This window comes from Mesorhizobium sp. DxT (assembly GCF_058448885.1).
Window position 1 is genome coordinate 109,488 of sequence record NZ_JBZFLJ010000010.1, and the last position, 57,671, is coordinate 167,158.

The 57,671-nt window shown below is 63.3% G+C and carries 50 protein-coding genes (2 of these 50 cut by a window edge); 25 read left to right on the top strand and 25 right to left on the bottom strand.

What is annotated here, in order from left to right; translation table 11 throughout:
• From ftsH to ACVJNE_RS18570, 3 genes are all read left to right on the top strand, one after another.
• A protein-coding gene (gene ftsH / locus ACVJNE_RS18560; RefSeq protein WP_368803356.1) for an ATP-dependent zinc metalloprotease FtsH crosses the window boundary here: on the top strand, positions 1-50 show its final stretch. 1,891 nt of this gene lie to the left of the window's left edge; the window shows 50 of its 1,941 coding nt (coding positions 1,892-1,941); its start codon lies beyond the left edge, outside the window; the stop codon is at positions 48-50.
• A 162-nt stretch (positions 51-212) separates the two neighbouring features.
• Positions 213-989, top strand: a complete 777-nt coding sequence (locus ACVJNE_RS18565; RefSeq protein WP_421927059.1) for a sulfite exporter TauE/SafE family protein — start codon at positions 213-215, stop codon at positions 987-989.
• A gap of 48 nt (positions 990-1,037) precedes the next feature.
• On the top strand, positions 1,038-2,678 hold the full coding sequence (locus ACVJNE_RS18570) for an acyl-CoA synthetase (RefSeq protein ID WP_499567970.1): 1,641 nt from the start codon (positions 1,038-1,040) through the stop codon (positions 2,676-2,678).
• A 68-nt stretch (positions 2,679-2,746) separates the two neighbouring features.
• Here ACVJNE_RS18570 and rpmF read toward each other — a convergent pair whose 3' ends face one another.
• Both rpmF and mtgA read right to left on the bottom strand, forming a co-directional pair.
• Complete coding sequence (gene rpmF / locus ACVJNE_RS18575; RefSeq protein WP_047147461.1) at positions 2,747-2,929, bottom strand: 50S ribosomal protein L32; 183 nt, start codon at positions 2,927-2,929, stop codon at positions 2,747-2,749.
• Positions 2,930-3,077: 148 nt separating this feature from the next.
• The gene (mtgA, locus tag ACVJNE_RS18580; protein ID WP_499567972.1) at positions 3,078-3,836 is read right to left on the bottom strand and encodes a monofunctional biosynthetic peptidoglycan transglycosylase; all 759 of its coding nucleotides are present in this window, start codon (positions 3,834-3,836) and stop codon (positions 3,078-3,080) included.
• A gap of 113 nt (positions 3,837-3,949) precedes the next feature.
• Here mtgA and ACVJNE_RS18585 point away from each other — a divergent pair, with 113 nt between their 5' ends.
• Positions 3,950-4,861 carry a polyprenyl synthetase family protein gene (locus ACVJNE_RS18585; RefSeq protein ID WP_499567974.1) on the top strand — a complete coding sequence of 304 codons (912 nt, stop codon included), beginning with the start codon at positions 3,950-3,952 and terminating at the stop codon, positions 4,859-4,861.
• A gap of 85 nt (positions 4,862-4,946) precedes the next feature.
• Positions 4,947-7,484 carry a response regulator gene (locus ACVJNE_RS18590; RefSeq protein WP_499567976.1) on the top strand — a complete coding sequence of 846 codons (2,538 nt, stop codon included), beginning with the start codon at positions 4,947-4,949 and terminating at the stop codon, positions 7,482-7,484.
• A gap of 207 nt (positions 7,485-7,691) precedes the next feature.
• Here the strand turns inward: ACVJNE_RS18590 and ispG are convergent, their stop codons facing one another.
• Positions 7,692-8,945 (bottom strand): flavodoxin-dependent (E)-4-hydroxy-3-methylbut-2-enyl-diphosphate synthase, encoded by a 1,254-nt coding sequence (gene ispG, locus ACVJNE_RS18595; protein ID WP_499567978.1) that lies wholly within the window; start codon positions 8,943-8,945, stop codon positions 7,692-7,694.
• Between the two features lie 178 nt (positions 8,946-9,123).
• On the opposite strand from ispG, the gene ACVJNE_RS18600 reads away from it, so the two are divergent.
• Together ACVJNE_RS18600 and ACVJNE_RS18605 are read left to right on the top strand one after the other, a co-directional pair.
• Positions 9,124-9,906, top strand: a complete 783-nt coding sequence (locus ACVJNE_RS18600; RefSeq protein ID WP_499567980.1) for a 3-hydroxybutyrate dehydrogenase — start codon at positions 9,124-9,126, stop codon at positions 9,904-9,906.
• A 45-nt stretch (positions 9,907-9,951) separates the two neighbouring features.
• Positions 9,952-11,118, top strand: a complete 1,167-nt coding sequence (locus ACVJNE_RS18605) for a patatin-like phospholipase family protein (protein ID WP_499567982.1) — start codon at positions 9,952-9,954, stop codon at positions 11,116-11,118.
• On the opposite strand, the gene ACVJNE_RS18610 is transcribed toward ACVJNE_RS18605, so the two are convergent.
• A complete protein-coding gene (locus ACVJNE_RS18610; RefSeq protein WP_499567984.1) occupies positions 11,093-11,707 on the bottom strand; it encodes a TetR/AcrR family transcriptional regulator in 615 nt (204 codons plus the stop codon). The two genes, ACVJNE_RS18605 and ACVJNE_RS18610, sit on opposite strands and share 26 nt — an antisense overlap.
• Positions 11,708-11,782: 75 nt before the next feature.
• Here ACVJNE_RS18610 and ACVJNE_RS18615 point away from each other — a divergent pair, with 75 nt between their 5' ends.
• The 6 genes from ACVJNE_RS18615 (at position 11,783) to ACVJNE_RS18640 (ending at position 20,040) form a co-directional block, all read left to right on the top strand.
• Entirely contained in the window at positions 11,783-12,241 is a 459-nt protein-coding gene (locus ACVJNE_RS18615) for a (2Fe-2S)-binding protein (RefSeq protein ID WP_499567986.1), read from the top strand.
• 2 nt (positions 12,242-12,243) lie between these two features.
• Positions 12,244-14,520: a xanthine dehydrogenase family protein molybdopterin-binding subunit gene (locus ACVJNE_RS18620; RefSeq protein ID WP_499567988.1), complete on the top strand. Its 2,277-nt coding sequence runs from the start codon at positions 12,244-12,246 to the stop codon at positions 14,518-14,520.
• A complete protein-coding gene (locus tag ACVJNE_RS18625) occupies positions 14,517-15,119 on the top strand; it encodes a hypothetical protein (RefSeq protein WP_499567990.1) in 603 nt (200 codons plus the stop codon). Before ACVJNE_RS18620 ends, ACVJNE_RS18625 begins: the two co-directional genes overlap by 4 nt.
• Positions 15,120-15,446: 327 nt before the next feature.
• Positions 15,447-16,586 carry an efflux RND transporter periplasmic adaptor subunit gene (locus ACVJNE_RS18630; protein ID WP_499567992.1) on the top strand — a complete coding sequence of 380 codons (1,140 nt, stop codon included), beginning with the start codon at positions 15,447-15,449 and terminating at the stop codon, positions 16,584-16,586.
• Positions 16,587-16,590: 4 nt separating this feature from the next.
• Positions 16,591-19,770 carry an efflux RND transporter permease subunit gene (locus ACVJNE_RS18635; RefSeq protein ID WP_499567994.1) on the top strand — a complete coding sequence of 1,060 codons (3,180 nt, stop codon included), beginning with the start codon at positions 16,591-16,593 and terminating at the stop codon, positions 19,768-19,770.
• A 111-nt stretch (positions 19,771-19,881) separates the two neighbouring features.
• Entirely contained in the window at positions 19,882-20,040 is a 159-nt protein-coding gene (locus tag ACVJNE_RS18640) for a DUF3309 family protein (RefSeq protein ID WP_148913441.1), read from the top strand.
• A 20-nt stretch (positions 20,041-20,060) separates the two neighbouring features.
• On the opposite strand, the gene ACVJNE_RS18645 is transcribed toward ACVJNE_RS18640, so the two are convergent.
• Positions 20,061-21,236: an MFS transporter gene (locus ACVJNE_RS18645; RefSeq protein WP_499567996.1), complete on the bottom strand. Its 1,176-nt coding sequence runs from the start codon at positions 21,234-21,236 to the stop codon at positions 20,061-20,063.
• A gap of 250 nt (positions 21,237-21,486) precedes the next feature.
• On the opposite strand from ACVJNE_RS18645, the gene ACVJNE_RS18650 reads away from it, so the two are divergent.
• Positions 21,487-22,296: an SH3 domain-containing protein gene (locus ACVJNE_RS18650; RefSeq protein ID WP_499567998.1), complete on the top strand. Its 810-nt coding sequence runs from the start codon at positions 21,487-21,489 to the stop codon at positions 22,294-22,296.
• A gap of 71 nt (positions 22,297-22,367) precedes the next feature.
• Here the strand turns inward: ACVJNE_RS18650 and pyc are convergent, their stop codons facing one another.
• The 10 genes from pyc to ACVJNE_RS18700 form a co-directional block, all read right to left on the bottom strand.
• Positions 22,368-25,826, bottom strand: coding sequence for a pyruvate carboxylase (pyc, locus tag ACVJNE_RS18655; protein ID WP_499568000.1), 3,459 nt, complete (start codon positions 25,824-25,826; stop codon positions 22,368-22,370).
• Between the two features lie 158 nt (positions 25,827-25,984).
• Positions 25,985-27,085, bottom strand: a complete 1,101-nt coding sequence (locus ACVJNE_RS18660; RefSeq protein ID WP_499568002.1) for a branched-chain amino acid ABC transporter substrate-binding protein — start codon at positions 27,083-27,085, stop codon at positions 25,985-25,987.
• Positions 27,086-27,275: 190 nt separating this feature from the next.
• Entirely contained in the window at positions 27,276-27,608 is a 333-nt protein-coding gene (locus ACVJNE_RS18665; RefSeq protein WP_499568004.1) for a DUF6867 family protein, read from the bottom strand.
• A 10-nt stretch (positions 27,609-27,618) separates the two neighbouring features.
• Positions 27,619-28,356 (bottom strand): ABC transporter ATP-binding protein, encoded by a 738-nt coding sequence (locus ACVJNE_RS18670; RefSeq protein WP_499568006.1) that lies wholly within the window; start codon positions 28,354-28,356, stop codon positions 27,619-27,621.
• On the bottom strand, positions 28,353-29,690 hold the full coding sequence (locus ACVJNE_RS18675; protein WP_499568008.1) for an ABC transporter ATP-binding protein: 1,338 nt from the start codon (positions 29,688-29,690) through the stop codon (positions 28,353-28,355). The genes ACVJNE_RS18670 and ACVJNE_RS18675 overlap by 4 nt, the downstream gene beginning before the upstream one ends.
• Positions 29,690-31,069 carry a high-affinity branched-chain amino acid ABC transporter permease LivM gene (gene livM, locus ACVJNE_RS18680; RefSeq protein ID WP_499568010.1) on the bottom strand — a complete coding sequence of 460 codons (1,380 nt, stop codon included), beginning with the start codon at positions 31,067-31,069 and terminating at the stop codon, positions 29,690-29,692. The genes ACVJNE_RS18675 and livM overlap by 1 nt, the downstream gene beginning before the upstream one ends.
• Entirely contained in the window at positions 31,069-31,998 is a 930-nt protein-coding gene (locus ACVJNE_RS18685) for an ABC transporter permease subunit (protein ID WP_368803339.1), read from the bottom strand. Before ACVJNE_RS18685 ends, livM begins: the two co-directional genes overlap by 1 nt.
• A gap of 333 nt (positions 31,999-32,331) precedes the next feature.
• Positions 32,332-33,333, bottom strand: a complete 1,002-nt coding sequence (locus tag ACVJNE_RS18690; protein ID WP_499568012.1) for a 4-hydroxyproline epimerase — start codon at positions 33,331-33,333, stop codon at positions 32,332-32,334.
• A gap of 2 nt (positions 33,334-33,335) precedes the next feature.
• Positions 33,336-34,580, bottom strand: a complete 1,245-nt coding sequence (locus ACVJNE_RS18695) for an NAD(P)/FAD-dependent oxidoreductase (RefSeq protein ID WP_499568014.1) — start codon at positions 34,578-34,580, stop codon at positions 33,336-33,338.
• Between the two features lie 86 nt (positions 34,581-34,666).
• On the bottom strand, positions 34,667-35,560 hold the full coding sequence (locus ACVJNE_RS18700) for a dihydrodipicolinate synthase family protein (protein ID WP_499568016.1): 894 nt from the start codon (positions 35,558-35,560) through the stop codon (positions 34,667-34,669).
• A gap of 102 nt (positions 35,561-35,662) precedes the next feature.
• Between ACVJNE_RS18700 and ACVJNE_RS18705 the strand changes: the two genes are divergently transcribed.
• Complete coding sequence (locus ACVJNE_RS18705) at positions 35,663-36,316, top strand: GntR family transcriptional regulator (protein ID WP_499568018.1); 654 nt, start codon at positions 35,663-35,665, stop codon at positions 36,314-36,316.
• Positions 36,317-36,329: 13 nt separating this feature from the next.
• Here the strand turns inward: ACVJNE_RS18705 and ACVJNE_RS18710 are convergent, their stop codons facing one another.
• Positions 36,330-36,710 carry a hypothetical protein gene (locus tag ACVJNE_RS18710; RefSeq protein ID WP_499568020.1) on the bottom strand — a complete coding sequence of 127 codons (381 nt, stop codon included), beginning with the start codon at positions 36,708-36,710 and terminating at the stop codon, positions 36,330-36,332.
• Positions 36,711-36,984: 274 nt separating this feature from the next.
• Positions 36,985-38,481: a CoA-acylating methylmalonate-semialdehyde dehydrogenase gene (locus ACVJNE_RS18715; RefSeq protein ID WP_499568022.1), complete on the bottom strand. Its 1,497-nt coding sequence runs from the start codon at positions 38,479-38,481 to the stop codon at positions 36,985-36,987.
• Positions 38,482-38,628: 147 nt separating this feature from the next.
• Between ACVJNE_RS18715 and ACVJNE_RS18720 the strand changes: the two genes are divergently transcribed.
• The 9 genes from ACVJNE_RS18720 to ACVJNE_RS18760 all read left to right on the top strand — a co-directional run bounded on the left by ACVJNE_RS18720 (position 38,629) and on the right by ACVJNE_RS18760 (position 46,164).
• The gene (locus tag ACVJNE_RS18720; protein WP_499568024.1) at positions 38,629-39,510 is read left to right on the top strand and encodes a LysR family transcriptional regulator; all 882 of its coding nucleotides are present in this window, start codon (positions 38,629-38,631) and stop codon (positions 39,508-39,510) included.
• Positions 39,511-39,583: 73 nt separating this feature from the next.
• Positions 39,584-39,931 (top strand): RidA family protein, encoded by a 348-nt coding sequence (locus ACVJNE_RS18725; RefSeq protein ID WP_368803332.1) that lies wholly within the window; start codon positions 39,584-39,586, stop codon positions 39,929-39,931.
• A gap of 285 nt (positions 39,932-40,216) precedes the next feature.
• Positions 40,217-41,809 carry a methyl-accepting chemotaxis protein gene (locus ACVJNE_RS18730; protein ID WP_499568026.1) on the top strand — a complete coding sequence of 531 codons (1,593 nt, stop codon included), beginning with the start codon at positions 40,217-40,219 and terminating at the stop codon, positions 41,807-41,809.
• An 11-nt stretch (positions 41,810-41,820) separates the two neighbouring features.
• On the top strand, positions 41,821-42,108 hold the full coding sequence (locus tag ACVJNE_RS18735; RefSeq protein WP_444726049.1) for an STAS domain-containing protein: 288 nt from the start codon (positions 41,821-41,823) through the stop codon (positions 42,106-42,108).
• A gap of 2 nt (positions 42,109-42,110) precedes the next feature.
• On the top strand, positions 42,111-42,476 hold the full coding sequence (locus ACVJNE_RS18740) for a response regulator (RefSeq protein ID WP_173194700.1): 366 nt from the start codon (positions 42,111-42,113) through the stop codon (positions 42,474-42,476).
• A 19-nt stretch (positions 42,477-42,495) separates the two neighbouring features.
• Positions 42,496-44,727 (top strand): chemotaxis protein CheA, encoded by a 2,232-nt coding sequence (locus ACVJNE_RS18745; RefSeq protein WP_499568028.1) that lies wholly within the window; start codon positions 42,496-42,498, stop codon positions 44,725-44,727.
• Positions 44,724-45,200, top strand: coding sequence for a chemotaxis protein CheW (locus ACVJNE_RS18750; RefSeq protein ID WP_173194701.1), 477 nt, complete (start codon positions 44,724-44,726; stop codon positions 45,198-45,200). The genes ACVJNE_RS18745 and ACVJNE_RS18750 overlap by 4 nt, the downstream gene beginning before the upstream one ends.
• Positions 45,201-45,295: 95 nt before the next feature.
• The gene (locus ACVJNE_RS18755; protein WP_173194702.1) at positions 45,296-45,685 is read left to right on the top strand and encodes a response regulator; all 390 of its coding nucleotides are present in this window, start codon (positions 45,296-45,298) and stop codon (positions 45,683-45,685) included.
• Between the two features lie 92 nt (positions 45,686-45,777).
• Positions 45,778-46,164: a DUF8776 family protein gene (locus ACVJNE_RS18760; RefSeq protein WP_499568031.1), complete on the top strand. Its 387-nt coding sequence runs from the start codon at positions 45,778-45,780 to the stop codon at positions 46,162-46,164.
• Between the two features lie 420 nt (positions 46,165-46,584).
• Here the strand turns inward: ACVJNE_RS18760 and ACVJNE_RS18765 are convergent, their stop codons facing one another.
• The 8 genes from ACVJNE_RS18765 to ACVJNE_RS18800 form a co-directional block, all read right to left on the bottom strand.
• Positions 46,585-47,175: a chemotaxis protein CheD gene (locus ACVJNE_RS18765; protein ID WP_499568141.1), complete on the bottom strand. Its 591-nt coding sequence runs from the start codon at positions 47,173-47,175 to the stop codon at positions 46,585-46,587.
• A gap of 89 nt (positions 47,176-47,264) precedes the next feature.
• Positions 47,265-48,302, bottom strand: coding sequence for a protein-glutamate methylesterase/protein-glutamine glutaminase (locus tag ACVJNE_RS18770; protein WP_379014660.1), 1,038 nt, complete (start codon positions 48,300-48,302; stop codon positions 47,265-47,267).
• Positions 48,299-49,186: a CheR family methyltransferase gene (locus tag ACVJNE_RS18775; RefSeq protein WP_499568033.1), complete on the bottom strand. Its 888-nt coding sequence runs from the start codon at positions 49,184-49,186 to the stop codon at positions 48,299-48,301. The genes ACVJNE_RS18770 and ACVJNE_RS18775 overlap by 4 nt, the downstream gene beginning before the upstream one ends.
• A complete protein-coding gene (locus ACVJNE_RS18780; RefSeq protein ID WP_173194707.1) occupies positions 49,183-49,653 on the bottom strand; it encodes a chemotaxis protein CheW in 471 nt (156 codons plus the stop codon). Before ACVJNE_RS18780 ends, ACVJNE_RS18775 begins: the two co-directional genes overlap by 4 nt.
• A gap of 158 nt (positions 49,654-49,811) precedes the next feature.
• Entirely contained in the window at positions 49,812-51,794 is a 1,983-nt protein-coding gene (locus ACVJNE_RS18785) for a methyl-accepting chemotaxis protein (RefSeq protein ID WP_499568036.1), read from the bottom strand.
• Positions 51,795-51,979: 185 nt separating this feature from the next.
• Complete coding sequence (locus ACVJNE_RS18790; protein ID WP_499568038.1) at positions 51,980-53,239, bottom strand: RNA polymerase sigma factor; 1,260 nt, start codon at positions 53,237-53,239, stop codon at positions 51,980-51,982.
• Positions 53,236-53,604 carry a YciI family protein gene (locus tag ACVJNE_RS18795; RefSeq protein ID WP_499568040.1) on the bottom strand — a complete coding sequence of 123 codons (369 nt, stop codon included), beginning with the start codon at positions 53,602-53,604 and terminating at the stop codon, positions 53,236-53,238. Before ACVJNE_RS18795 ends, ACVJNE_RS18790 begins: the two co-directional genes overlap by 4 nt.
• A 97-nt stretch (positions 53,605-53,701) precedes the next feature.
• Positions 53,702-57,127, bottom strand: coding sequence for an indolepyruvate ferredoxin oxidoreductase family protein (locus ACVJNE_RS18800; RefSeq protein WP_499568042.1), 3,426 nt, complete (start codon positions 57,125-57,127; stop codon positions 53,702-53,704).
• Between the two features lie 145 nt (positions 57,128-57,272).
• Between ACVJNE_RS18800 and ACVJNE_RS18805 the strand changes: the two genes are divergently transcribed.
• A protein-coding gene (locus tag ACVJNE_RS18805) for an Lrp/AsnC family transcriptional regulator (RefSeq protein WP_444726040.1) crosses the window boundary here: on the top strand, positions 57,273-57,671 show its 5' portion. Its footprint extends 63 nt past the window's final position; 399 of the gene's 462 nt are visible here — the first part of the coding sequence; it begins with the start codon at positions 57,273-57,275; its stop codon lies beyond the right edge, outside the window.

Consider the following 57,671-nt stretch of genomic DNA (forward strand, 5'->3'; position numbering starts at 1 on the left):
AGGGTGGCGAAGAGCCCGACGCCGGCATGGAGCCCCAGCCCCAAGGGTGACAAGTCTCCGAGCGTAGCGAGGAGCCTTCGCGAAGCACAAGTCACGCAGTTTCAGAAAGGCGGTCGCATTCACGGCCGCCTTTTCTTTTGCTGCATGGTGGGCCTCGCCAAAGCCAGTTGCAGCGGCTATGGCTTGCGGCGAAAGGCTTGTTCCCGCCCGCAATGGTCCCACTGCTTTCCGACCCCTGGTTCTATGCTGCCGCCGTTCCGGCGGTGGTGCTCGTCGGCCTGTCGAAGGGCGGACTGGGCGGCGCGATGGCGCTGATCGGCGTGCCGTTGATGGCTCTGGTGGTGTCCCCCGTGCAGGCTGCGGCGATCCTGCTGCCGATCCTCGTCGTCATGGACGTCGTGTCTCTGTGGACGTGGCGCGGCGAACGAGACCCCGTGACGCTGAAGCTGATGCTGCCGGCGGCCATGCTCGGCATCGGGCTAGGCTGGCTGACGGCGGCAGTGGTGACCACCGGCGCTGTGAGGCTCATCGTCGGGCTCGTGGCCATCGCGTTCTTCGCCCGCTGGGCAACGCAGGGGATGGCGACCGTCGAGCGGCCGACGGATCACAGTCCCGCGCGGGCGGGCTTTTGGGGCATCGTCAGCGGCTTCACCAGCTTCGTCGCCCATGCAGGCGGCCCGCCCTATCAGGTCTATACCCTGCCGCTCGGCCAGCGGCCCGCACTTTTCGTCGGCACCAGCGTCATCTTCTTCGCCGTCGTCAATGCGGTGAAGCTGATCCCCTATTTCGCCCTCGGCCAGTTCGATGCCACCAATGTCACCGCCTCGCTGGTGCTCATGCCCATCGCTCCGCTGGCGACGCTTGCCGGGGCGTGGATCGTTCGCCGCATGAAGCCGGAAATCTTCTATCCGTTGATGTACGGCATGGTGCTGATCGTCGGCGCCAAGCTGGTGTGGGACGGCGCCTTCGAGATATGGGCGCAACCCTGATGACCGCCGCCGCACCGTGTGCATAATCGCAGCGTGAAGGAGCCCCGCATGACCAATCCCTACGCGCTCGGCCTTGAGAAAAGCGCCGCGAACTACCAGCCGCTGACGCCGCTTACCTATCTGGAGCGTGCGGCAAAGGTCTTCCCCGAACAGGTCGCCATCGTCCACCGCGCATCGCGCACCACCTATCGCGAGTTCTGGCGGCGTTCGCTCAAGCTGGCTTCCGCGCTTGCAAGCAACGGTATCGGCAAGGGCGACACGGTTTCGGTCATGCTGTCCAACACGCCTCCGATGCTGGAGGCGCATCACGGCGTGCCGATGGTCAAGGCTGTGCTGCATTCGCTCAACACGCGGCTCGATGCGGCGATCATCTCTTTCCAGCTAGACCATGCGGAAACGAAGGTGCTGATCGTGGACAGGGAATTTTCCGGCGTGATGAAGGAGGCGCTTGCGCTGGCGACGGTCAAGCCGCTCGTCATCGATTATGACGATCCCGACTACGGCGACGATGCACCGTATCCGAAAGGCGAGCGCATCGGCGACAGCGACTACGAGGCTTTCCTGTCATCCGGCGACGAAGACTTCGCCTGGGCGATGCCGGACGACGAATGGGATGCGATCGCGCTGAACTACACGTCGGGCACTACGGGAAATCCCAAGGGTGTCGTCTACCACCATCGCGGCGCGGCGCTGATGGCCTACGCCAACACGATCCATGCGGGCATGGGCAGGCATCCGGTTTATCTGTGGACCCTGCCGATGTTTCACTGCAACGGCTGGTGCTTTCCGTGGACGCTGGCAGTCACCGGCGGAACCCATGTCTGCCTGCGCTGGGTCCGCGCAAGTGCAATGTACCACGCCATCGCCGACCATGGCGTGACACATCTGTGTGGCGCGCCGGTCGTCATGTCGACGCTGATAAACGCGGCTGACGACGAGAAGCGGGATTTTCCGCAAACCGTCACCTTCAACACCGCAGCCGCGCCACCGCCGGAAGCGGTGCTTTCCGGGATGGCGGATGCCGGCTTCGCCGTCACACATCTCTACGGACTCACCGAGACCTATGGCCCGGCCGTCGTCAACGAATGGCACGAGGGGTGGGACCAGCTCGACAAGGACGCGCGCACGGCCAGGAAGGCACGGCAGGGCGTGCGCTATGCAGCGCTCGAAAGTCTGACCGTCATGGACCCGGAGACGATGGAAGAGACGCCCGCCGACGGAACGACAATCGGCGAAGTCATGTTCCGCGGCAACATCGTCATGAAGGGCTACTTGAAGAACAAGGCAGCCAGCGACGAAGCCTTCGCCGGCGGCTGGTTCCACTCTGGCGATCTCGGCGTGATGCATCCCGACGGTTACATCCAGCTCAAGGACCGGTCCAAGGACATCATCATCTCGGGCGGAGAGAACATCTCATCCATCGAGGTCGAGGATGCACTCTACAAGCACCCGGCGGTGGCGTCCTGCGGCGTTGTGGCGCGCGCGGACGACAAATGGGGTGAGACACCCGTCGCCTATGTGGAATTGAAGCCTGGCCGGACCGCGACCGAAGAGGAAATCATCGCACACTGCCGCGCGCTGCTTGCCCGCTTCAAATGTCCGCGCACGGTGATCTTCGCGGAGATCCCCAAGACCTCGACGGGCAAGATCCAGAAGTTCCGCCTGCGCGAGATGGCGAAGGATCTATAGATCAGCCTGAAACGAAAAAGACCGGCGCGAAGCCGGTCCTTTTGATCCATGGAAAGACTGGCTTTCGCTCAGCCTTCCTTCGGCTCCAGCACCTGACGGCCGCGATACATGCCGGTCTTCAGGTCGATGTGGTGCGGGCGGCGCAGTTCGCCGGAATTCTTGTCCTCGACATAGGTCGGGGCCTTGAGTGCGTCGGCGGAGCGACGCATGCCGCGCTTCGACGGCGAGGTCTTTCTTTTTGGTACAGCCATTGTCCTGCTCCGGTGTTCGGTCAAACGGCCGCTGCCGCCCTCGACAAAAGGGCCTCGCATCGCGGCCGAGAACCAGGAAAGTTGCGTGCCTATACACTCACGCGCCGGATTTGACCAGCACCGGCGCGCAAATTTTTGTACCCCCACCCTATTGCAGGCATTGATTGTAGCCGCCGGCGTGTCCGGCCCGTCGTTCGATGGTGCGCGCGAGCCGTTCCAGACCCGGCCCCGGCTTGCCCGGCGTACGCGTCAGCGGGCTTGGAAGCGTCACCGCCAGCAGTGCGGCCTGTCGCGACGTCAGTTCGCTGCTCGACTTGCCGAAATGGTATTGTGCGGCGGCTTCGGCCCCGTAGACGCCCGGTCCCCATTCGGCGATGTTGAGGTAGATTTCCATGATCCGCCGCTTGGGCATCACTATGTCGAGATAGATCGAATAGGGCAGCTCGATCGCTTTGCGCAGGTAGGATCGGCCGTGCCAGAGATAGAGGTTCTTCACGGTCTGCATGGTGATTGTGGAGCCGCCCCGCGTCGTCTCCCCCGCAAGCGTCTCTTCGAGCAGCACCTTGAACTCGGCCAGGTCGACACCGTCATGCGAGCAGAACTGTCCGTCTTCCGACATCATGACCGAGTGGACGAGCCTGTCGCCGATCTCATCGATAGGCGTCCAGCGTCGATCGTAGCCTTGCAGCGTAACGATATCCTTCATCATCAGCGTTGACAGCGGGTGCACGGCCGGCGGCAGATAGGCGAACGTCAGCAGCGCCGGCAGCAGGCCCAGTACCACGACAAAAAGCACAACGCGACGCAGCCAGACGCTCAGCCGGCTGCGCTGTCGCCCGCCCTTCCAGCGTTTCCGCCTCATCTCCGGCTCGATCTCGACAACCGGCTCTGTGGTCGGCTTGTCCACCCTTGCGCCTCGCACTTCATCTTTCCCGAATACAGACGCAAAGGGCAATGCGCAACGCCGCGGAGCGCTTGACGCGGGCTGTATTTGCCCCCATGCCTCGCGCCATGGAACAGATGACCGCCCCCGCTGATTTCGAGATGGCGCTCGCCGACAGGGCACGGAATGTCGAGCAGTGCCTGCAGGCGCTTTTGACCACCAAACCTCGCGAGGGCGAGATCGCACGGCCAGAGGAACTGATGCTGGCCATCAGGCACGGCGTGCTGGGCGGCGGCAAACGCCTGCGCCCGTTCCTCCTGATGGAAAGCGCCGCCTTGTTCGATGCCGACGGGCTTGCGGCCCTGCGCGTGGCGGCAGCCCTGGAATGCGTTCACTGCTATTCGCTGATCCATGACGACCTGCCGGCGATGGACGATGACGATCTCCGCCGCGGCCGTCCGACCGTTCATCGGGCTTTCGACGAAGCAACCGCGATTCTCGCCGGCGACAGCCTGCTCACCTACGCCTTCGACATCGTTGCCGACGAGGAGACCGAGCTGCCCGCCGAAACGCGCGCACGGCTCGTGCTCCTGCTTGCGCGTGCAGCCGGCATGGGCGGCATGGCTGGAGGCCAGGCCCTCGACCTGCAGGCGGAGCGCGAGAAACCCGACGAACAGGGCATCATCAAGCTTCAGGCGATGAAGACCGGCGCGTTGATACGCTTTGCCTGCGAGGCCGGCGCCATCATAGGCGCGGCCGGCGAGCCGGAACGTCAAAGGCTAACCGAATTCGGCCAGGCAATCGGCCTCGCGTTCCAGCTTGCCGACGACCTTCTCGACGCCACCTCCGATGCCGCGGCCCTCGGCAAGGCAGCAGGCAAGGATGCCGAAGCCGGCAAGGCGACGCTCGTCGCCCTGCATGGAATCGACTGGAGTCGAAAACAGCTTTCCGGGCTTGTCGATCAGGCAACCGAGCTCCTCGAGCCGTTCGGCGATCGCGCGGCAACCCTGCGCCAGGCGGCGCGTTTCATCGCCCTGCGCTCCTTCTGAAACCCAAATTCTCTCGATTAACAGCGCTTTAATCGGATTGTTCGATTTTGAGCGATGTGTGTCGGGTAATGGGTGTTCGGGGTCAATGTCGTTTGCTGTAACGCGCGCCTATATGCGTGGCCGTCTGATCTTCATCATGATCGGCTTCCTGCTTGCTGTCGGCATCGGCGCAGCGCTAATCAACTGGCAAGCGGGCGAGGCAAAGACCAGCGCCAAGTTCGGCGCCGTTCTCGGCGAAATGAGCGAGGCCACCGGCGAGGTCATCTATTACGCGCTGATGCTGGACCAGACCCGCCTGAAGGCTGAACTCGCAGCCCAGAAGGCGCGAAGATCGATTTCCGTAGAACTCGGAAATGGCGACGTCGGACCGTCTCCCTCCACCCAAGCGCGCCCCGCCGCCAGCGGCAGTGCCGCCATGGAAGACGTGCAAGGCAAACTTCACGGGGCCATCGACCGCCTTGATCTGGCATACCGGGTCTTCGGGCGTGCTGCGGGCACGGAAATCGCCGTTGGGGAATCGCAGCTCGACGCTTCCGTTCGTGATCAGACCGATTTCAAGCCGGTCCTTGCGGAGATCGAAGGATTGACGGCGCCGGAGTCGATCGTCCGGCTCTGGAACGGTGGCGGTCAATCCGGCTCCCTCAAACAAGACGTGCTTGAAGTCGTCACACTCGCGAACCGTCTCGATCTCTTCGCGGACTATTCGCTGCCTGCCGCCAAGCGTGTATTTACCCAGATGCAGACGATCGCCAGCGAGCGTGTCCGGCCAAATCTGGACAGCATCACTGCCGAACTGCGCGCAGACACCATCAAGGGCTATGGCTGGCTGGAAAAAATCCTCTACGCAGTGGCCGGGGTGATCTTTCTGGTCAGCGTCGGCACGACCCTGTGGGTCTTCGTGCCGATGATGCGCAACATTGCCAAGGCGCACGACGATTTGCGCGAGGCGAACGCCTCGATGGAAGCCGCCCGCATCAAGGCGGAATCGGCAGACCGGGCCAAGTCGGAATTCCTGGCCAATATGAGCCACGAAATCAGGACGCCGATGAACGGCGTGCTTGGCATGGCCGAATTGCTGGTGCGCACCGATCTGGACAGCCGGCAGAAAACCTTCGCCGATGTGATCCTCAAGTCCGGCAATGCACTGCTGACGATTATCAATGACATTCTCGACTTCTCGAAGATCGACGCGGGACAGCTTAGCCTCGACCCTGCGCCATTCCGTCTTGGCGAGGCGATTGAAGATGTCGCAACCCTGGTCTCGACGCGCGTTGCCGAAAAGGATCTCGAACTCATCGTTCGGGTCGATCCCGACCTGCCGGGATGCGTCGTCGGCGACGTCGGACGGATTCGCCAGATCGTCACGAACCTTGTCGGCAACGGCGTCAAGTTCACCGAGAATGGTCACGTGCTGGTCGATGTAAGCGGTCACGTCGACAGCGACACCGCCTACGTTACCGTCCGCGTAGAAGATACCGGTATCGGCATTCCCGACGACATGCTGGCCAAAGTGTTCGAGAAGTTCAGCCAGGTCGACGCTTCGTCCACCCGCCGGCATGAAGGAACCGGTCTCGGGCTGGCCATCGCCTCGCGGCTTGTCGAATTGATGGGCGGCGAGATGGGCGTCTCGAGCGACTTCGGCAAGGGTTCGACCTTCTGGTTCACGGTCCCGCTGCCGGTTCACGCCGATCTTGAACCGACGCTGCCGGTCCCGGTCGATGTTTCCGGAGCACGCGTGCTCGTCATCGACGACAACCGCGTCAACAGAGACATTCTTCTGGAGCAGCTCAGAAGCTGGCATTTCGACTGCGCAGCCGCCGAAAACGGCGAAGTCGGCCTCGCGTTCCTCGATCGCGCAACGCAGCTCGGCGCCCGTGTCGACTGCATCATCCTCGACTACCAGATGCCCGGCATCAACGGGCTTGAGGTTGCCCGCAGGATCGCCGCGAATCCGGCGACATGGGATATTCCTGTCCTGCTCCTGACGTCCGTGGATCAGGCGATCACCGGGCACCTGACGATCGAGTCCGGGATTTCGGCGCATCTGAACAAGCCAGCGCGCGCTTCCGCCCTGCTGGAGACCCTCGTCACCATCATGCAGAAGGCAAAGGCGATGCCGAAACGCGACCGCCTTGCCGCCAGCCGGCAAGCTGTCCACAATTTCGCGCCCAAGCCGGCCGTCCGCAATCCCGATCGGCCGATTGCTTCCGTACGGTCCGGCGGAGGCCGGCCGCTCGATATTCTCGTCGCCGAGGACAACGAGGTGAACCAGCTCGTCTTCAGCCAGATCCTCGACGGCCTCGGCCTTGCCTACAGGATCGCTTCCAACGGACGCACGGCCGTGGAGATGCACCGCACATTGAAGCCGCGCCTCATCCTCATGGACGTGTCGATGCCGGAAATGAACGGGCTGGAGGCGGCCGCCGCCATCCGCCGCGCGGAAGTCGGCATGGGCACCCGTACGCCGATCATCGGCGTAACCGCCCATGCGCTGAAGGACGACCGTGAGATGTGCATCGAAGCGGGCATGGACGACTACCTGTCCAAGCCGGTCTCGCCCAACAAGCTCGCCGCCAAGATCAACGCCTGGATCGGCAGCGACGCGGTGGCGCTGAGCGCGTGACAATTCGCAGCCCGGAACTGTAGTGCGTCCTTCGAGGCTCGCTGCGCTCGCTCCTCAGGATGAGGGAGGTGGGTTGATCAGGCCCACGCGTCGCGGCTCGATGCGCGACAACAGAACGACCCTCGATCCCACGAGATTGCCGGGGGATCACAACGGTCCTCATCCTGAGGAGCGAGCGCAGCGAGCCTCGAAGGACGCACGGTTTACCTACTCCGCCGCCTGCCTGCCACCGGCGCCGAAGCGCTGCTCGATGTAGTCCGCGACCATCTTCTGGAAGTCGTCGGCGATCTGCGGGCCGCGCAGCGTCGCGGCTTTCTGACCATCGATGAAGACGGGCGCCGAAGGCGTCTCGCCCGTGCCCGGCAGGGATATGCCGATATCGGCATGCTTGGATTCGCCCGGGCCGTTGACGATGCAGCCCATCACGGCGACCTTGAGTTCCTCAACCCCCGGATATTTCTCGCGCCAGACCGGCATGTTGCGCCGGAGATCGTCCTGGATGGTGGCGGCAAGCTCCTGGAACACGGTCGACGTCGTGCGGCCGCAACCGGGACAAGCCGCCACGATCGGCACGAACTGGCGGAAGCCCATGGTCTGAAGAAGTTCCTGAGCGACCTGAACCTCGCGCGTGCGGTCGCCGCCGGGTTCCGGCGTCAGCGAGATGCGGATCGTGTCGCCGATACCCTGCTGCAGCAGGATGCCCATGGCAGCGGACGATGCGACCACGCCTTTGGTGCCCATACCCGCTTCCGTGAGACCCAGATGCAGCGCATGATCGGAACGCTTGGCAAGCTCCACGTAGACGGCGATAAGGTCCTGAACCTGGCTCACCTTGGCCGACAGAATGATCTTGTCGCGCGGAAGGCCGATCTCCTCGGCCATCGTCGCCGAAATCAGCGCCGACTGCACGATCGCCTCGCGCATCACCTCGATCGCCGTCATGGGCGAACCCTGAGCCTGGTTCTGGTCCATGAGGCGTGTCAGCAACTCCTGGTCGAGCGAGCCCCAATTGACGCCAATGCGCACCGGCTTGTCGTAGCGGATGGCGGTCTCGACGATGGCGCCGAACTGCCGGTCCTTCTTCTCCTTGAAGCCGACATTGCCCGGATTGATCCGGTACTTGGCCAGCGCTTCGGCGCAATCCGGGTGGTCGGCCAGCAGCTTGTGCCCGATATAGTGGAAATCGCCGACGAGCGGCACGTGGCAGCCGAGCCGCGCCAGGCGATCCCGTATGCGAGGCACGGCGGCGGCCGCCTCGTCGCGGTCCACCGTGATACGCACGATCTCGGAGCCTGCGCGATGGAGTGCGGCCACCTGGGCCACGGTCGCGTCAATATCGGCCGTGTCGGTATTGGTCATCGACTGAACGACGACCGGGGCATCGCCCCCCACGATGACATCGCCGACGGCGACACCGACCGAACGGCGTCGTGCAAGAGGGCGGTCGAGGAATTGCTGCATCGGGTCGAACTCGTTGTCGCCTGTTCGCGGCGATATCTATGCCTTGATACCGTCTAGCACAATCCGCCAAATCTGACATGACAAAGGCGATGCGGTGCTTACCGGGCAGCAATGTTGGATTTTATGCTGCGCTGCAATATATCTGCATCAAGGGAAATGGAAACGCGAAGGAAGAGCCATGCTGACCGGAAAAACCGCAATCGTGACGGGATCGACCTCGGGCATCGGATTGGCCATAGCCGAGGCGCTGGCAGCCAAGGGCTGTGCCGTCGTCATCAATTCGTATTCCGACAGCCAGGAAGACCATGCGATAGCCGCCGGCGTGGCGGAGCGCCATGGCGCCGAAGCCGTCTACATCAAGGCGGACATGTCGAAGCCTGACGACTGCCGCATGCTGGTCGATAAGACGGTTTCGCGCTTCGGCACGGTCGACATCCTCGTCAACAATGCGGGCATCCAGTTCGTGGCCCCCGTCGACGAGTTCCCTGCGGAACGCTGGGATGCCATCATCGCCATCAATCTGAGCTCGGCCTTCCACACTGCGGCGGCAGCGATCCCCCACATGAAAGCGTCCGGCTGGGGCCGCATCGTGAACATCGCATCGGCGCATGGCTTGCGCGCCTCGCCGAACAAGTCGGCCTATGTCGCGGCCAAGCATGGTGTGGTGGGGCTTACCAAGACCATCGCGCTCGAGTTGGCAGGTCAGGGTGTTACCTGCAACGCCGTCTGTCCCGGCTTCGTGCTCACGCCGCTCGTCGAAACGCAGATCGAAGACCGCGCGAAAGAGACGGGCCTCGACCGCGAGACCACCATCCGCGACGTTATCCTTGCCAAGCAGCCGTCGAAGCAGTTCGCGACCGTCGAGCAGATCGCCGCCTCGACGGCCTTTCTGTGCTCCGACGATGCGGCACAGATCACGGGCACGACGCTCTCAGTCGATGGCGGCTGGACGGCGCAATAGGATCTCCAACCTTTCGGGAGGCGACCGGGAGGCATGGAGCACGACATGAAGGCGGACGCGACATCGGCCGACAAAAAGCCGGTCAACATAGCGCTGCAGGGTGGCGGTTCGCACGGCGCCTTTACCTGGGGTGTGCTCGATCGCCTGCTTGAAGACGGGCGGCTGGATATTGCCGCCATATCCGGCACAAGCGCAGGCGCAATGAACGCGGTGGCGCTGGCGCATGGCTGGGCCACCAGTGGAGCCGAGGGCGCGCGTGAAAAGCTCCACGACTTCTGGCGCGCGGTTGCCCGGCAAGGCCGCTTCAGCCCCGTCCGACGGATGCCGTGGGACGTGCTGTGGGGCAACTGGTCGGTTGAGAACACGCCGGGCTATCTGTGGTTCGACGCCTTCTCGCGGATTTTCTCGCCCTACAGCGCCAATCCGTTCAACCACAATCCGCTGCGCGATGTGGTCCGCGCCGAAATCGACTTCGAACTTGTGCGCCGCTGCACGGGGCCGAAACTGTTCATCTCAGCCACCAATGTCGAGACAGGCCAGTTGCGCGTGTTCGAGACGGGTGAGATCACGCTCGACACGGTGATGGCCTCGGCCTGCCTGCCGCAGATATTCCAGGCGGTCGAGATCGACGGCACGCCCTATTGGGACGGCGGCTATGGCGGCAATCCCGCGCTCTATCCGTTCTTCTACGCGACACCGGTCGAGGATGTGCTGCTGGTGCAGATCAACCCGGTGGAACGCGAGGGCGCGCCACGCTCGGCCCGCGAAATCCAGAACCGCATCGACGAGATCACCTTCAACGCGGCGATGCTGCGCGAATTCCGTGCCATCGCCTTCGTCAACGAACTGATCGAGAGCGGCCAACTTGAGCGCGGCCAGTATCGGCAGATCCGCATGCACAGGATCGACGCCGACGAGGCGTTCAAGGATCTCTCCGCCTCGTCGAAGGTCAACGCCGAATGGGCTTTCCTCGAATATCTGCGTGATCTGGGCCGCTCGGCCGCTGACGACTGGCTGGCGGAGAGCTACGCCGATGTCGGCGAGCGCGCCTCGCTCGATATTTCCGGCGAACTCGCCCCGGGCCTTGCAGCGCGGCCACGCAAGACGACCGGCGCACGCGTGCGCGATTTTCTGGCCACCCGCAAACGACCACCGTCAGCCAATCATCACCGCCCGCGCGGCGAGCCTACGGATTCAGAACCGCGCCGATAACCTTCAGATAGAGCTTGCCGCGTTCCATATGGTCCTTGGGATCGGCAATGCGGGCCTTCATGCCTTCCATCGCGTCGTTTAGCATCGTCGCGAGAGTTTGAGCGGAAAAACCCTTGGCTTTCAGGTCGACGCCATTCTTGAGCGCCTCGGTCTCGATGACCTGCGCCAGGACAGCGTCCAGTCGTCCTCGCCATTCGGTCATCACATCGCCGGCAAGGTGATTCTTGACGTCGAGGAGTTCGGGGCCGTGCGGCGTCTCCTCTATCTCGCGCATCATGCAGTAGAAGACGCCTTCGCACATCCGGTCCAGCCGGGCCGCCAACGGGCCTTCCTCTGCCAGCACCGCTTCCGTGCGAGCCAGCAGTTCGTTCAGGAACTGCGCGGCGAGCGCCCTGTAGATGTCGGTCTTGTTGCGGAAGACGAGATAGAGTGCCGGCCGGGAGATTTCGGCCGCCTTGGCGATGTCGTCCATGGTGGTGCGGTCGTAGCCATACGCCAGGAAAACCTTGAACGCGCCCTCCAGGATGCGCTCGCGGCGCTCATCTGAGGGCTGACGTTGTTTGTCGCTGGTTGGCGCGGGCATGCTCATGAGACTGTCTTGACAAAATAACAAAATTTGTCAAGGTGTCCGCGATCAACCCCGACGGCCTGCAAAGGTATCCCCATGCAACTCGAAGTCGACGGTCGGCAGATCGATATCCAGGTCGATCCCCAGATGCCACTCCTGTGGGCCTTGCGCGATGTCGCGGGCATCCTCGGTCCGAAATTCGGCTGCGGCATCGCGGCCTGCGGCGCGTGTACAGTTCTCATCGACGGCGCTCCCGTCCGGTCCTGCGTGCTGCCGGTGGGCGACGTCACGGGCCGGGTCACGACGATTGAGGGGCTTGCCCGCGACGGTGCGCTTCACCGGGTTCAGCAGGCCTGGCTGGACGAGCAGGTCGCACAGTGCGGCTATTGCCAGGCGGGACAGATCATGACCGCGGTGGCGCTGCTTGAAGAGATCCCCGACCCCACCGGCGAAGACATCGACAAGGCCATGGCCGGCAATCTTTGCCGCTGCGGCACCTATCCCAGGATACGGGCCGCCATCAAGCGCGCTGCCGGCAACGGCACGGAGGCCTGACCATGTCGCGTCTCGGAACGATCACCCGGCGAACCTTTCTCGGGCTGGCAGCGGTCGCGGCCGGCGGCATCGCCGTCGGCTATTACTACTACCGCAAACCCTACCCCAACCCGCTTGAAGACGGCCTCGCCGAGGGCGAAGTCACGTTCAACCCGTATGTTAAAATCGGCACCGACGAGACCATCACCGTCATCGCACCGCGTGCGGAGATGGGCCAGGGCATCTCGACAACGCTGGCGGCCTTCGTCGCGGAAGAGCTCGACGTGACGCTGGACCGCGTCAGGGTCGAGCACGGCCCTGCGTCTTACGCCTATTACAACGCGGCGCTGCTTGAAGAAGGCGGCGGCTTTAATTTCTGGGACGACAGCTTTACCGCCGAGACGGTACGCGGAATGATGGGCGTTGCGGGCAAGATGCTGGGCCTGCAGGCGACCGGCGGCTCGACCGCTGCGCGCGACGGCTTCGACAGGATGCGCCAGGCCGGCGCTGCCGCGCGAACGATGCTGATCGACGCAGCCGCCACACGTCTGGGCGTTGCAGCCACGGAACTCGAAACCGACAACGGCACCATCGTGCACGAGGCCTCTGGCCGCAGCCTCACCTATGGAAGCGTGGCGACGGACGCCGCAGAGCTGTCGCCGCCTTCCGAGGTGCGCCTGAGGGAGCCCGCGCAGTGGAAACTGCTCGGCAAGCCGCAGCCGCGCGTCGACATGCTCGACAAGGTCACCGGCGCCCCGATTTTCGGCATCGATGTCCGCGAACCCGATATGCTGTTCGCGACGGTGCGCATGAGCCCGGTCTTCGGCGCGAAACCGGTTCGATCCGACATCTCGGCGGCAACCGCCATGCCGGGCGTCATCAAGATCGTGCCGATCGAATCGACCTATGGCAGCGGCTTCGGTGTCATCGCGGAGAACACCTGGGCTGCCTTCAAGGCTGCGGAAGCGATTGATGTCGAATGGGGCGAGCCCGCCTATCCCCCCACCCATGACGCCATCGTCTCAATGATCGCCGATGCCGCGCGATCCGGCGACGCAAGCGCGATGCGGGACGACGGCGACGTGGACGCAGCCTTCGCCGACGCGCCGCCCGAGCGTGTCATCGAGGCCGAATATTCGGTTCCCTACCTGGCGCATGCGCCGATGGAGCCGATGAACTGCACCGCACGCCTGAAAGATGGCGTGCTTGATGTCTGGGCGCCGAACCAGATGCCGGTGCTCGTTCGCTGGTTTTGCTCGGACATCGCTGGCGTGCCGGGCGAGCGCACCAACGTCCACACCACATCGATGGGCGGTGCGTTCGGGCGGCGCGGCGAACTGGATTACGCGCTCTATGCGACGATCCTCGCCAAAGAGACCGATGGACGCCCGGTGCAGGTGACCTGGACCCGTGAGGAAGATATGCGACGCGGGGTCTATCGCCCTGCCTCGGCTGGTCTTTTCCGGGCGCGCATTGGCGACGACGGCCTGCCGGTTGCAGTCGATATGCGCATCGCCGCGCAGAACATGATGGCATCGCTGACGTCGCGGCTGTTTCCGTCCCTGCCGGCTGGCGGTTCCGATCCTGCGATCACCGACGGATCGCGTAATCAGCCCTACACGATCCCCAACTACCGGGTGTCGGAGATCCAGGTGCCACTGACCATCCCGGTCAGCTTCTGGCGCTCGGTGGGCAACTCGGTCAACGGCTTCTTCCACGAGGCTTTCATGGATGAGATCGCCCATGCCGGCGGCATCGATCCGGTGGAGATGAGGCGAAAGCTCATGGCCGACTTTCCGGCGGCCGTCGCCGTGGTCGACAAGGTCGCGGAAATGTCGGGCTGGGGCGAACCTCTGCCTGAAGGCAAGGCAAAAGGGTTCGCCTTCACCCTTTCGTTTGGAAGCTGGTGCGGACAGGTTGTCCAGATCGCCGATACCCCGGTGGGCATCAAGCTGGAAAAGATGTGGATCGCCGTGGATGTCGGCACGGCGCTCGACCCCGGCATCATCGAGACACAGATGACGTCCGGCGCCGTCTTCGGCCTTTCAGCGGCCATGGGACAGGAGTTGACCTTCACGGACGGCAAGGTCGACCAGTCGAATTTCCACGATTTCGATGCCATGCGCATGCATCAGGCTCCGGCGTTCGAGGTCGCGATCCTCCAGAACTTCCACAAGATGGGCGGCGTCGGTGAAGTCGGCACGCCACCCGCTGCTCCCGCGCTGGCAAATGCAATCTTCGCATTGACGGGCAAGCGCATACGCTCCCTCCCGCTCGGCAAGGAGGTCGTGTTCGCATGAATTCGAAACCCGTCATCCTGGCTGCTCTGGTATCCCTCTTTGCGCCGGCACCGTTTGCAGCTTCCTTCGCGCAGACGGCCCAGCAGCAGGAGCCGGTGGTCGACCGCGAACGCGGGCTTGCGGAATGGGAGAAGGTTAACGCAGTTTTCTCCCATCCACGCTGTGCCAACTGCCATGTCGAGGACGAGCATCCACGCTGGTCGGGCCGTCATTACGGCGGAACGCGTTTCCACGCCTTCAACGTGCAGCGCGGCGACGACGGATCCGGTTTCGGCAATGCCGGCCTGCGCTGCTCGACCTGCCATTTCGAGACCAATTCGCAGGTCCTGCACGGCCCGCCGGGTGCCGAGAACTGGCATCTGGCGCCGGCGGAGATGGTGTGGTTCGGCAAGACTTCGGCCGAAATCTGCGAGCAGATCAAGGACCCGGCGCGAAACGGCGATCGTTCCCTTCAGGAGGTCGCCACGCATGTTCGCGACGACGCACTCGTTGCCTGGGGCTGGGATCCTGGCCCCGGACGGGAACCCGCGCCGGGCAGCGCGGAGGAAACCTATCAGGCAATTCTCGCATGGGAGGCTGCGGGAGCCCCATGTCCTTGAATTGTCTTTATTTTATGTCGTCTTGAGGTCAGGTTGCAATGCCGGTGCCAGCCGGTGGTGATGAGCCGAATACAATATTGAACGGATGCTGTCGGGTTGCCGGTTCGTCAAACGTCCTTCGCGGCGAAGGCTGACAACCCATTGTCAGGAGTGATCGGAAGATCACAAGTTCTGACTATGTTGCACCGCAAAATTGAGGTAGAACCCCGTGCTTTTCGCATTGATTGCGGACCGCTGGATTGAATGGGCCAAAGCGTGCCCCCATATCGACGACTTCCGTAGGGGCATTCGACCCGTCGGTGCATCGCTCGCTGGATTTCGAAGAACATGCCAAAGATCAAGTTCCACAAGATAGCGGCGGTCGCCGTTCTCATCGCAACCGCCGCGTGGGTGGCAACGGGCGAATTCTCATCGGTCGGCAGCGCCGCCGACGAAGAGGGCGCCGCGCCCACGCCGGCAGAAACCCAGGAAGAGCAGGCTCCACCGCGCACTGTCGCCGTGGTTCAGCCTCCACGCGTCGACCATTCCCGTGCGATCCGCTTGTCGGGGACGACCGATGCAGACAAGCGTGCTGTTCTTGCTACACGCGCGGCCGGTGTCATCGAAGACCTACCGATACGCCAGGGTTCTCGCGTCGAGAAGGGTGACCTGATCGCCAGGCTTGAAGCCGAAGGCAAGGAAGCCTCTGTCGAAACCGCGCGCCAGCTTCTTGCCCAGCGCGAGGCCGAGGCCGATGCGGCTAGCCGCCTCGCCAAGACGGGTAGCATGCCCAAGCTTCAGCTCGACAACGCGATGTCCGCGCTCGCTTCCGCCCGCTCGCAGCTCGAGATGGCACAGGCCGAACTTGACCGCAACACGCTGCGGGCACCGTTTGCAGGCATCATCGACAAGGTCGACGTCGAGCTTGGCAGCTCCGTCAGCCAGGGCGCGCAGGTTGCGACCATCATCAATCTCGATCCGATCCTGGCTCGCGGAGAAGTTTCAGAACGCGACCTCGCTTACGTCGAAACCGGCGACAAAGCCGAGGTTCGCCTGGTCAACGGCATGACGGTCGAAGGCGAAATCCGCTACATCAGCCGCGATGCGACCGCCGCCACCCGCACCTTCCGGGTCGAGGTTGCCGCGCCCAATGCGGACCGCAAGGTGCCGGCCGGCATGACCGCGGAAGTCACGTTGCGTGCCGACCCGGTGACCGCAACGATCCTGCCGCGTTCGGTTGTCACGCTCAGCAATACGGGTGACCTCGGCATTCGCGCCGTCAATGGCGACAACGAGGTGGTTTTCTACCCGATCGATCTGGTCGATGACACTCCCAAAGGCCTTGTCCTCGGCGGCATCCCCGCAGATGCGCGGGTGATCGTGGAAGGCCAGGAGCTGGTCACCGAAGGCGATGTCGTCAACCCCGTCGAAGCCGACAAAGAGATGATCAACAAGCTGGTCAGCGAAGCGACCGGCGGGACGCAATGAGCTCATGGACATCGTCAAACTTGCCATACGCAACGCAAGACTGACCCTCTCGGTCCTTCTGTTTCTGATCATCGCTGGCGCTCTCGCCTACCAGTCGGTGCCAAAGGAAGCCGAGCCCGACGTTGCGATCCCGATCATTTATGTGAGCCTTACCTACCAGGGCATCTCTCCGGAAGATTCAGAGCGTCTGCTGCTGCGGCCTGTCGAGACCAAGCTCAAGACGATCAAGGGCGTCAAGGAAATGCGCTCCTCCGCCTATCAGGGCGGCGGCTTCGTGTTGCTTGAGTTCGACCCCTCGACCGACCTGAAGACAGCGCTGGACGACACCCGCAGCAAGGTCGACGACGCCCGGGGTGACATTCCTCAGGGCGCGGACGAGCCGACGGTTCACGAGGTCAACGTTTCCGAGTTCCCCGTGCTGGTCGTCACGCTTTCCGGCCATGTGCCCGAGCGTGTGCTGACCAAGGCAGCACGCGAGCTGCGCGACCGCATGGAAGAAATTCCGGGCGTGCTGGAAGCCTCGCTGCAGGGCGCGCGCGACGATCTTGTCGAGGTCGTGATCGACCCGATGAAGCTTTCGTCCTACGGCCTCCGCCTCGACCAGATGATCCAGTCCATCGGGGCCTCCAACAGCCTTGTGGCAGCCGGCGCTCTCGAGGGCGACGAGGGCAAGTTTGCCGTCAAGGTGCCCTCGCTGATCGAGACTGTCGAGGACGTTGCCAACCTGCCGATCGTCGCCGGCCCCAATGCCGTGGTGCGCGCGCAGGATCTCGCCACCATCCGCTCGACCTACAAGGACGCCGAGACGATAACGCGCATCAATGGCGCGCCGGCGATCGCAATTGAGGTCAAGAAGCGCACCGGTGCCAACATCGTCGACACCATCAACGGCGCGAAGGCACTCGCGGATCAGTTTGCGGCCGAGTTGCCGGAAGGCATGACCGTCACCTACACCCAGGACAAGTCGGTCTTCGTCAACCAGCTCCTGAACGACCTTCAGAACCACGTGCTCATCGCGGTCATCCTGGTCTTCATCATCATTCTTTACTCGCTGTCCGGCCGCTCCTCGATGCTGATCGGACTTGCAATCCCGTCCTCATTCCTGATGGGCATCCTGGCGCTGGCGATGATGGGCTACACGATCAACATGATCGTGCTGTTCAGTCTCATCCTTGCCGTGGGCATGCTGGTGGACGACGCGATCATCGTCACCGAGTTCGCGGAACGGCGGATGTCGGAAGGCATGCCGCGCGAGCAGGCGTTCGAGCTGGCGGCCAAGCGCATGGCGGGTCCTGTGATCGCGGCGACGATGACGCGTATCGCAGCGTTCTCGCCGCTGCTGTTCTGGCCCGGCATCGTCGGCGACTTCATGAAGTACATGCCGATCACACTGATCGTCACGCTCGCAGCCTCGATGCTCTATGCGCTGGTCTTTACCCCGACGCTCGGGGCCATGTTCGCCAAGGCGCATGTCGAGCCGGAAGGCTCCCATCGCGACGGCTGGTATATGGCGATCGTCAAGCAGGCGGTGCGCTTCCCGGCCACCGTGCTGGTCCTGACGGTGGGCCTGCTCGCCGGTGTCTTCTACTCCTACTCGCAATACGGCGCCGGCGTGGAATTCTTCCCGAGCGTGGAGCCCGACTACGGCTTGCTGTACGTGCACGCCCGCGGCAATCTCTCGCTGGCAGAGATGGACGCCGCGACGAGCGAGGCCGAAAGCCGTCTGCTTGGCTGGCCGGGCATCGAATCCGTCTATACCCGCGTCGGCAAGACGCAGGGCGGAGGTCAGGACATCCCCGAGGATGTCGTCGGCGTCATCCAGTACGAGTTCGTCGACTGGCGCGAGCGTAAGTCCGCCAACGCCATCCTCGATGACCTGCGCGTTGCGATGGCTGGCATTCCCGGCGTCGACGTTGAGGTGCGCGTGCCCGATGCGGGCCCACCAACCGGCAAGCCTATTCAGGTTCGCCTGTCGGCTACCGATCCCCAGAACCTCAATGACCATGCGCGTGACGTGGCCGCAAAGATCGCCCAGGTGCCCGGTGTGATCGACATCTCGGACGGACTGCCGCCACCCGGCGTCGACTGGGCACTGGAAGTCGACCGCACCAAGGCCGCCCAATACGGCATCAGCCCTTCCTCCGTCGGCACCGTCGTCCAGCTTGTCACCACCGGACTCAAGCTGACCGACTATCGCCCTGCCGGGGCCGACGATGCGGTGGATATTCGCCTGCGCCTGCCCGAGGATCGCCGCACGCTGTCGACGCTCGACCAGCTCCGCGTCGAGACCGCGCAGGGTTCGGTGCCGATCTCGAATTTCGTCTCCCGCGTTGCCGAGCCGCGCACCGGTATCCTGTCGCGTATCGACGGCCAGCGCACGATCGTGGTGCAGGCCAATGTCGGCCATGGCTTCCAGGTAGCCGAAGTCCAGGCACAGGTGGCCGAGGCCGTCGGCGGCATGGAGCTCGCCGGCACGAACTGGAAACTCGCCGGCTCCAGCCAGGAGAGTGACGAGGCCAGTGCGTTCCTCGCAAACGCTTTCGGCGCGGCGATCTTCCTGATCTTCATCGTGCTACTGGCGCAGTTCAACAAGTTCACCAGCGTGTTCCTGGTTCTGATGACGGTGGTCATGTCCACCATCGGCGTGTTCCTCGGATTGCTGCTGACCGGCCAGACCTTCGGCATCGTGATGTCGGGTATCGGCGTCATCGCGCTTGCTGGTGTGGTGGTGAACAACAACATCGTGCTCATCGACACCTATGACCGTCTTCGCGAGGAAGGCTGGTCGAAAATGGACGCGGTGCTGCAGACCTGCCGCGAACGCGCGCGTCCGGTGGTTCTCACCGCCGTCTCGGCGATCATGGGCGTGCTGCCGATCGCCTTCGGTCTCGGGCTGGAGCTGTTCCACCACGAAACGACGATCAACGCGCCGTCGACGCAATGGTGGATTTCGCTGTCGAGCGCCATTGTCTACGGCCTCGCCTTCGCAACCGTGCTGACGCTCGTCGTGACGCCCGCGGCCCTGATGGTGTTCACCCGCGACAAGCGACCGGAAGGCCAGCGCAGCCTGCTGTCGCGCCTATTCAGGCGCGACAAGGGCGGCACGGTCGAGACGAAGGATGTCGACGGTAAGCCTGCCATCGCAAACGATGAAGGCGTGGCCTACCCCAAGGCCGCCGAATAAGGAAAAGGCGCCTCCGGATCATCACGGGGGCGCCAACCGTCCTGCCGGGAACCAATCCCCTCCAAGCAGCATTTATGTCGTGTTTCACGCCACTATGCGAAGGGGACCATCATGTCGCTCGGCACAATTCTCATCATCATCCTGATATTGATCCTGCTCGGCGCCGTGCCGGCATGGCCGCACTCGCGCGGTTGGGGCTATGGCCCGTCCGGCATTCTCGGCGTGGTGCTGGTGATCGTGTTGATCCTAGTGCTGATGGGCAGGATCTGACCCTGCCCACATGACAGTACCTACTCGGCGGGCTGGTGAGCCACGAAGTCCGCCGAGCGGGCAAGCCCCGCCATGAGGCTCACCACCACCAGCAGCCCCGACAGCGCGACGAATATGAGGGCAAAGCCGACGCGCTCGCCCAGAAAGCCGATCGCCGAGGGCGCAACCAGAATGCCCGAATAGCCCATTGTGGTAACCACGCTCATGCCGGTGCCGGATTCGATGCCGTCCTGGTTTCCGGCCGCCGAGAAGGCGATCGGCACCATGTTGGCAATGCCGAGCCCCGAGAACGCGAAAGCCGCAATCGCAAGCCATGCATGCGGCGCCAGTCCCGCGACCAGCATTCCCGCAGCAGCGATGAGGGCCGAGACCCGCAACGTGGTAACGGCGCCGAAGCGGTTCCGGACACCGTCTCCCAGGAACCGCATAGCAGCCATCGTCGCCGAGAACGCGGCAAACGCGAACCCTGCCGTCGCAATGTCGCTGCCCATCTCCTGCTGAAGGTAGAGGGCGGCCCAGTCCAGCACAGCCCCTTCCGGGATCATCGAGAACAGCGCCATGAAGCCGACAAGATAGACGAGCGGATTCGAAGGCCATGAAAAGCGCGCATGCTCCTGCGCTGCCGGCCGCTCGCCCTCCACCAGCATGCCGATTGCCACGGCCACGATGGCAAATACCACGATAGTGACCATGCCTGCGTGCGCGAGGTGGCCAACGGACTGGATGATGAGCCCGCCGCTCGCGCCGCCCGCAAAGCCGCCGAGGCTCCAGAAGCCGTGCGAAGACGACATCACGGCGCGGCCGAGGCGCTTCTCGACCACGACGGCATTGGTGTTCATGGCCACATCCATTGCGCCGATCACGCCGCCAAGGAAGAACATGGCGGGCGCTATCAGCCAGAGGTTGTTGGCCAGAGCCACCAACAAAAGCGCGAAAGAAGACAGTACCGCAAACACCCGCAGGATCGCGCGCGAGCCGTGCCGAGCCATCAGATAGCCGCACCAGGGCATCGCGACCAGCGCCCCCAGCCCGAACACGAGGATCAACAGACCTAGCGTCGTCTCGGTGATGCCGAGGCGCGAGAGCACCAGCGGAATCTGCGGTGCCCAGCTGCCGATGATAAATCCATTGGCGAAAAACATCGCAGCAACCGCAAGGCGGCCGCGTTGGGCGGCAAGTTTCGTATCCGTCGTCATTGATTTCCGCATCCTGATCAATCGCAGGCGAAACTAAATCGATTTAATCGACAGTCAAGGCCATGTAGGCGCAGAAAGATTGGACCAGAATGCAGCAGGCGGCTTGTGGAAAAGCGGATTGCCACAAAGCCGACCAAACGCAGCCACATTCCGGTTCCATGGAACTAGGCAAAAGGAGAGGGGCATAGCCGCCTGCGCGCTCGTGCAGGCAGGCGGGTTTGGGCACCATATCGCCCACATGGAGAACAGCGTGAAGAGTCCCTTCAAGTTCAAGCAAGTCCAGCAGCCTTTTCTCGCACCTCTCGGGTCCCGCTCGCGCGTCCCTCGTCTTCCGCGTCTGTCACGCGAAACGTGGGCCGAACTTCCCGCCTCCGCCGCGCCGATCGCCGTGACCCTTGTCGGCGGGCTGGCACTGATCGTGTTGTTGGGAACGTTCCTGGGTCGCGAGGCCGGCAAGGATCACAGTCAGCCTGCTGTGGTTTCGGCCAGCGTGTCGGATGTCGAGCAGCCGGCGGCACAAGCCAGCCCGGTCGCAGCGCAACCCGAGACATCCGGCGCGTCCGGTACACCCGATCAGAATGTTGTTGCGGCAGCCGCAGGAAAACCGGCCGTTCCGTCGGTCGAATCTGCCGGCCAGTTGCTGGAACCGGTTACCTTGGCTGGCAGCGGCAGTGCATTCCAGCCGGATCCGGGGCGCACCTCGTCGATATTGCCAGCCAAGCCCGGCATCTCGGCCTTTGCACCTTCAGTGCCCGTCGCGGAGTCGGAAGACGAGATTGCCAAGCTCGAAGCGATCCAGCGCCGCGAGGTCGAGGCCGATGTCGGAGCCCCCTCCGAAGAAGAAACCGCATCGATCGGCGCCATCGGCGCGTCTTCAATGCAGCAGGCCACCACCACGCGCTATGTGAATATGCGTTCGGGACCTGCCGACGACTCGGAAGTGCTGCTGGTTGTACCCGCGCTGGAAAAGATCGAGGCCGAGACGGACTGCGATTGGTGCTCAGTCCGATATGACGGTCGCACCGGCTACATCTACAAGACATTCCTCAGCTACGAGTGACCGGACGGCGGCCAAGCCGCCATCCCGGTACGCTCCGCACCCGCCGAAGGCAATTGGGCAGCGCTGGATAGCTAGGCGTACACCACCAGCAGATCCTTGGCGTCGATCTGGTCGCCAGCCTTCACCAGCACTTCGACGATTTCGCCGTCGCGTTCGGCATGAAGCGCCGTCTCCATCTTCATGGCCTCGATGGACAACAACACGTCGCCGGCCTTGACCGTCTGCCCCGCATTGGCAGCCACGGTCGAGACCACGCCCGGCATCGGCGCACCGACATGCGCGGCGTTACCCGGCTCGGCCTTGCGCCTCGCCTTGCCGTTGGAAGCGCCATGCGCGCGGTCGGGCACCTTGATGCGGCGCGGCTGGCCATTCAGCTCGAAGAACACGGTGACCATGCCCTTCTCGTCGGTCTCGCCGATGGCCAGGCAGCGGATCACGAGCGTCTTGCCACGCTCGATGTCGACGAAGATCTCGTCCTCCTGCTCCATCCCGTAGAAATAGGATGGCGTCGGCAGCACACTGACAGGGCCATACTCTTCCTGCGCGGCGGCAAAGTCGCTGAACACCTTGGGGTACATCAGCCAGGATGCGAATTCCGCATCCGAAAGCGGCCGCTCCAGCTTCTCCTCGATTTCCTTGCGGTCCTTTTTGAGGTCGGCCGGTGCGAGCAGCGATCCCGGACGCACGGTGATCGGCTTATCGTTCTTCAGCGCCTTCTTCTGCAGCGCGGCGGGCCAGCCACCGGGCGACTGCCCGAGATCGCCGCGCAGCATCGAGATCACCGAATCCGGGAAGGCGATGTCGCGGGCGGGATTCTCGACGTCGGCGACGCTCAGGTCCTGGCTCACCATCATCAGCGCCATGTCACCGACGACCTTGGACGACGGCGTCACCTTGACGATGTCGCCGAACATGAGATTGACGTCGTGATAGGCCTGCGCCACCTCATGCCAGCGTGTTTCCAATCCCAGCGAACGTGCCTGCTCCTTGAGGTTGGTGAACTGCCCGCCCGGCATCTCGTGCAGATAGACTTCCGACGCCGGTCCCTTGAGGTCGCTCTCGAACGCGGCGTACTGGTTGCGCACCGCCTCCCAGTAAAACGAAATCTTCCTGATCCACTCGGGGTCGAGCCCCGGGTCGCGCGCGTCGCCACGCAGCGCCTCGACGATCGAGCCGAGGCAAGGCTGGGAGGTATTGCCGGAAAAGGAATCCATGGCCGCATCGACCGCATCCACACCCGCCTCGACCGCAGCGAGCACGGTTGCAGCCGCGATGCCGCTGGTGTCGTGCGTATGGAAGTGGATCGGCAGGTCGGTCGCCTCGCGCAGCGCCTTGAACAGTGCCTTTGCCGCGGTCGGCTTCAAAAGCCCCGCCATGTCCTTGACCGCGATGATATGCGCGCCGGCCTGCTCCAGTTCCTGCGTCAGCGAGACATAATAGTTCAGGTCGTATTTGGCGCGGTCCGGGTCGAGGATGTCGCCGGTGTAGCAGATGGCCGCCTCGCAGAGCTTGCCTTCCTCACGCACGGCATCCATCGAGACGCGCATGTTCTCCACCCAGTTCAGGCAGTCGAACACGCGGAAGAGATCGATCCCTCCAGCGGCCGCTTCCTTGACGAAATAGCGCACGACATTGTCGGGATAGTTGGTGTAGCCGACGCCGTTCGCGCCGCGCAGCAACATCTGCAGCAGAAGGTTGGGTGCTGCCTCCCGCACCAGTGAGAGCCGCTCCCACGGGTCCTCCGTGAGGAACCGCATCGCAACGTCGAACGTGGCCCCACCCCAGCATTCGAGAGAGAGAAGCTGCGGCAGCGCGCGCGCATAGACGCCGGCGATGCCGGCGATGTCGTGCGTGCGCACGCGTGTCGCCAGCAGCGACTGGTGGCCGTCGCGCATTGTGGTGTCGGTCATGAGCACGCGCGTTTGTGCACGCATCCATTTCGCGAAACCGTCGGCACCCAGTTCGTCGAATGTCTGCTTGCTGCCATTCGGGATCGGCGCGTCGACGTAGGGCACGCGCGGCGGGGCGGCTTCGGCATTGGGTCTCGGCCGGCCCCGCGTTTCCGGATGACCGTTGACGCTCACATCGGCCAGATAGTTCAGCAGCTTGGTCGCGCGGTCCTGCCGCTTGACCTGGCTGAACAGTTCCGGCGTCGTGTCGATGAACTTGGTGGTGTATGTGTTGTCGCGGAACTTCTCGTGGCCGATGATGGCTTCCAGAAAGGTGAGGTTGGTCGCCACGCCGCGGATACGGAACTCGCGCAGCGCGCGGTCCATCCGTGCGATCGCCTCTTCGGCGGTGGGCGCCCAGGCCGTGACCTTTTCCAGCAGCGGGTCGTAGAACCGCGTGATGACGGCGCCTGAATAGGCCGTGCCTCCATCGAGCCGTATGCCGAAACCCGTCGCGCCGCGATAGGCGGTGATGCGGCCGTAGTCGGGGATGAAGTTCTGCTCCGGGTCTTCCGTCGTTATCCGACACTGCAGGGCATGGCCATGGAGCTTGATGTCTCCCTGTGCAGGAACGCCCGACGCAGGCGTGCCGATGGCTTCGCCTTCGAGGATGTGGATCTGCGCCTTGACGATGTCGATGCCCGTCACCTCCTCGGTGACGGTGTGCTCGACCTGGATGCGTGGGTTGACCTCGATGAAGTAGAACTTGCCGGTATCGGCATCCATCAGGAATTCGACCGTGCCCGCGCCGACATAGTCGGTGGCCTCGGCGATCTTCAGTGCATAGCCGCAAAGCTCGGCGCGACGTTCGTTGTCGAGATAGGGCGCCGGGGCGCGTTCCACGACCTTCTGGTTGCGGCGCTGGATCGAGCAGTCGCGCTCGAACAGATGCACCGCATTGCCATGTGTGTCGCCCAGCACCTGCACTTCCACGTGGCGCGCGCGCTCCACGAGCTTTTCGAGATAGACCTCGTCTTTGCCGAACGCCGCCTTCGCCTCGCGCTTGGCTTCCGTAACCTCGCGGGCCAGGTCTTCCTCCGCGCGGATCGCGCGCATGCCGCGTCCGCCGCCGCCCCAGGAGGCTTTCAGCATGACCGGATAACCGATCTCGGCCGCCATCTTTCTGACCGCCTCCATGTCGTCCGGCAACGGTTCCGTCGCCGGCACGACCGGGACGCCGACCTCGACGGCCAGATTACGCGCAGCAACCTTGTTGCCCAGGCGCCGCATGGTCTCCGGCGACGGGCCGATGAATGTGATGCCAGCTTCGGCACAGGCCTCCGCGAATTCAGGGCTTTCAGACAGAAGGCCGTAGCCGGGGTGGATGGCGTCGACACCCGCCTGCCTGGCGACTCGGATGACCTCATCGATCGAAAGGTAGCTCTCGATGGGGCCAAGGTCCTTGGCGAGATGCGGCCCGCGCCCGATCGGATAGCTCTCGTCTGCCTTGAACCTGTGAAGCGAATATTTATCTTCTTCCGCCCAGATGGCGACGGTTTTGATGCCCAGCTCATTGGCTGCGCGGAACACGCGGATGGCGATCTCGGAGCGGTTGGCGACGAGCAGCTTCCTGATCTTCAAAGGTGGCTCTCCGTTGGTGCTGGTAGGACGATCTGCTTTCCTTAGCGGTAATTTGCTGCACTGCAAACCTCAAGCTGAAGCAAGATTCGTTCGTCTTGCAACGCGAAACGGCCCGGCGCTTGCGCGCCGGGCCGCTCGACACCGATTAATCGAGTGTCTTACTGCTCGAGATAGTCGTAGCTGCCGTCTTTCCACTCATAGAAGACGTAGCCGGGCAACGTCACGTCGCCCTTGTCGTCAAACTCTAGTTCGCCGAGCACCGTGTTGAACTTGCCGTCGTTCAGCGCCGTCACGATCGGGTCGAAGTCGGTCGAGCCAGCCGTGGTTGCAGCCTCAGCCCATGCCTGGACAGCGGCGTATGTGTAGAGCACGTAGCCTTCCGGCTCGACGCCCTTGGCGCGGAACTTCTCAACGAGCGGCGCTGCGTCGGGGTTCTTGCGCGGATCCGGCGAGAAGGTCATCAGCGTGCCTTCGCCTGCGTCGCCCGTGATCGCCCAATACTCGTCGGTGACAAGAGCGTCGCCAGACACCAACACGGTGTCCATGCCCTGCTCTTTCATCTGGCGCATCATCAGGCCGGCCTCGGTGTGGTAGCCGCCGACATAGAGGACGCCAACGCCCTCGGCCTTCAGCTTGGAGACGAGCGCCGTGTAGTCCTTTTCACCGGCGGTGTAGGCTTCGTAAAGCGCCGGCGTGCCGCCCGCAGCCTCGTAAGCTGCCATGGTGGCGTCGGCGAGACCCTTGCCGTAAGCGGTCTTGTCGTGGACGAAAGCGACCTTCTTGTCGCCGAAGTTCTCGACGAGGAACGCGCCTGCAACGTCGCCCTGCTGATCGTCGCGACCGCAGACACGGAAGACGCCATCGCCCGGACGCTCGTCGGTGAAGGTCGGGTTGGTCGAAGCCGGCGAGATCTGGACGATGCCTTCCTCGGCATAAACGGACGAAGCCGGGATCGAGGAGCCGGAGCAGAAGTGACCGGCCATGAAGACCACGCCTTCGCCCGCCGCCTGGTTGGCGACCGCGACTGCCTGCTTCGGATCGCACGCATCGTCGCCGACGAAGAGCTTCAGCATCTCGCCGTTGACGCCGCCGGCGGCGTTGATGTCTTCCACGGCCTGCTCGGCGCCAGCCTTCATCTGCTCACCGAACGCCGCGTACTGCCCGGTCATCGGACCTGCGGTGCCGATGAGGATCTCCGCAAGCGCGGGGGTGGAGAATGCGAAGCTGAGCGCAACGCCCGCCAAGAGTGCTTTTTTCATGATTGCTCCCATTAACACCTGACAAACCGGCGCCGGCGAGGTTGGTGTCGAATGCCCCTGCCCGGCGGCATGCGGGTGTTCCCTACCCGCTTGAACCGACATAAAAGCCCAATTTCCCGTTGAGATAAAGGCTTTTACGCCGAACTTTCGGCGCCGCAGCAGACAGCGGCGGTCTTGCCGTTCGGCAAGGTTAACCGGCCTGCGTTCGACCGAGAAAACCATACTGCCTCGCCATCTGCTTGGATCGCGTCACCCGGAAGCCGATCGTGGCGATGACCAGCAGCACCACGAGGTCGACGAGATAATAATAGGGCGAGAGCAGCGTTCCGCTGAACAACGCGAAGTGGATGAAGCGCGTCGCCGCGGCAAGCAGCACCATATAGGCAATGATATGCCCCGTCCCCAGCCATGAATTCGCGAGCGCCCTTCCCGTCATGTAAGCTGCCGCCCCGGCCAGCAACACCGTGACGAAGACGAACTCCCAGATCGTGACTTCCCAGATCAGCGTGTTCTGATTTTCCATTGTTCGCCCCTCAGTGCCTTCCGCCTTCGAGATAGGCGGCACGCACCTCCTCGCGCTTCAACAGTTCGGCGCCCGTTCCGCTCATCGTGATGTTGCCGTTGACCATGACATAGCCGCGATGCGCCAGCTTAAGCGCATGGAACGCATTCTGCTCGACCAGAAAGACCGTCAGGCCCTCGGTGCGGTTGAGCTCCTTCACAGCCTCGAAGATCTGCTTCACGATCAGCGGCGCGAGCCCCAGCGACGGTTCGTCCAGCAGCAGAAGTTTCGGACGGCTCATCAGAGCGCGTGCGATAGCCAGCATCTGTTGTTCGCCGCCAGAGAGCGTTCCGCCACGCTGCGCGGCGCGCTCCTTGAGCCTGGGGAACAGTTCGTAGACCTTGCGCAGGTCGTCGTCGAAGTGCTCCGGAGCGACGAGCTGCGCGCCCATCTGCAGGTTTTCCAGAACCGTCATGCGCGGGAATATGCGCCGCCCCTCGGGGGACTGAGCGATGCCCAGGCGCATGATCTCGTGCGTCGGCATCATGGTGATGTCCGTGCCGTCGTAGATAACCGAACCGGCGCGCGCCTGCGGGCTGCCGCATATCGTCATCATCAGCGTCGACTTGCCGGCACCGTTGGCACCGATAAGAGTGACGATCTCGCCGCGATTGACGTCGACATCGACGCCGCGCAGCGCGACGATCTTGCCGTAATAGGTCTCGACACCACGCACTGAAAGCAACGGGGTTTGCGCCGTCGTGCTCATTTCGCGCCCCCTGTCTTGCCTTTGCCGGATTTTGCCAGCGCCTTCGCCTGCTTCACCCATTCCTCACGTTCGATACGCCCGGGGAAGGCAAGGTAGGAGCCGACCCATTCAACCTCGGCCTTCTTCCACGACGCCACCTGGTCGAAGTGCCAGATGCCCAGCCCGTTGAGCTTCTTCTCGTTGACCGGGCCCACGCCCTTGATCCGCGTCAGTCTGTCCGGCCCCCCTTCCCGCGCAGCAGCAAGGCCGCTCGGGCGCTTGCCCGGATGGCTGGCGGTTTCGCGGTCAGCGGTCTCGGCCGTTTCCGCAACCGCGGCGGCGGCAGGCACGGTGGCCGCCTTGATGCCGACGTCCTTTGCAGCATTCTCGCCGATCGCCTCGACGACCAGAGACGCGACCTCGGGGACCGCTTCGATTTCCTCGTCCTCGACGCCGAGATAGGCGGCGATGACGCTCGGGTCGTTGCGCACGAAATCGGCGTCGCCGTCGGAAATCTTCACGCCATAGTCGAGTACGACGATGTGATCGGAAATCTCCATCACCACGCCCATGTCGTGCTCGATGAGCAGGATGGACGTCTCGTGATTGGCGCGGATGAACTGCAGCAGTTCGTTCAGTTCGGCCGATTCGCGCGGATTGAGGCCGGCGGCCGGCTCGTCGAGACACAGGAGCTGCGGCTCGGTGCACATCGCCCGCGCGATCTCAAGGCGCCTTTGCGCGCCATAAGGCAGATCGCCGGCCGGATCGTCCGCGCGTTCGATCAGATGGACCTGCTCCAGCCAATAGACAGCCTTGTCGATCGCCGCCTGTTCCGCTTTGCGGAATGACGGAATGCCGACAATGCCGCCGAGCGTGAAACCCGACGCTTTCATCAGGACGTTGTGCTGGGCGACGAGCAGGTTTTCCAGAACCGTCATGCCGCCGAACAGACGGATGTTCTGGAAGGTTCGTGCCACTTTTGCCTGATGCGAAATCTCGAAATCCGGCATCCGCTCGAGCAGGAAGACCGCGCCTTCCCCGGTCGCCTGCCATTTCAGGCCGCCCTGGGTAAGCGTGTCGATCGCCTGTTGCTGGCGGCCCGGACCGTGGCGCATGACGATGCGCCCCTCGGTCGGTTTGTAGAAGCCGGTGACGCAATTGAAGACGGTTGTCTTGCCCGCGCCGTTGGGTCCGATCAGCGCGGTGATCTGGCCGCGCCCGACATTGAACGAAAGATCGTTGATCGCAACCAGACCTCCGAACCGCATCGTCAGATGCTCGACGGTCAGGACCGGATCCTCGTCCCACTTGGCCGGTGCGCCTTCGACCGGCTTCCTGATAGCTGCAGCGCTCATCAGTGCCCCTCGCCCTGCGCGACCATGTCCGCGCCGATTTTCTTTTTCTCCTTGAGCACGGCCGACGGTTCACGCGTCGAGATCAGTCCGCGCGGCTTCCAGACCATGATGAGCACCATGGCGAGGCCGAAGATGAGCATGCGGTACTGGGTCGGGTCGAAGCCGGGCCCGAATATCTGGCTCAGGAAGCCGATATTGCGCAGCATCTCGATGCCGCCAATCATCACGATCGAGGCGATCACGACACCGATCTGAGATCCGAGACCACCAAGCACCACGATCGCCAGGATGATCGCCGACTCCAGGAAGGTGAAGCTCTCCGGCGAGATGAACCCCTGGCGCGTGGCAAAGAACGAACCGGCAAAACCGCCGAACATCGCGCCGATGGCGAACGCCGTCAGTTTGGTGTTCGTCGTGTTGATGCCGAGCGAGCGGCAGGCGATTTCGTCCTCGCGCAAGGCTTCCCAGGCACGGCCCACGGGCAGGCGCCTCAGGCGCATCGTGACGATGTTGGTAATGATCGCAAGCAGGAAGATGATGTAATAGAGATAGACGAAACGGTGAATCGTCGAGAATTCAAGCCCGAAGAAATCGGCAAACCCGCCTTCCCCGCGCGAGAATTCAAGCCCGAAGAATGTCGGCTTCGGAATGCCGGAGATGCCGTTCGGTCCACCGGTGAATTCGTACCAGTTCAGCAGCACCACGCGGATGATCTCGCCGAAGGCAAGCGTCACGATCGCAAGATAGTCGCCGCGCAGCCTGAGCACCGGGAAGCCGAGGATCACGCCCCAGAAGGCGGCGAGCAGGCCGGCAAGCGGCAGCGCCGTCCAGAAGCCGATGAACTCGTAATGCGTCGACAGCAGCGCGAAGGAGTAGGCCCCTACCGCGTAGAAGGCGACGTAGCCGAGGTCGAGCAGGCCGGCGAGGCCAACCACGATATTCAGGCCCCAGCCGAGCATGATGTAGGTCATGATCAGGATGGCCAGGTCGATATACTGGCGCTGCTGCCCGGGGAAGAAAATGATGAAGAAGAACGGCAGAACCACCGCGAAAGCGAAGAGTGCGCGGCCGAGCCATTTTCCGAGGTCCGGCAAAGCCGTGCCCACACCCGCGCTTGCCGACAGAAGCCCGCGCGTAACCGGTTTGTCGGTGCGCCAGACGAAAAGGTTGAGCAGAAGGCGTCCGGCAAAGACGATAGCGATGGCCGAAAACCACAGCCCCCAGCGGGTGGTGACCGCAAGGCCGCCGGGCGCGATATCCGTGCGCAAGGCGAGGAAATAGAAGCCGAGCACACCGGTGAGGAATGCCGCCAGAAGCGCATCCTTGATCGATGCCTGAAAGGAATTCTCGGGATTCACGTTGGTGGAAACCGTCGACATCAGACCTTCTCCACTTCCGGTTTGCCGAGCAGGCCCGAAGGCAGGAAGATCAGCACGATGGCAAGGATCGAGAACGCCGCGACGTCTTTGTATTCAACGCTGAAATAGCCGGACCAGAAGACCTCGATCAACCCGATCAGAAGCCCGCCGAGCATGGCGCCCGGCAGCGAGCCGATACCGCCGAGCACGGCCGCGGTGAACGCCTTCACGCCGGCAAGGAAGCCGATATAGAAGTCGATCACGCCGTAGAGCAGCAGGAACATGAGACCCGCGACCGAGGCGAGCGCTGCGCCCATCACGAAAGTCAGCGAGATCGTCCGGTCTACGTTCACGCCCAGCAGCGAGGCCATCTTGCGATCCTGCTCGCAGGCGCGCTGCGCGCGGCCCAGCGAGGTCCGCGAGATGAGCAGCGTGAACAGCGTCATCAGTACCAGCGTCGTGACGATGATGATGATCTGCATGTAGGAAAGCTGGACGACGATCGCGCCGTTTTCCGTGTTGCCTTCCATCAGGGTGATGCCGCCCTGAATCTGGGGCGGCAGCGGTTTGACGCGCGCGCCCTGCGTGACCTGGACGAAATTCTGCAGAACGATCGACATGCCGATCGCGGTGATGAGCGGCGCCAGCCGGAAGGAGCCGCGCAGCGGCCTGTAGGCCAGCCGCTCCACGGTCCAGCCCCAGGCGGAGGTGAACAGCATGGACACGATCAGAACGATCAGGAGCACCACAGGCAGGAAGGCAAAACCGAGCACCGTCGTCAGCACCAGGAAGGTTGCCAGGGCGATGAACGACCCGATCATGAAGATATCTCCATGAGCAAAGTTGATCATGCCGATGATGCCGTAGACCATCGTATAGCCGATCGCGATCAGGCCATAGATGGAGCCAAGCGTCAGCCCGTTGATGAGCTGCTGGACGAAATATTCCATTGTTACGCGACCCCTCGAGGATGTCGCCGGGACGACGCATCCTTTTCTTTGGTTCCCCTAGTCCTATTATGTCGAGGCTGGATTGCAACGCTTAAATTCGGCGGCCGGACAGTTCCGGCAACGTCGAACGGCTGTGCGCTTTTTCGCCATCCGCCCCTTGGACCAAGGCGGAAGCTAGCACCGGCCCAACGCAATGTCCTTGTCTCGGCACGGCGAATATTGACGCTGCCACGCAAACAAGCGTCAAAAATGGATAGATATCGGCGTTTTCTTGCATCGCATGACGGCTCCCTGAATTGCGGTTCATGGTTGAAGCCGACCATACGCAAGGCCCTACAAAACCGAGAAACCGTGCGCGAACGGATCGCGGTCGTCGATGAAGATGGTGTTGAGCCCCGTCATGCGTGCCCAGCCGCCGATCGACGGCACGATTGCCGGCCGGCCGGCCACCTGTGTCTCCTTTTCCACCCTGCCCTTGAACAGCGAACCGATGATCGACTCGTGTACGAAATCGTCGCCTTGCTTCAGCCTGCCCTTGGCATGCAGTTGCGCCATGCGGGCGGACGTGCCGGTGCCACAGGGCGAACGGTCGATGGCCTTGTCGCCATAGAAGACCGCGTTGCGGGCATCGGCCCCTTCGACCGTCGGCGCTCCCGTCCATAGTATATGGGTGAGCCGGTTGATTTCCGGATTGTCCGGATGCGCGAACTCATAGCGTTCGTTCAGCCTCTGTCGCAGCACCGGGCTCCATGCGATCAGCGAGCCAGCGGAATACGCCGCCATATCGGAGAAATTCTGCTGTGGCTCGACGATCGCATAGAAATTGCCGCCATAGGCGACATCCACGACGAGACGGCCGAGGTCCGGACAATCCACCTCCAGCCCCTCGGCGTAAAGGAAGGAAGGAACGTTGGTGATGCGCACCTCCTCCACATATTGCCCTTCCTGGCGATACTCGGCCACGACGAGCCCCGCCGGCGTATCGAGGCGCAGCATGCCCGGTGTCTTCGGCGTCACCAGCCCGTGCTCGATGGCCATGGTGACGGTGCCGATCGTGCCGTGACCGCACATCGGCAGGCACCCCGATGTCTCGATGAACAGGATCGCGATGTCGCAATCCTCGCGCGTCGGCGGGTAGAGGATCGAGCCGGACATCATGTCGTGGCCGCGCGGCTCGAACATCAGCCCCTTGCGGATCCAGTCGAACTCTTCGAGGAAATGTGCACGGCGCTCCATCATGGTGGTGCCGTCGAGACGCGGGCCGCCGCCGGCGACGAGCCGCACCGGGTTTCCGCAGGTATGGCCGTCGATGCAGAAAAACGAATGGCGAGCCATGCTCAGAACCTCTGCGGCGAAAAGGGCGACAGATCGATCGCAGGAGACTGGCCCGTCACGAGATCGCGCACAAGCCGACCCGTCGCGGCTGCCTGCGTCAGCCCGAGATGGCCGTGACCGAAAGCATAGACAATGCTGGCGGAGTTGCGCGACCGCCCGATGACCGGCAGGGAATCCGGCAGCGAGGGACGGTAGCCCATCCATTCGCGCCCACCCTCGGTTTTAAGACCCGGAAGGAATTGCCGCGTCTTTTCCAGCATCGCTTTCGAGCGACGATAGTCGGGCGGACGGTCCAGCCCGCCGAGCTCGACCGCGCCGCCGATGCGCAATCCGGTTTCAAGCGGCGTGACCACAAAGCCGTGGGAGGAGAAGATCAATTGCCGTTTCACGTCGAAGGCATTCACCGGCAGCGTGGTATTGTAGCCGCGCTCGGTTTCCAGCGGAATATTGTCGCCAAGCGGCGCCGCAAGCCGATGCGACCACGCGCCGGCGGCAACCACAAGCGAGCGGCAAAGCACTTCTTCTCCATCGGCCAGCCGCAACAGCCCGCCGCCTTCGCGCGGTGCGATCGCCTCCACCCTGCGCTGCTCGAACGCCACCCTGCCGCGCCGCCGCGCATGCTCGAAAACGGCCTTACCCAGCAATTTCGGATCAGCAACGTTCTTCCAGCCGGGCATGAACGTGCCCTTGACGAAGCGCGGCGAGAGGCCCGGCTGCAGTGCCGCCATCTCATCGCCCGCAACATGGCGAAATTCGAAACCGAACCTGTCGCGTGCCTGCCACCCCGGGAGGGACGCCTTGAACTCCGCATCGCTTTCGTAAAGCTCGAGCGCACCGTTTTCGCGCAGCATCGAACGCGTGCCGGAAGCATCGAGCACTCGCATCCACTCCGCTTCGGCAAGCGCCATCAGTGACGACTGCGCCGCGAGGCTCTTCTCGTAATGGCGTGAACTACCGGCACGCCAGAAGCGCCACAGCCAGGGAATGAGCCTGGGGAAGTAGGAGGGCGGTATGGAAAGGGGGCCGAGCGGATCGGCCAGCCAGCGCGGCAGGTTCCGCATCATGCCCTTTTGCGCCAGCGGCAGGACATCGGGAAAAGCCAGCGCAGCGGCGTTGCCGGAACTGGTCTCCTCGCAGATGCCGGTGCGGTCGAAAACCGTGACGTCGCGGTCGGCTTCGGCGAGGCTGGCGGCAGCACAGATACCCACAATGCCCGCACCGATGATCGCGACATCGACTTCCCTCATCGCCGCACGCGCGACATCGCTGAGGTGAAGGACAGGTCAGACCGCAAAGCCATCACTCCCACTGCTTGCGAATTGAGGTGCCGGCCTCAGAACGCCGGCATTTCCGGCCTCGTCGCCATAGCATCCCTGACGACTTTCTCCGCCGCCTGCCGCCTTTCGCCCGCAAGCGGCAGGCGCGGCGCGCGCACCCGCTCGTTGGATCTGATTGCGAGTGCCTCGACGAACTTGATGTTCTGCACCAGATAGGTCGACACGTCGAGGTCGAGCAACGGCCGGAACCAGCGATAGATGGCCAGCGCTTCCTCGCGTCGCCCCTGTTTCATAAGCTGGTAGATCGCCACCGTCTCGCGGGGAAAGGCGGTGACCAGACCGGCCACCCAGCCGACGGCGCCGACACAGAGCGCTTCATAGGCAAGGTTGTCCACGCCGGTCAGAAGATCGAACCTGTCGCCGAAAGCGTTGATGATTTCCGTGGAGCGGCGGATGTCGTCGGAAGACTCTTTCACCGCCACGAAACGCGAGTCGGAAGCAAGCTCCGCCATGATCGGTACGGTGACGTCGACGCGATAGGCAAGCCGGTTCGAGTAGATCATCACCGGCAGGTCGCCTGCGGCGGCGACAGCCTTGAGCGTGGCGACGGTCTCTTCCGGGTTGGTGTGGTAGATCGGACTTGGCACGACCATCAGGCCGTTCGCTCCCGCCTTCGCGGCCGCCTTGGCCAGCGAGCAGGCATCGCGCGTAGCGGCTTCGTTAATCGTGAGGAGCACCGGCCTGTTCCCGGCGACGCCTTGGGCCGTCTTCAACACGGCGAGCTTCTCGTCCACATGCAGCATGGGGCCCTCGCCCAGCGACCCGCAAACGATCAGCCCGTCGCAACCCGCGTCGATCTGGAGCGAAAAGCACCTCTCCATCTCCGCATGATCGAGCTCATCGTTTTCGGTGAACTTTGTCGTCACCGCCGGGAGAACACCTGCCCACATCGCCTTGCTCCTTCTGATATATCACTGATATATCTGTTCATGGGCAGACTGTCAAGCGCTGCACGATGCTGATATATCAAGGGAACGTTGGAGAATCGGGTGATGATCGAAACGGAAGTCGCAAACGAACCCGCCGCGCAGCGCGCCTATCGCGCGCTGGAGCGCATGATCGTCACGCTCGACCTGTCCCCAGGCGGCACCACGACCGAGGGCGCGTTGATCGAAAGGCTGGCGCTTGGCCGCACGCCAGTGAGAGAGGCGATCCAGCGGCTCGCATGGGACGGATTGATCGAGATAAGACCGCGCGCGGGCCTGGCGGTCGCGCCCTTGCTCGCTCCGGATTGGCCGCTGGTGGTCGATGCGCGAGCCGGCGTGGAGATCGTGCTCGCGCGTTCGGCGGCGCGTCACGCTTCCTCGCTGGACAGGCAACGGTTGCAAGAAGCGGCAGACGCCATGAATGCGGCCGTGTCGGCAGCGGACACGCTCGCTTTCCTCGAAGCCGACAAGCAACTCGATGAGGTGATAGCTGCTGCTTCCGACAACAGCTTTGCGGTGCGCGTAGCGGCTCCGCTGCAGACCCACAGCCGCCGATTCTGGTTTCGTTATCAGAGCGACACGGGGCTCGCGCAATCAGCCGAACATCACGTCCGGCTCATACGCGCGGTGCTCGATGGAGACGAATGGCAGGCGGGGCGGGAGGCCGAGCGGCTCATGGGAATGTTGCGGCAGCTTGCCGAACACGCCGCCCGGCGCTGAATTCGATAGTCCCTCAGGCGTCGACGCCGCGCACGAGCTTGGTGCTTTCAAATCCTTCGCCAGCGGAAACGATGCAGCTCTTGCCGTCGGTTCCCGTTGCCAGGATGGTCCAGCTACCGTTGGCGGACACCAGAATCTCGACTACTGACGAGCCATCGACCTGGCCTACCGCCATCGGCGTCTCGTTGAATTGCTGCGACAGCTCGGCTACCACGGCCTCACGCTCACCGCACATCGCCATGCCCAGCATGTTGGCATTCAGCGCGGGGGTTTCGGCGACACCGACGGCCTCTGCAGCAGACTCGTCTTCAGGGCTCGTCGCCGAAGCGAGCGGAGAAACAGCGAGCATGGCGCCAGCGGCCAGCGCCGAAATGAGAAGTGGGATGCGTGCCATTGCAGCCTCCTGATGCCGAGGCGACCACCTGATCGGCGACCGGTCCGGCTTGTTTACCGCCCCGCGCAGCATGCAACGGGTCTCGCGAAAACAAGCTCTAGGGACCACGCACGTTCCATCACGTTTTTTTGACAATCTGTAACAATCGCCTGCGGATGACGGCCGAAAATCCAGCTTTTCGGGTATTTTCGCCGCTGAAACGTTCACAAAAGACAAGGCGGCGATCCGGTGGACCGCCGCCTTGATTTTCCATGAAAAGCGTTGTGGCGCCTGATCAGTTCATCGTCGGGATGACGAATTCCGCACCGTCCTTGATGCCGGACGGCCAGCGTGACGTGACGGTCTTGGTCTTGGTGTAGAAGCGGAAAGCGTCGGGGCCATGCTGGTTCAGGTCGCCGAAGGACGAAGCCTTCCAACCGCCGAAGGTGTAGTAGGCGATCGGCACCGGGATCGGTACGTTCACACCAACCATGCCGACCTGCACGCGGGATGCGAAGTCGCGCGCGGCATCGCCGTCGCGGGTGAAGATCGCGACGCCGTTGCCCATCTCGTGGTCGTTGGCGAGCTTGATGGCGTTCTCGTAGGTCGGCGCACGCACTACCGACAGGACGGGACCAAAGATCTCTTCCTTGTAGATGCGCATGTCCTCGGTGACGTTGTCGAAGAGGCAGCCGCCCATGTAGTAGCCGTTTTCGTAGCCCTGCATGGTGAAGTTGCGGCCGTCGACCACCAGCTTCGCGCCTTCCTGCACGCCGACGTCGACATAGTTCTTCACGCGCCCCAGCGCTTCCTTGGTGACCAGCGGGCCGAAATCGGCGCTGTTGTCGGTCGACGGGCCGACCTTCAGGCTCTCGACGCGCGGGATCAGGCGCTCGATGAGGCGATCGGCCGTCTCCTGACCGACCGGCACGGCGACCGAGATCGCCATGCAGCGCTCGCCGGCCGAGCCGTAACCCGCGCCGATCAGCGCATCGACGGTCTGGTCCATGTCGGCATCCGGCATGATGATCATGTGGTTCTTGGCGCCGCCGAAGCACTGGGCGCGCTTCCCGTTCGCGGTTGCCCGCGAATAGATGTATTGCGCGATCGGCGTCGAACCGACGAAGCCGACGGCCTTGATGTCCGGATCGTCCAGGATGGCGTCGACAACCTCCTTGTCGCCGTTGACGACATTGAGCACGCCGGCCGGAAGCCCCGCCTCGATGAACAGCTCGGCGATCCGCATCGGAACGGACGGATCACGCTCCGACGGCTTCAGGATGAACGCGTTGCCGCAGGCGATCGCCGGCGCGATCTTCCACAGCGGGATCATCGCCGGGAAGTTGAACGGGGTGATGCCGGCAACGACGCCCAACGGCTGGCGCATGGAATAGACGTCGATGCCGGGGCCCGCACCATCGGTGAACTCGCCCTTCATCATGTGCGGCGCGCCGATGCAGACCTCGACGACCTCCAGCCCGCGCTGGATGTCGCCCTTGGCGTCGGCAATCGTCTTGCCGTGCTCGCGCGCCAGCATCTCGGCGAGTTCGTCATACTCGTTCTGTACCAGTTCCAGGAACTTCATCAGCACGCGCACGCGACGCTGCGGGTTGGTCGCGGCCCATCCGGCCTGCGCCGCCTTGGCGTTCTCCACCGCGGCGCGAAGCTCGTCCTTGGAAGCAAGCGCCACCTTGCCGCGCACGGAGCCGTCCATGGGCTGCATGACGTCCTGGCTGCGTCCGCTGGCGCCGGCGACGTGCTTGCCGCCGATGAAATGTCCGATATCGAGCATGGCTCTCTCCCTGTATATTGGTTGCCGGTATTGTCCCGCTTCCGCAGCGCCAATGCAATGCGAGCAAATCAGCATCCGTTGTGCGCAAATTGCTGCTCCTGCTATGGAGAACATGATTTGCTGCAATCCAGCAGCGCGGAGGCAGCCATGAATTGGGACGACGTGCGGATATTCCTGGCGGTGGCACGCGCAGGCCAGATCCTGGGCGCGGCGCGAAGGCTTGAACTCAACCACGCCACTGTCTCGCGCCGCATCGCCGCGCTGGAGAGCGCGCTCGGCGCCAAGCTGTTTCGCCGGCTGACGACGGGGTCCGAGCTCACGGCTGAAGGCCAGCGTTTCCTGAACGTCGCCGAGCGCATCGAGGCGGACATGATCGCCGCCCGCGCCGAGATCGCCGGGGAAAGCGACGAGGTCGCGGGCGTGGTGCGCATCGGTGCGCCGGACGGGTTCGGCGTCACTTTCCTTGCGCCACGCCTGGGCCAGCTCACAGAACGGCATCCGGCGCTGTCGATCCAGCTCGTGCCAGTGCCGCGCTCCTTCTCGCTGTCGCGCCGTGAGGCCGACATCGCCATCACCGTTGAGCGCCCGACGGAAGGAAGACTCGTCGCCGGAAAGCTGGTCGACTACACGCTCGGCCTTTACGCCTCGCGCGCCTACGCGGAAACGCGAGGACTACCTGGAACGCCGGGGGAGCTCCGTGGCCACCGGCTTATAGGCTATGTGCCGGACCTGCTCATCAGCCCTTCACTCGACTACGGGCCCGAAATCCGGCCCGACTGGCAGGCCGATTTCGCCGTCTCGTCAGCACTCGGCCAGGTCGAGGCTGTGCGGTCCGGGGCCGGCATCGGCATCCTCCACACCTTTATCGCGCGTGCGCACGATGACCTCTTGCCCGTTCCGGTCTGCCCGCCCATCCGTCGCGCCTACTGGCTGGTGTATCACGAGACAGTTCGCCCGCTGCGGCGCGTTCAGGCGGTTTCAGCCTTTATAGCCGCCGCCGTGGAGGCCGAGCGCGCCACCTTCACGTGAACAAGCGACGGCGCCCATTGCCCGGCAACGGCGAAGCCAATAGAAACGCGCGACACCAACAGGAGAGAATTCCATGAGCATTGTCCGTCACGAAACCGGCCCCCGCATGAGCCAGGTCAACATCCATAACGGCGTCGTCTATCTCGCCGGCCAGGTTGGCGACGGCGAGTCGGTTGCCGACCAGACCAAGTCGATCCTGTCGAAGATCGACAACCTGCTGGCTCTGGCCAATTCGTCGAAGGAGCGCATTCTCTCCGCACAGATCTGGCTGTCGGACATGGCCGACTTCGCCGAGATGAATGCCGCTTGGGATGCCTGGGTAGCGCCCGGCAACGCGCCTGCCCGCGCCACTGGCGAAGCCAAGCTGGCCGCTCCGAAATACCGCGTCGAAATCATCGTCATCGCCGCGCAGAACGATTAGTCCCGCTTCGACAGTGTGGCTGGGACTTCGCCGTTCCAGCCACGCGCACCTCGCATCCTGCCGCCGCACAAGCCACGTTTCTGTTCCCCAGCGTCATCCAGACCCTTGCCACGTCAGGGGTTGCGTTAACATGAACTAAACCAATCCTCGCCTATTGATGCAGCGGGGCTTGGTGGGGGAATAACCAAAGGCATGATGCCGCGCTCCCGATCCGGCTGGACCGGAATGTCGATTATCCAGATCAGCGCATAGCCGCGGTTCCCTGCGGCTCGGGAATCTTTTGCAATGGCCGCATCGAATGCGACCCGGGTGACGCTCGAGGAACGCCTCGACTTCATCGGTCTCGATTCCTCGACCCGTCAGAACTTGAGGAACCTGAAGCCGCTGCTCTCGCGTGAGATCGGGCCGGCGCTGAGTGTCTTCTACGACAAGGTGCGGACCAACCCGCAGACCAGCGGCTTCTTTTCGTCCGCAACCCATATGGAGTCCGCGAAAGGTCGGCAGGCAACGCACTGGACCGGCATCGCCGAAGCATCCTATGGCGACAGTTACGAGCAGGCGGTCCGGCGCATCGGCGAAACCCATGCTCGTCTCGGCCTCGAACCGACCTGGTACATCGGTGGCTATGCGCTCGTGGCGGAGCACCTCGTCAAAGCGGTGGTCAAGGAAAACTGGCCGCGCCTGATGTCGCGCAGTGGGCCGGAAGCCATGAGCCAGATGCTCGTGGCACTACTCAAGGCGATCATGCTCGACATGGACCTGGCGATCACCACTTACCTGGAATCGCTCGATGAGAAGCGTCAGGAAGCCGAAAGCGCGCGGCTTGAATCCGAGCAGCGCCAGGGCGAGGCCGTCAAGGCGATCACGAGGGCTTTGGGCGGCATCGCTGCGGGCGATCTGACGACGCGGCTCGAAGACCGGCTGGCTCCGGAATTCGACCAGCTCAAGGCCGATTTCAACCACACCGCCGCCGCGCTCGCCAGAACGCTTTCCTCCGTCGCGCAGTCCGCGGACAGCATCGGTTCGAGCTCAGAGGAGGTCGGCCGCGCCGCCGACGATCTTTCACGCCGTACCGAGCACCAGGCCATGCGGCTGGAGCAGACGGCTGCCGCGCTCAACCAGATCACCGGCAGCGTCAAGCGCGCGGCGGATGGCGCCTCGCAGGCTGCGGCCAAGGTGGTATCTACACGCGAAGAGGCACGGCACTCCGGCGAGATCGTGGGCAATGCCGTGCGCGCTATCAGCGAGATTGCAAAGTCCTCGCAGGAAATCTCGCAGATCATCGGCGTGATCGACGAGATCGCCTTCCAGACCAACCTGCTGGCGCTCAACGCGGGCGTGGAAGCCGCTCGCGCCGGCGACGCGGGCAAGGGCTTTGCCGTGGTTGCGCAAGAGGTGCGGGCACTGGCGCAGCGCTCCGCCGACGCTGCCAAGGAAATCAAGACGCTGATCGCGACCAGCTCCGCACAGGTGGAGCAGGGCGTGAAGCTGATGGCCGAGACCGGCGACGTTTCGGAGCGGATCATTACCAGCGTCGTGGAAATCGACGAACTGGTGGCCGGCATCGCATCGTCGTCGCGCGAGCAGTCGATGGGTCTGTCGGACATCAATACCGCGGTCAGCGAGATGGATCAGGGCACGCAGCAGAACGCTGCGATGGTCGAGCAGACGACGGCGGCCGTCCACTCGCTGCGCAGCGAAGCCGCGACGCTCGCCGAGGGCGTCTCCGCATTCGTTCTCGACAGCGCGCCTCGTGCAAAAGCGAAAGCGGCTGCATCACAGACGGGACGGCCGGCAAGGGGGCAGCCGGTCTACGCAACTGCAGGGGCGACCGCATTGGCGGTCAGGACGGAAACTTCCGAATGGGAAGAATTCTAGAGGAGAGGGGCATGGGCAAAACCGCCACGGAAAGCGTGACGCTTCCGAACGAACTCGACATCAAGGCGGCCGGTCCGCTCGCGGCAGAGCTGCTGGCAGCACGCGGAAAGGACCTCGCTCTTAATGCGTCGCAGATCGAGCGCGTCGGCGGGCAATGCCTGCAGGTGCTGCTTTCGGCTGCCGCGACATGGGCCGCTGACGGCGCCGAGCTGACGATCGAGGAGCCTTCGCCCGCTTTCGTCGACGCGATCCAGACCGCAGGCCTCGACCTCACGCAATTCACGGCACGGAGCAACTGACGATGGCGAAGACAATCCTGACCGTCGATGATTCGCGCACCATCCGCGAGATGCTGAAGGCGGCCCTTCTGGATGCCGGCATGGAAGTCGTGCAGGCCGAAGACGGTGTGCATGGCCTCGAAGTCCTGGAAACCTGCGATCCGGACGTCATCATTACCGACATCAACATGCCCCGCATGGACGGCTTCGGTTTCATCGAGGCCGTGCGTGGTTCCGACCGGCATCGCGCTATCCCCATCCTCGTGCTGACGACCGAAAGCGTCGACGAGAAGAAGGACCGGGCACGCCGGGCCGGCGCAAGCGGCTGGATCATCAAACCGTTCGATCCGGTCAAGCTCGTCACCGCGATCAACCGCGTCGCCGCCTGAGCGAGGGAGGATACCGACCATGGATACTATGGCCGCCATCAAGCAGACCTTCTTCCAGGAGTGCGAGGAACAGCTCACCGAGATGGAAGAAGGCCTGATGGTGATCGAGCGCGAGGAAGGCGATCTCGAAACGATCAACGCCGTCTTCCGCGCCGTTCACTCGATCAAGGGGGGCGCCGGTGCTTTCGGGCTCGACGACCTCGTGCGTTTCGCGCACACCTTCGAAACCACGCTTGACGGAATGCGCAGCGGCAAGCTGGAGATCACCCCGCAGATCGTCAAGCTGATGCTGCGCGCCGCCGACATCCTGTCCGACCTGGTGCGTATCTCCCGCGACGGCGGCGAGCTGGACGCTGCCCGCGTGGCGCAGATGGCAGAGGAACTCAGCAAGGCAGGCGGCGCTGCCCCCGCTCCGGCGGCTCCTATCGCTCCTGCGGCCGACTTTTCGTTTGAACCTGTGGCTGCAGATGGTGACGGGCAGGCCGTGGACGAGTTCGGTTTCGCGCCCGTCCAGATTTCTTTCGACACGCTCATCACCGACGATGCGGGCAGCGACGGCCACACTTTCGAAATCAGCTTCACACCGCGGCCGGAACTCTACGCCAAGGCTAACGACGCCCTGCGTCTGCTGCGCGAGCTTGGCCGTCTGGGCGAGATGAAAGTCAGCTGCGACGTTTCCGCACTTCCGGCGCTCGACGAGCTTGATCCGGAAGGTGCTTATCTGACCTGGAAAGTCAGCCTGACCACGGACGCCGACGAAAAGTCTGTCCGCGAGATTTTCGAATTCGTAGAATTCGATTGTGACCTGTCCATTGACGTCAACGTGGTTGGCATGGACGAGGAAAGTGCGGCCCAGACCGTCGAAGCCATCCTTGCCCAGGTCGCAGCCGAGGAAGCAGCCCGATCCGCCGCCGTCGAGCCTGTCGCAGTTGAGCCGGTCGTGATTCCGACAGAGCCGCAGGCAGCTCCGGATCCCGCACCCAGAACGCCCGTTGCAGCCAACCAGCAGTCCCAACCGGCAGCACAGTCTGGCCAGCAGCCCGGCGCCACCATCCGCGTCGACCTCGACCGTGTCGATCGCCTGATCGACCTGGTCGGCGAACTGGTTATCAACCAGTCCATGCTGGCGCAGCGTGTTACCGAGGCCGGCATCGCGCGCCTGTCGGATGTGGCGGTTGGTCTCGATGACCTCGAACACCTGACCCGCGAAATCCAGGATTCCGTGATGGCGATCCGCGCCCAGCCGGTGCGGCCGATCTTCCAGCGAATGGCCCGCGTGGTACGCGAGGTCGCCGACATGACGGGCAAGTCGGTCCGCCTCGTCACGGAAGGCGAGAATTGCGAAGTCGACAAGACCGTTATCGAGCGGCTGGCCGACCCGCTGACGCACATGATCCGCAACGCGATCGACCATGGCCTCGAAAAGCCGGAGGATCGCGTGAAGGCCGGCAAGCCCGAGCAGGGTGTGGTCAAGATGGTCGCGGCCCACCGCTCAGGCCGCGTGGTGATCGAGGTTTCCGACGACGGCGCCGGCATCAACCGCGCCAAGGTGCGTGAGATCGCGGTCAACAAGGGCATCATTGATGCCGACGCCCCGCTCACCGACGCGGAGATCGACGATCTGATTTTCGCACCGGGCTTTTCCACGGCGGCAACCATCTCGGACGTTTCCGGTCGCGGCGTCGGCATGGACGTCGTCCGCCGCTCCATCCAGGCGCTCGGCGGACGCATCACCATTTCCTCGCGTCCCGGAAACGGCACCACCTTCTCCCTGTCGCTGCCGCTGACGCTGGCCGTGCTTGACGGCATGGTGGTCACGGTTGCCGGGCAGACGCTGGTCGTACCGCTGTCGGCAATCGTCGAAACTCTCCAGCCGAAAGCCACCGATGTTCACGGGCTTGGCGAAAAGGCACGCGTGATCGCCATCCGCGGGTCCTTCATCCCGCTTGTCGATGTCGGCAGCGTGCTGAGCTATCGCGACGAGGAGGCCGATCCGCTGCAGGGTGTGGCGGTGATGGTGGAGACTGAGAACCAGTCGCAATGCGCACTAATGGTCGACGGTATCATCGGCCAGCAGCAGGTCGTCATCAAAAGCCTGGAAACCAACTACGGCCATGTCTTCGGCGTGGCCGCAGCCACCATTCTCGGCGATGGCCGCGTGGCCGTCATTCTTGATGTCGATGCAATTGTTGCCGGCTCCCGCAGCGATGTCGCGCGGGCCGAAGCAAACCGAAAGAGGAGCGCAGCATGATCCAGGTCAGGGAACAGGACGCCACGGCGAGCAATGAACTGATCGCTTTCCGCCTCGGCGAGCAGGAGTTCTGCGTCGACATCATGTCGGTGCGCGACATTCGCGGCTGGACGCAGACGACGCCGCTGCCCCATTCGTCGGCCTATGTGAAGGGCGTGATAAACCTGCGCGGCGCCGTGCTGCCGGTTGTCGACCTGGCCGCCAGGCTGGGTTTCGAGCCGGCCGAGCCGAGTGCCCGCCACGTCATCATCATCACGCAGGTGGGACACCAGACGATCGGTCTGCTGGTCGATGCCGTCTCGGACATCCTGACCGTCGATTCCGGCGCGATCCAGGCGACCCCCAACGTCGCCTCGGATCTGGCGCGCACTTTCATGAAGGGCGTGATCGCGATGGAAGGGCGCATGATCAGCCTGATCGCGCTCGACAACGTGCTGACACAGAACCAGGCAGGACAGGGCCTGCTGAACTGACAACCCAGCCGCGCGGGGACCGGGAACGCGGCGACACACAGGGAAATCCCGCGCGAGCCGGCATTCGCCTCGGCGGGCAATAAGGAAAACGAGCCATGTCACTTCTTGCTCAGTTGAAAATCCTCGTCGTCGACGACACGACAACCAGCAGGCTTCTCGTCAGGGATGCGCTCGAAACACTCGGCTTCCGCAACATCCAGGTGGCGGCCGACGGCGAACAGGCGATGAAGATGATGATGACGACACCGTCGCATCTCATCATCTCCGACATGAACATGCCCAAGATGAACGGGCTTCAGCTCCTGCATGCGATCCGGACGTACAAGCCGACGTCGCGCACGCCGTTCATGATCCTCACCGGCAGCCCCGATCGCGCCGTGCTGGACGAAGGGCGCAAGCTAGGGCTGAACAACTATCTGACGAAGCCTTTCAACCCCGACCAGCTTCGCAGGGCGCTGGAAGCGATCGTGGGCAAGCTTCACTGAGGATCCTTCTTGCGGGCAGTCTGCGCGCAAGGGGGCAGAATGCCGGGCGCGGTTTTGGCCGGAAGTGCGAGTAAAGCGTAGGGTTGAGTACGATGAACCATGCACAGCGCGAAGACGCGGCAGAAACGGCCGAGCTTGTGGCCGACGTTCTTGCCCGCATCCAGTCCGAGCTTGAAGATATCGCGCGCCGTATCGACCGCAACCAGGCCGCCATCGCACGGTCGACCTGGGATGTAGGGGCGGCAGACGCTGCCTACGTTCAGGCCATGCAGGATGCCGACCTCAGCGCCCAACGTATTGCCGGCGTGGCGGATTTCCTGCGCGCCATTGGCGATGCCGCGCATCCACAATGGCGGATCGATACAAGTGCCGCGACAGGTGCCCTCAAGCTGACTGAGCTGGCGCGCTCGATCGGGCAGACAGGTTCCTCTGTCCAGGCTAAGGACGAAGCCTCTGCCGGCGAAGTCGACCTGTTCTGACAGGTTTCAGCCGAACACGGGCATCCCTTCTACAAAGACCCTCATAGACGCTCCGAAAAGCAGGGTTGCACCTGTTATCGACATCGCGGCCGACGTTGCAATGTCGACACGATGCAACGGGTTTAGGACGATGCCTGCCGACGCCTCGTCAGACACGCGTTTCATGGCAAGGACGCGCCACCACTGCAGCAACGACACAACCGCCAACGACATTGCCCCGACCGAGTTGATAGGCAACGTCGAGGGCATGATCAGTCCGCTGGCCGCAACAAGGGCGGCAAGCAGCAGCCACGTCACCGCCGACAGCAGACCAAGCCAGTGCGCAATATTCTTAAGGCCGCGACTCTCGCGGGCTGCAGTTGCGAACGCTATCGCAGCCCGATGCACCCGCGTTGCTGCCCGCGACAACAACGCTTCAACCTAGAACAGCTCGACTGAGCCGTCGCTTTCGACCGGCGGCACCGGCCGGGTGCGGCGCTCGACATCGAACACCTGGATGCTCTCGCGTTCCATCAGCGATTGCCGGGCACGCCCGGAGACTGGCCAGAACTGCACCTTTCGCCCATGCTCGCCAAGCAGACTTCCGCCCACATGACGAATGCGTTCGGCAGCGAGAAAGCGCTCGGCAAACTCCGCGTTCTGCCGGCCGACGTCGGTGAGACCGTCGATAAGCCGCGCTCCCCCAAAAAGCTTGGCTTCGAGGCGCTCTCGCCGTGCGCCGCGTGAAAGCAGCGCGTTGACGAGCAGCTCCATCGCGTGAACGCCATGGCGCTGCGCCTGTGAAGCCGTGTCTTGAGAGCGATTGCCGGGCAAGAGAAAATGGTTCATGCCGCCGACGCCAGCGACGGGGTCGCGCATGCATGCGGCCACACAGCTTCCCAGTAGCGTCGTCAGCACGGCTTCAGGATCGTCGGTAACGAACTGCTCGCCCTGCACGACATGGACGCGGAGCCCGCCGGTGACGGAAGACGGTACGCCGGGCTGGCTTCGCTCGATCATGCCGCGTGTCATCGCCATGCACTCCGCAGGCGAAGTATAGTCGATCCCCACCCATCAGGTGGTGTTTCGGTGATTGCGTGCATATGGCCCCCCTCTGCACATCAAGCTGTTTCCCTGGTCGCGTTGCACCGGTTGATGATTTCCGCACCGATGCGTTCCAGCGGCAATTGCCGCTCGACCGCCCCTACCTCGAATGCAACCCTCGGCATGCCGTAGACCACCGATGTCTGTTCGTTCTGCCCGATTGTCGCCGCGCCCGCATTGCGCATGGACAAAAGCCCGTTCGCCCCGTCACGGCCCATGCCCGTAAGGATGACGCCAACAGCGCCCTTGCCGGCAACCCGGGCGACAGAATCGAATAGAACATCCACAGAGGGGCGGTGCCCGTTGACCGCAGGCTCAGGAACCAGCCTGCAACGAAGCTGCGTCGATCCGACGACCTGGAGATGGTTGTCGCCTCCTGGCGCCAGATAAATCTGGCCGACGCGGAGCTGTGCGCCTTCGCTTGCTTCCTCGACATGGGCGGCGCAGGTCCGGTTGAGACGCTCAGCGAAGCTTCTGGTGAAGGTGCCCGGCATATGCTGGGTAATAACGGTCGGCGGACAGTTGGCCGGAAAGGCCGACAAGACAGACAGCAGCGCTTCCACGCCACCGGTCGACGAACCGATTGCGACTATCCGACCGTCGGGTTTGAAATCGCCACCGGCAGCATGGCTGGGTGCGCGATCGGAACCCGGACGCACCCTTGCCCGCGCGGCTGCCTTCACTTTGGCCGCCAAACTGGCAAAGGCCTGCTCGGCGGGCACGCCGGCGGATGGCTTACCAACACAATCGATGGCGCCGATTTCCAGCGCCGCAAGGCTTACGTCGGCTCCGACCTGCGTCAGAGTAGAGACCATGACCACCGGCATTGGCCGCAGGCGCATGATCTTCTCCAGGAACGCCAGGCCGTTCATGTTCGGCATCTCGACGTCGAGCGTGATTACGTCCGGATTGAGCTGCTTGATCGCCTCTCGCGCTTCGAGCGGGTCGCCGGCCTGCCCGACCACGGAAATCTCCGGATCCCGACGGAGCACGGCGGAAATGAGGCTGCGCATCGTCGCACTGTCGTCGACGACGAGAACCCTCACCGAACTCATCGAGCACCGTCCTTGAGACGATATGTCGTGAGACCATCGGTTTCAAACTTGGCCATGTCGGTGACGCGCTCCGAATGGCCGACATAGAGCCGCCCGCCCGGGTTCAGAAGTGGCGCGAAGCGCGCCCAGATCCGCGCCTGTGTCGCCTCATCGAAATAGATGACCACGTTGCGGCAGAAGATTGCGTCGAACCTGCCCTTCATAGGCCAGTTGCCCATCAGGTTCAGCTCGCGGAACGAGACCAGACGCCGCATTTCCTCGCCGGCACCCCAGGCATCTCGTGCCCCGTCCTTGACCCTGACCATCCAGCGATCGCGCAGGGCCGAAGGCACCGGCTGCACGGCTTCGTCGGAATAGACGCCGGCGCGTCCCGTCGCGACCACGTTGGGATCGATGTCGGTCGCGAGAATGCGCACGTCGTATTGTGCCGCATCCGGCAGCATGTCGAGTAGTGTCAGCGCGATCGAATAGGGCTCCTGCCCGGTCGAGCAGCCCGCCGACCAGATGCGCACACGCCCCCGCGCCTTGGCACGGCTGACGAGTTCCGGCAGAACCCGGTTTTTCAGATGCTCGAAATGATGCGGCTCACGGAAATAGCGTGTCACGTTGGTCGTTAGCGCGGCCAGCATGTTCTGGCGCTCGCTGGTTCCTTCGGAGCCGCCGACGAACTTGCAATAGTCCCGGAAGCTCTCCAGCCCCAGCGCCCGCAACCGCTTCGCGAGCCTGGAATAGACCAGCGAGGCCTTGCTTTCGGTCAGCGCAATGCCGGCGTCGTCGTACAGCATCCGCGCGATGGAGAGGAAATCATCGTTGGTGAAGAGGAACTCGCCCTCGACCAACGCCTGCTGGCGTGCACCCGTTGCTGGCCTGATGGCGGTGGTCATGCTGCCTCGGCTTCCTTTTCGGGCAGAATGCGCTCCAGACCGATCTCGCCGATCATGCGCCCTTCGACGGCAAGGATGCCGCGGATGAAGGAGCGTACCGTTTCGCTCGCAACATTTGGCGTGGGCTGAAGCATGTCTTCCGTTACGCTGAGAATGTCGCAGACAGCATCGACCAACAGTCCAGTCTCCTGCTCGCCGACGCGCACAACGATGATGACGTGGCGAGCTTCCGGCGTTGTGAATCCGAAGCCGAGGCGGGCCGAGAGGTCGATGATCGGCAACACGGTCCCCCGCAGGTTGATGACGCCGCGCATGAACTTCTGCGCATGCGGCAGCGGCGTTGCCGGTGTCCAGCCGCGAATTTCGCGCACCGACATGATGTCGACGCAGAATTCCTGCGCTCCGACCCGGAATGCGATCAGTTCGCGGCGGCGGTCGGACGCCCTTCTATTCAGATGTTCGCTCATTTTTTGTCCTGAGACTCCGCCGATACACGAAGCAACAACAGAAACTTCACGTGCCGAGAATGTGCCGGACGGCGTTAATTTCACGTTTAGCGCAGCCAGCACGTTGGGTTGCCGAAAGATGAGACCGCCGCTGTTCCAGCGACGGTCTCACTGTCTGGTCAGAACTCTTCCCAACCGTCGTCCTGCGGCTGCGCCGCGAGCAGGGCGGCGGCCTGGCCGCCACCGGCGGAGACTGTCTTGACAGCAGGCCGCGCCGACTGAGGCTTTGGCGTCACGGCAGCAGCAGGGGCCGAGCTGTTTGCAGCCACGGCAACCTTGCGGGGTGCTGTCTGTGCTCCGGCCTGGTTGCCGAGGCGGAACTTCGACACGAGCCGTGCCAGTTCGTCGGCTTCCTGTGCCAGATGATGGCTGGCGGCTGTGGACTGTTCGACCATCGCCGCGTTCTGCTGGGTGACCTGGTCCATCTGGTTGACGGCCGTGTTCACTTCACCGAGCCCGGTCGACTGCTCGCGTGCCGAAGCAGCGATCTCCGTCACCAGACCGGTGATCTCTCCAACCTGTGCCACGATCTTCTCCAGCGCCGAGCCTGTCTGGCCGACGAGGTCGACCCCCTGATCCACCTGCTGGGTAGAGGTCGAGATCAAATCCTTGATCTCCTTGGCGGCCTCTGCCGAACGCTGGGCCAGCGCGCGCACTTCCGAAGCGACCACAGCGAAGCCCTTGCCGGCATCGCCCGCACGCGCCGCTTCCACGCCGGCATTGAGCGCCAGCAGGTTGGTCTGGAAGGCGATCTCGTCGATTACGCCGATGATCTGGCCGATCTGCTGCGAAGACTTCTCGATCTGCGCCATCGCCTCGACCGCCTCGCGCACCACCGCGCCGGACTTCTCGGCGCCGACACGCGCCTGATCGGTCACTTGCGAAGCTTGATGGGCGCCTTCGGCGGTCTTCTTGACCGTTGCGGTGATCTCGTCCAGCGCCGCCGCGGTCTCCTCCAGGCTTGCAGCCTGCTGTTCGGTGCGCCGCGACAGATCGTCCGCTGCCTGGCTGATTTCGCCGGTGCCGGAGCGCATTCCCTCGATCGCCCCGGTGATCGTCACCATCGTGTCCTGAAGCTGCTGCGCGGTGGCGTTGAAATCGTCCTTCAAACGCTGCGCTTCCGGGGAAAAGGTATCGGTGATGCGATAGGTCAGGTCGCCATTTGCAAGCGCCGAAAGACCGGTCGCCAGAGCCGAGATCGCGATGTGATCTTCCTCGGCTTTGCGGGCCTTTTCGCTTTCGTTCCGCGACCGCTCGGCTTCCGCCGTGCCGCGCGCGTGCTCCGTTTCGCCTTCGAGCCGGATCTTCTCGATCGCCGCGTCCTTGAACACGAGAACGGCGCGAGCCATCTCTCCCACCTCGTCCTTGCGCTCCACGGCAGGCACTTCCACCGAATGATTGCCCGAAGCCAGTTCGCCCATCACGCCTGTCAGGGCATTGACTGGCGCCGCAATCATGCGCGAAAGCAGCCAGCCAAGCGCGACGGCGATAAGAACCGACAAAGCCAGGCCGACAATGATGGCCATCTCGGTCTGGCTCATCGCACTTGAACTTATCGAAGCAACCTCGGCAAGCTCGAGCCGCTCCTCTTCGGAAAGCCCGGCAAGGATGTTTTCAACCGCTTCCATGTAGCCATCGGCGGGACCGCCTTGGCCAATCATCTCCACCGCTTTGAATCGGTTGATCGGATCGGCATAGTACTTCAAGCCAACGTCAACGATATTCGTCTGCCACGCCTGCATCGCAGCCTCTGCGGTCTGGATCGCTTCGAGCATCTCGGCTTCGTTGCCGTGACCGGCCTGCGATGCCTTCATCTTGTCGAGCGCTTCGTAAAAGCCCCTGCGGTGCTTATCGAGAAGGCCCAGGTAGAAATCCTCGCCGGATACCAGGAACCCACGATAGCTGTTTTCCTGACGGGCCAGCTTGAATTCGGCCTGCGTGATGAGGTCGATTGCGTTTCTCGCCCCCTGCTCTTCGGCCGTTGCTTCCCGAAGCGTCTCAAGATTGGCGTAAATTGTAGCGCTCATGCCAATAATGGTTGCGACAACCGCGAAGAAGCCGATCGCCAGCTTCCGTGAAATTTTCAGATTCTTGAACGACACGGTGACCCCCAAAATCTCGTGCAATCGCCCCGGCCCCGCGCCGGGCACAGCACCTGTCGCCCCAAGCAGAGGTGCTTTGGTAGTCATGTCCGTACAAGATTAATAAGCCGCTAATACAAGCGCGCTCTGTCGGCTAAAAGTTAAGGCAACGACCGCTACGCTTCGCCCGCGGCCGGCCCTGTCCATCAGGCCGGCATACCCTCTGCACCCTTCTGCAACCTGTCGAGATGCCGTCGAATGTGGCTCGCCTCGGCGGTCGTATTGGCGCATGAAATCGCCTTCTCGAACGCAGCCCTTGCTTCCCGCGACCGACCGAGCTCAAGCAGCAGCGCGCCCCGTACGCCGTGGAAATGGAAGTAACCCTCGAGTGCGCCAGACAGGGGCTCGATCAACTGAAGCGCGTCAGTCGCTCCGGCATGCTTGGAGACCGCAACGGCCCGGTTCAGTGTAACGACCGGCGACGGCTGCAGGGTTTCCAGCATCTGGTAGTACTGGTCGATCGCGCGCCAGTCGGTGTCAGCAGCCTGCCTGGCCTTGGCGTGCTCATAAGCGATCGCTGCCTGGAGCTGGTAGGTGCCGGGCCGGTTATGGCGCGCCGCCTTCTCGATCAGGGCGGCAGCTTCCGCCATCAGCGAGCCGCGCCACAGGCTACGGTCCTGCTCGTCGAGTAACACGATCTCGCCCTCCGCATCCAGACGCGCAGGCACACGGGCATGCTGGAAAAGCATCAGCGCCACCAGACCCATCAGCTCCGGCTCGCCGGGGTACATCCTCAGGAGCAGATAGCCGAGCCTTATCGCCTCGTCGCACAGCGGCTCGCGGATGTGGGCCTCGCCGCCGCTGGCGGAATAGCCTTCGTTGAAAAGCAGATAGACCATCGCCGTGACGGTCGCGATGCGCTCGACACGCTCGACCGCGGAAGGCGTCTCGAATTCGACCCCCGCGGCAGCCACCTTGCGCTTGGCGCGGGTGATCCGCTGCTCCATAGCGGCTTCGGAAACGAGGAAGGCTCTCGCGATTTCCGGCACGGTGAGGCCGGATACGATCCGCAGCGCCATGGCGATCTGCTGCGTGGCCGGCAGGTCCGGATGACAGCAGATGAACAGGAGCCGCAGCACGTCGTCGCGATAGTCGGCATTGTCGAGGCGTTCCGCGATCGACGGCTCGGTATCGTCAAGATCGGACAGCGTTTCTTCGTCAGGCAGCGCCTGCTGCCGGCTGCGCTTCCTGATGTCGTCCACACCGGCATTGCGTCCGACGAAGATCAGCCAGGCTGCGGGGTCGCGCGGAGGGCCCTTCTGAGGCCAGTTCTTCAGCGCGCGCAGGCACGCCTCCTGAAAGGCCTCTTCTGCCGTATCGAGGTCGCGGAAATAGCGCATCAGCGCGCCCACAACCTGCGGCCGTGCCGCCGAAAGGGCCTGATCTATCCAGGAAAGGTCGTTCACGTTGCCTCCGCAGGGGGTACATAGGCTGAGATGGGTCTCACCTCGACACCGCCGAATTCACGTTCGCGCGCCAGATGCTTCCCGGCCTCGATGGCATCCTCAAGCGAGGCGCAGTCGACGATCCAGAACCCCAGTAGCTGCTCCTTGGTCTCGGCAAAGGGACCGTCAATAACCAAAGGATCCTGCCCCGCCTTGACGAAGGTTGCGGCGGTGGTCGGCATCAGCCTCAACCGCGGACCGAATTTGCTCTTGGCGATGATCTTATCCTCGGCTGCGCGGACGCGGCTCATCATCGCCTCGTCGTCTTCCTTGGAAAGGCCGCAGACGGCTGCCTCGTTGTTGTAGCAGAGAAGGGCATAAAGCATGACGCTTCCTCATCGTTCGGTTCAAAGGACGCGCGACTATGCTACCGACCGACAGCCGGGTTCAATTTCTTTCAGAATAATCGTCGAGACTGGTGACCTATCCAGTCAACGCCGCATCGACCTCTGTGCGGATGCGATGAGCGGCCTCTTCCTTGACCGGACCATAGCCACGGATTTGCATCGGCCGTTCCATCGCCGAACACAGTGCATCATGGCTTTCCGGCGAAAGGCGTGACAGGCAGCGCTCCACCGCCCGCTCGTACCAGCTGATCAGTTCGCGTTCCATGCGGCGCTCGGCAGTGTAGCCGAACAGGTCGAAGGGCGTGCCCCTCAGCCGCTTCATCCGCGCCAGCGCGGCGAACGGCAGCCTGATCCAGGGGCCGAATCCCCGCTTCAGCGGGCGCCCGCGCGCATCCTTTTCGGATGCGAAGAATGGCGGTGCGAGGTGATGGACAACGCGGAAGTCGCCTTCGAACTGCTCCCTCAAGCCGTCGGCAAAGCCAGTCTGCGTGTGCAGGCGCGCCACCTCGTACTCGTCCTTGTAGGCCATCAGCTTGAACAGCGAGCGCGCCACGGCCGTGGTCAGTCGGTCGGATCCGAGCGATGCCTCCGCTTCGCGTACCCTGTCGACAACTTCCCGGTATCGCAGCGCATAGGCGGCATCCTGATACTGCATGAGGAAATCGGCGCGGCGGCCGATCATCTCGTCAAGCGTTTCGGGCTTCGGCTTTTCCGGGCGTAAAAGGGCGACCAGCCGTTCCGGGTTGGCGGCAGCAACCCGTCCAATGAGAAGCGCGCGATGGTTGGCCTCGATGGCGACGTCGTTCAGCTCGATGGCCTGTGCAAGCGCAGCAGCGCCGACGGGCACGAGCCCCTTCTGCCAGGCGAAGCCAAGCATCATGACGTTGGCGAAGACCGCGTCGCCCATAAGCGTCTCGGCAAGCTGGTTGGCATCGACTGCCGACAGGCGCTCGGCACCGATGACATTGGTGATCGCCGTGACGCGTCGGTCGACCGCGAGGTCGGCGTCGCGCCGGCGCACTATGTCGCCGGTCGGCATCTTGGCGAGATTGACCGCCGCCCGCATTTCAGGTCGATAGCTGGCCGAAGCCTTGGGCGACGACGAGACGACGATATCGCAACCGATAAGCGCATCCGCCGCGCCGCGGTCGATGCGCACCTGGTTGATCGCAGCGGGTTTCGACGCGATGCGAACGAATGAGAGCACCGGGCCGAATTTCTGCGCGAACCCGGTAAAGTCGAGCACCGAAGAACCCTTCGCCTCCAGATGTGCCGCCATGGTGACAAGCGCGCCGATGGTCACGACCCCGGTTCCGCCGACACCGGTGATCAGCAGGTCATAGGGCTTGTCCAGGCCCGGAAGTTCCGGCTGTTCGAGATCGCTTGCCAATGCCGCGAGATCGAGCTCCCGCCCGGTCCGCTTCCGCCGAATCGCCCCTTCCAGCGTCACGAAGCTTGGGCAGAAGCCGTTCACGCACGAGAAGTCCTTGTTGCAGGACGACTGGTTGATGCGTCGCTTGGTCCCGAACTCCGTTTCGACCGGTTCGACGGACAGGCAGTTGGATTCCACAGAGCAATCGCCGCAACCTTCGCAGACGAGCTCGTTGATGACGACCACCTTGCCGGGGTCGGCCATCGTCCCGCGCTTGCGCCGCCGACGCTTTTCCGTAGCACAGGTCTGCTCGTAGATGAGCACTGAAACGCCTTCGACGTCGCGCAATTCGCGCTGCACCGCGTCGAGCTCACGACGATGATGGACCGTCACGCCATGCGGAAAGTCGCCCGAGTGAAACTTATTCGGCTCGTCGCTGACCAGCGCGATGCGCTCCACCCCTTCGGCACGCACCTCCTGCGCGATCGCCTGCACGCTGACCGGGCCGTCGACCGGCTGGCCACCGGTCATTGCGACGGCATCATTGTACAGGATCTTGTAGGTGATGTTGGCCTTTGCCGCGATGGCCTGGCGGATCGCCATCGAACCGGAGTGGTAGTAGGTCCCCTCTCCCAGGTTCTGGAAGATGTGACCTTTACCGGTAAACAGCGAGGAAGCGGCCCAGTTGACGCCCTCGCCACCCATCTGGATTAGCGAACTCGTCTCGCGATCCATCCAGCTCGCCATGAAATGGCACCCGATCCCGGCCAGCGCCTTTGAACCCTCGGGGACCTTGGTTGAGGTGTTGTGTGGACAGCCGGAACAGAAATAGGGCGTGCGCGTCGCCCCTTCGACGCTGATGGAAATCGCTGGCTCACCGGTGATGCGCGCCGCGCGTTCGGCAAAGCCCTGACCCGCAAAGGTCCCGTCCAGCCGCTTTGCCACCAGAGGCACGAGCTGGCGCGGCGACAGTTCGCCGGTCCAGGGGATCAGCCTTTCGCCGTTCTCGTCGCGCTTGCCGACCATCCGCTTCGGCTTGTCGCCCGGCCAGTCGTAGAAATATTCCTTGAACTGGCTTTCGATGATGCCGCGCTTTTCCTCAACGACCAGCACCTCCTCCTTGCCGCGCACGAAGTCGAGCGCGTCGCGCCGCGCCAACGGCCACACCATACCGACCTTGTAGATGTCGATGCCGAGTTCGCGGCATTCGCGCTCGCCGATACCAAGCAGCCGCAGCGCCTCCATCAGGTCGAGATGCCCCTTGCCGGTGGTGACGATGCCGAACCGCGCGTGCTTCACGTCGTAGATGTGACGGTCGATCGGGTTGGCCTCGGCGAAGGCGAAGACTGCCTGCTTCTTGGCCTCCATGCGCTCCTCGATCTGAGGTCCAGGCAGATCCGGCCAGCGATAATGGAGCCCGCCGGGCGGCGGAATGAAATCGGGCGTATTGAACAATCGGTCGGGTTTCAGCTCGAATGACGCGGCCGATTCCACCGTTTCAGATACGGCCTTGAAGCCCACCCACATGCCGGAAAAGCGCGACAGCGCGTAGCCGTATTCGCCGAACTCCAGATATTCGGCAACGCTTGCCGGGTTCAGCGTCGGCATGAACCACGCCATGAAAGCGACGTCGGATTGATGCGGCATGGACGACGAGACGCAGCCATGGTCGTCACCGGCAACCACGAGCACCCCGCCATTCGGCGACGAGCCATAGGCGTTGCCGTGCTTGAGCGCATCGCCCGCCCGGTCGACGCCCGGTCCCTTGCCGTACCACATGGCGAACACGCCATCGACCTGCCGGTCCGGGTTGGTCTCGACCTGCTGCGAGCCCAGAACGGCGGTCGCTGCAAGGTCCTCGTTGACTGCGGGCAGGAACTCGATGCCGGCATCGGCAACAAGGCGCTTGTTGCGCCATATTTCCAGATCGAGCCCGCCCAGCGGCGAGCCGCGATAACCGGAAACGAAACCGCCCGTCTTGCGGCCCTGCGCACGGTCGCGTCGCGCCTGTTCCAGCGCGATCCGCACAAGCGCCTGCGTTCCGGTCATGAAGACGCTGCCGTCGGTCTGCGTATAGCGATCTTCCAGGCGATAGCGTGTGAGATCACGAAGCGGCGCGTGTGCGGTCATGGGTGCCTCCCTGAGGTGCCTTTGCCCATCCTAACGCGCATCAAGCGGTAGAACTTGCCAGATTTCCGCAAATCGGGCACAAAATCGGCAAGAATGACCAAATGGACATAAAAATCGAAAGAAACTGCCGCGAAAAGGAAATGATATGGAGGAACTGACGGAACAGGATCGCCGTCTCCTGCGCATTCTCCAGGACAATGCGCGTATCTCCAACCAGGACCTGGCGGAGCAGGCCGGCATGTCGCCTTCGGCGTGCTGGCGGCGTGTGAGGGCCTTGGAAGAGGCTGGCGTGATAAGGCGCTATGCGGCGATCCTCGACGCCGCGCGCGCCGGCCAGAAATTCCACGCGATTGCCCATGTGTCGCTGACCCGGCACGACCACAGCCACGTCGACACTTTCATCGCCGAAGTGCGCAGGCGTCCGGAAGTGCTCGACTGCTTTGCCACCACCGGCGAGGCCGACTATCACCTGCGTGTGGCCTGCGAGAACCTCGACGCCTATAACCGGTTCCTAGAAGGCTTCCTGTTTCGCCTGCCGGGCATC

Bases quoted from the DNA above. Each gene is read 5' to 3' on its own strand.
- ACVJNE_RS18565 (WP_421927059.1), top strand. From the start codon at position 213: ATGGTCCCACTGCTTTCCGACCCCTGGTTCTATGCTGCCGCCGTTCCG.
- ACVJNE_RS18570 (WP_499567970.1), top strand. From the start codon at position 1,038: ATGACCAATCCCTACGCGCTCGGCCTTGAGAAAAGCGCCGCGAACTAC.
- rpmF (WP_047147461.1), bottom strand. From the start codon at position 2,929: ATGGCTGTACCAAAAAGAAAGACCTCGCCGTCGAAGCGCGGCATGCGT.
- ACVJNE_RS18585 (WP_499567974.1), top strand. From the start codon at position 3,950: ATGACCGCCCCCGCTGATTTCGAGATGGCGCTCGCCGACAGGGCACGG.
- ACVJNE_RS18590 (WP_499567976.1), top strand. From the start codon at position 4,947: ATGTCGTTTGCTGTAACGCGCGCCTATATGCGTGGCCGTCTGATCTTC.
- ispG (WP_499567978.1), bottom strand. From the start codon at position 8,945: ATGCAGCAATTCCTCGACCGCCCTCTTGCACGACGCCGTTCGGTCGGT.
- ACVJNE_RS18600 (WP_499567980.1), top strand. From the start codon at position 9,124: ATGCTGACCGGAAAAACCGCAATCGTGACGGGATCGACCTCGGGCATC.
- ACVJNE_RS18605 (WP_499567982.1), top strand. From the start codon at position 9,952: ATGAAGGCGGACGCGACATCGGCCGACAAAAAGCCGGTCAACATAGCG.
- ACVJNE_RS18610 (WP_499567984.1), bottom strand. From the start codon at position 11,707: ATGAGCATGCCCGCGCCAACCAGCGACAAACAACGTCAGCCCTCAGAT.
- ACVJNE_RS18615 (WP_499567986.1), top strand. From the start codon at position 11,783: ATGCAACTCGAAGTCGACGGTCGGCAGATCGATATCCAGGTCGATCCC.
- ACVJNE_RS18620 (WP_499567988.1), top strand. From the start codon at position 12,244: ATGTCGCGTCTCGGAACGATCACCCGGCGAACCTTTCTCGGGCTGGCA.
- ACVJNE_RS18625 (WP_499567990.1), top strand. From the start codon at position 14,517: ATGAATTCGAAACCCGTCATCCTGGCTGCTCTGGTATCCCTCTTTGCG.
- ACVJNE_RS18630 (WP_499567992.1), top strand. From the start codon at position 15,447: ATGCCAAAGATCAAGTTCCACAAGATAGCGGCGGTCGCCGTTCTCATC.
- ACVJNE_RS18635 (WP_499567994.1), top strand. From the start codon at position 16,591: ATGGACATCGTCAAACTTGCCATACGCAACGCAAGACTGACCCTCTCG.
- ACVJNE_RS18640 (WP_148913441.1), top strand. From the start codon at position 19,882: ATGTCGCTCGGCACAATTCTCATCATCATCCTGATATTGATCCTGCTC.
- ACVJNE_RS18645 (WP_499567996.1), bottom strand. From the start codon at position 21,236: ATGACGACGGATACGAAACTTGCCGCCCAACGCGGCCGCCTTGCGGTT.
- ACVJNE_RS18660 (WP_499568002.1), bottom strand. From the start codon at position 27,085: ATGAAAAAAGCACTCTTGGCGGGCGTTGCGCTCAGCTTCGCATTCTCC.
- ACVJNE_RS18665 (WP_499568004.1), bottom strand. From the start codon at position 27,608: ATGGAAAATCAGAACACGCTGATCTGGGAAGTCACGATCTGGGAGTTC.
- ACVJNE_RS18670 (WP_499568006.1), bottom strand. From the start codon at position 28,356: ATGAGCACGACGGCGCAAACCCCGTTGCTTTCAGTGCGTGGTGTCGAG.
- ACVJNE_RS18675 (WP_499568008.1), bottom strand. From the start codon at position 29,690: ATGAGCGCTGCAGCTATCAGGAAGCCGGTCGAAGGCGCACCGGCCAAG.
- livM (WP_499568010.1), bottom strand. From the start codon at position 31,069: ATGTCGACGGTTTCCACCAACGTGAATCCCGAGAATTCCTTTCAGGCA.
- ACVJNE_RS18685 (WP_368803339.1), bottom strand. From the start codon at position 31,998: ATGGAATATTTCGTCCAGCAGCTCATCAACGGGCTGACGCTTGGCTCC.
- ACVJNE_RS18690 (WP_499568012.1), bottom strand. From the start codon at position 33,333: ATGGCTCGCCATTCGTTTTTCTGCATCGACGGCCATACCTGCGGAAAC.
- ACVJNE_RS18695 (WP_499568014.1), bottom strand. From the start codon at position 34,580: ATGAGGGAAGTCGATGTCGCGATCATCGGTGCGGGCATTGTGGGTATC.
- ACVJNE_RS18700 (WP_499568016.1), bottom strand. From the start codon at position 35,560: ATGTGGGCAGGTGTTCTCCCGGCGGTGACGACAAAGTTCACCGAAAAC.
- ACVJNE_RS18705 (WP_499568018.1), top strand. From the start codon at position 35,663: ATGATCGAAACGGAAGTCGCAAACGAACCCGCCGCGCAGCGCGCCTAT.
- ACVJNE_RS18710 (WP_499568020.1), bottom strand. From the start codon at position 36,710: ATGGCACGCATCCCACTTCTCATTTCGGCGCTGGCCGCTGGCGCCATG.
- ACVJNE_RS18715 (WP_499568022.1), bottom strand. From the start codon at position 38,481: ATGCTCGATATCGGACATTTCATCGGCGGCAAGCACGTCGCCGGCGCC.
- ACVJNE_RS18720 (WP_499568024.1), top strand. From the start codon at position 38,629: ATGAATTGGGACGACGTGCGGATATTCCTGGCGGTGGCACGCGCAGGC.
- ACVJNE_RS18725 (WP_368803332.1), top strand. From the start codon at position 39,584: ATGAGCATTGTCCGTCACGAAACCGGCCCCCGCATGAGCCAGGTCAAC.
- ACVJNE_RS18730 (WP_499568026.1), top strand. From the start codon at position 40,217: ATGGCCGCATCGAATGCGACCCGGGTGACGCTCGAGGAACGCCTCGAC.
- ACVJNE_RS18735 (WP_444726049.1), top strand. From the start codon at position 41,821: ATGGGCAAAACCGCCACGGAAAGCGTGACGCTTCCGAACGAACTCGAC.
- ACVJNE_RS18740 (WP_173194700.1), top strand. From the start codon at position 42,111: ATGGCGAAGACAATCCTGACCGTCGATGATTCGCGCACCATCCGCGAG.
- ACVJNE_RS18745 (WP_499568028.1), top strand. From the start codon at position 42,496: ATGGATACTATGGCCGCCATCAAGCAGACCTTCTTCCAGGAGTGCGAG.
- ACVJNE_RS18750 (WP_173194701.1), top strand. From the start codon at position 44,724: ATGATCCAGGTCAGGGAACAGGACGCCACGGCGAGCAATGAACTGATC.
- ACVJNE_RS18755 (WP_173194702.1), top strand. From the start codon at position 45,296: ATGTCACTTCTTGCTCAGTTGAAAATCCTCGTCGTCGACGACACGACA.
- ACVJNE_RS18760 (WP_499568031.1), top strand. From the start codon at position 45,778: ATGAACCATGCACAGCGCGAAGACGCGGCAGAAACGGCCGAGCTTGTG.
- ACVJNE_RS18765 (WP_499568141.1), bottom strand. From the start codon at position 47,175: ATGACACGCGGCATGATCGAGCGAAGCCAGCCCGGCGTACCGTCTTCC.
- ACVJNE_RS18770 (WP_379014660.1), bottom strand. From the start codon at position 48,302: ATGAGTTCGGTGAGGGTTCTCGTCGTCGACGACAGTGCGACGATGCGC.
- ACVJNE_RS18775 (WP_499568033.1), bottom strand. From the start codon at position 49,186: ATGACCACCGCCATCAGGCCAGCAACGGGTGCACGCCAGCAGGCGTTG.
- ACVJNE_RS18780 (WP_173194707.1), bottom strand. From the start codon at position 49,653: ATGAGCGAACATCTGAATAGAAGGGCGTCCGACCGCCGCCGCGAACTG.
- ACVJNE_RS18795 (WP_499568040.1), bottom strand. From the start codon at position 53,604: ATGCTTTATGCCCTTCTCTGCTACAACAACGAGGCAGCCGTCTGCGGC.
- ACVJNE_RS18800 (WP_499568042.1), bottom strand. From the start codon at position 57,127: ATGACCGCACACGCGCCGCTTCGTGATCTCACACGCTATCGCCTGGAA.